Annotated in this window: 53 protein-coding genes (1 of these 53 running past the window's edge); 41 read left to right on the top strand and 12 right to left on the bottom strand. The window is 71.7% G+C overall.

What is annotated here, in order from left to right:
• On the bottom strand, window positions 1–533 hold the 5' portion of the coding sequence (locus Air01nite_RS28230; RefSeq protein ID WP_203706355.1) for an AAA family ATPase. 622 nt of this gene lie to the left of the window's left edge; 533 of the gene's 1,155 nt are visible here — the first part of the coding sequence; it begins with the start codon at window positions 531–533; the stop codon falls past the left edge of the window.
• Window positions 534–777: 244 nt separating this feature from the next.
• Here Air01nite_RS28230 and Air01nite_RS28225 point away from each other — a divergent pair, with 244 nt between their 5' ends.
• The 5 genes from Air01nite_RS28225 to Air01nite_RS28205 all read left to right on the top strand — a co-directional run bounded on the left by Air01nite_RS28225 (window position 778) and on the right by Air01nite_RS28205 (window position 4,337).
• Window positions 778–975: an acetone carboxylase gene (locus Air01nite_RS28225; RefSeq protein WP_203706354.1), complete on the top strand. Its 198-nt coding sequence runs from the start codon at window positions 778–780 to the stop codon at window positions 973–975.
• 18 nt (window positions 976–993) lie between these two features.
• Window positions 994–1,506, top strand: a complete 513-nt coding sequence (locus Air01nite_RS28220; protein WP_203706353.1) for a PH domain-containing protein — start codon at window positions 994–996, stop codon at window positions 1,504–1,506.
• Between the two features lie 13 nt (window positions 1,507–1,519).
• On the top strand, window positions 1,520–2,896 hold the full coding sequence (locus Air01nite_RS28215) for a PH domain-containing protein (RefSeq protein ID WP_203706352.1): 1,377 nt from the start codon (window positions 1,520–1,522) through the stop codon (window positions 2,894–2,896).
• 140 nt (window positions 2,897–3,036) lie between these two features.
• On the top strand, window positions 3,037–3,453 hold the full coding sequence (locus Air01nite_RS28210) for a thioesterase family protein (RefSeq protein WP_203706351.1): 417 nt from the start codon (window positions 3,037–3,039) through the stop codon (window positions 3,451–3,453).
• The gene (locus Air01nite_RS28205) at window positions 3,450–4,337 is read left to right on the top strand and encodes an MBL fold metallo-hydrolase (protein ID WP_203706350.1); all 888 of its coding nucleotides are present in this window, start codon (window positions 3,450–3,452) and stop codon (window positions 4,335–4,337) included. Before Air01nite_RS28210 ends, Air01nite_RS28205 begins: the two co-directional genes overlap by 4 nt.
• Window positions 4,338–4,379: 42 nt before the next feature.
• Here Air01nite_RS28205 and Air01nite_RS28200 read toward each other — a convergent pair whose 3' ends face one another.
• Window positions 4,380–5,453: a lytic polysaccharide monooxygenase auxiliary activity family 9 protein gene (locus tag Air01nite_RS28200; protein ID WP_203706361.1), complete on the bottom strand. Its 1,074-nt coding sequence runs from the start codon at window positions 5,451–5,453 to the stop codon at window positions 4,380–4,382.
• 248 nt (window positions 5,454–5,701) lie between these two features.
• Between Air01nite_RS28200 and Air01nite_RS28195 the strand changes: the two genes are divergently transcribed.
• The 4 genes from Air01nite_RS28195 (at window position 5,702) to Air01nite_RS28180 (ending at window position 8,663) form a co-directional block, all read left to right on the top strand.
• Window positions 5,702–6,631 (top strand): carbohydrate kinase family protein, encoded by a 930-nt coding sequence (locus tag Air01nite_RS28195; protein WP_203706349.1) that lies wholly within the window; start codon window positions 5,702–5,704, stop codon window positions 6,629–6,631.
• Window positions 6,628–6,996, top strand: coding sequence for a hypothetical protein (locus tag Air01nite_RS28190; RefSeq protein WP_203706348.1), 369 nt, complete (start codon window positions 6,628–6,630; stop codon window positions 6,994–6,996). The genes Air01nite_RS28195 and Air01nite_RS28190 overlap by 4 nt, the downstream gene beginning before the upstream one ends.
• A gap of 70 nt (window positions 6,997–7,066) precedes the next feature.
• Window positions 7,067–7,573, top strand: coding sequence for an RNA polymerase sigma factor (locus tag Air01nite_RS28185; protein ID WP_203706347.1), 507 nt, complete (start codon window positions 7,067–7,069; stop codon window positions 7,571–7,573).
• The gene (locus tag Air01nite_RS28180; RefSeq protein WP_203706346.1) at window positions 7,566–8,663 is read left to right on the top strand and encodes a WD40/YVTN/BNR-like repeat-containing protein; all 1,098 of its coding nucleotides are present in this window, start codon (window positions 7,566–7,568) and stop codon (window positions 8,661–8,663) included. The genes Air01nite_RS28185 and Air01nite_RS28180 overlap by 8 nt, the downstream gene beginning before the upstream one ends.
• A 4-nt stretch (window positions 8,664–8,667) precedes the next feature.
• On the opposite strand, the gene Air01nite_RS28175 is transcribed toward Air01nite_RS28180, so the two are convergent.
• Entirely contained in the window at window positions 8,668–9,642 is a 975-nt protein-coding gene (locus tag Air01nite_RS28175; protein WP_203706345.1) for an aldo/keto reductase, read from the bottom strand.
• A 152-nt stretch (window positions 9,643–9,794) separates the two neighbouring features.
• Here Air01nite_RS28175 and Air01nite_RS28170 point away from each other — a divergent pair, with 152 nt between their 5' ends.
• The 5 genes from Air01nite_RS28170 to Air01nite_RS28150 all read left to right on the top strand — a co-directional run bounded on the left by Air01nite_RS28170 (window position 9,795) and on the right by Air01nite_RS28150 (window position 12,944).
• Window positions 9,795–10,223, top strand: a complete 429-nt coding sequence (locus tag Air01nite_RS28170; RefSeq protein WP_203706344.1) for a hypothetical protein — start codon at window positions 9,795–9,797, stop codon at window positions 10,221–10,223.
• Window positions 10,148–10,441, top strand: coding sequence for a helix-turn-helix transcriptional regulator (locus tag Air01nite_RS28165; RefSeq protein ID WP_486303402.1), 294 nt, complete (start codon window positions 10,148–10,150; stop codon window positions 10,439–10,441). Before Air01nite_RS28170 ends, Air01nite_RS28165 begins: the two co-directional genes overlap by 76 nt.
• Complete coding sequence (locus tag Air01nite_RS28160; protein WP_203706342.1) at window positions 10,438–11,421, top strand: NAD(P)-dependent alcohol dehydrogenase; 984 nt, start codon at window positions 10,438–10,440, stop codon at window positions 11,419–11,421. Before Air01nite_RS28165 ends, Air01nite_RS28160 begins: the two co-directional genes overlap by 4 nt.
• Before the next feature lie 54 nt (window positions 11,422–11,475).
• Window positions 11,476–12,231: a maleylpyruvate isomerase family mycothiol-dependent enzyme gene (locus Air01nite_RS28155; protein WP_203706341.1), complete on the top strand. Its 756-nt coding sequence runs from the start codon at window positions 11,476–11,478 to the stop codon at window positions 12,229–12,231.
• A 74-nt stretch (window positions 12,232–12,305) separates the two neighbouring features.
• On the top strand, window positions 12,306–12,944 hold the full coding sequence (locus tag Air01nite_RS28150) for a hypothetical protein (protein ID WP_203706340.1): 639 nt from the start codon (window positions 12,306–12,308) through the stop codon (window positions 12,942–12,944).
• Between the two features lie 1,084 nt (window positions 12,945–14,028).
• On the opposite strand, the gene Air01nite_RS28145 is transcribed toward Air01nite_RS28150, so the two are convergent.
• Window positions 14,029–14,814 (bottom strand): Rv1486c family protein, encoded by a 786-nt coding sequence (locus Air01nite_RS28145; protein WP_203706339.1) that lies wholly within the window; start codon window positions 14,812–14,814, stop codon window positions 14,029–14,031.
• Between the two features lie 152 nt (window positions 14,815–14,966).
• Between Air01nite_RS28145 and Air01nite_RS28140 the strand changes: the two genes are divergently transcribed.
• Entirely contained in the window at window positions 14,967–15,770 is an 804-nt protein-coding gene (locus tag Air01nite_RS28140) for a DUF3097 domain-containing protein (RefSeq protein ID WP_203706338.1), read from the top strand.
• Here the strand turns inward: Air01nite_RS28140 and Air01nite_RS28135 are convergent.
• Window positions 15,767–17,110, bottom strand: coding sequence for a serine hydrolase domain-containing protein (locus tag Air01nite_RS28135; protein WP_203706337.1), 1,344 nt, complete (start codon window positions 17,108–17,110; stop codon window positions 15,767–15,769). The two genes, Air01nite_RS28140 and Air01nite_RS28135, sit on opposite strands and share 4 nt — an antisense overlap.
• A 126-nt stretch (window positions 17,111–17,236) precedes the next feature.
• Between Air01nite_RS28135 and Air01nite_RS28130 the strand changes: the two genes are divergently transcribed.
• The 3 genes from Air01nite_RS28130 to Air01nite_RS28120 all read left to right on the top strand — a co-directional run bounded on the left by Air01nite_RS28130 (window position 17,237) and on the right by Air01nite_RS28120 (window position 20,892).
• A complete protein-coding gene (locus Air01nite_RS28130; RefSeq protein ID WP_203706336.1) occupies window positions 17,237–17,710 on the top strand; it encodes an NfeD family protein in 474 nt (157 codons plus the stop codon).
• A gap of 2 nt (window positions 17,711–17,712) precedes the next feature.
• A complete protein-coding gene (locus Air01nite_RS28125) occupies window positions 17,713–18,834 on the top strand; it encodes an SPFH domain-containing protein (RefSeq protein ID WP_203706335.1) in 1,122 nt (373 codons plus the stop codon).
• Window positions 18,835–19,044: 210 nt separating this feature from the next.
• Complete coding sequence (locus Air01nite_RS28120; protein WP_203706334.1) at window positions 19,045–20,892, top strand: DUF2339 domain-containing protein; 1,848 nt, start codon at window positions 19,045–19,047, stop codon at window positions 20,890–20,892.
• 68 nt (window positions 20,893–20,960) lie between these two features.
• Here the strand turns inward: Air01nite_RS28120 and Air01nite_RS28115 are convergent, their stop codons facing one another.
• Window positions 20,961–21,653, bottom strand: a complete 693-nt coding sequence (locus Air01nite_RS28115) for an SDR family NAD(P)-dependent oxidoreductase (protein WP_203706333.1) — start codon at window positions 21,651–21,653, stop codon at window positions 20,961–20,963.
• 9 nt (window positions 21,654–21,662) lie between these two features.
• Window positions 21,663–22,580, bottom strand: coding sequence for an NADP-dependent oxidoreductase (locus Air01nite_RS28110; RefSeq protein ID WP_203706332.1), 918 nt, complete (start codon window positions 22,578–22,580; stop codon window positions 21,663–21,665).
• A gap of 104 nt (window positions 22,581–22,684) precedes the next feature.
• Here Air01nite_RS28110 and Air01nite_RS28105 point away from each other — a divergent pair, with 104 nt between their 5' ends.
• Both Air01nite_RS28105 and Air01nite_RS28100 read left to right on the top strand, forming a co-directional pair.
• Window positions 22,685–23,299 carry a TetR/AcrR family transcriptional regulator gene (locus Air01nite_RS28105; RefSeq protein ID WP_203706331.1) on the top strand — a complete coding sequence of 205 codons (615 nt, stop codon included), beginning with the start codon at window positions 22,685–22,687 and terminating at the stop codon, window positions 23,297–23,299.
• A 34-nt stretch (window positions 23,300–23,333) separates the two neighbouring features.
• Window positions 23,334–24,134 carry a TrmH family RNA methyltransferase gene (locus Air01nite_RS28100; protein ID WP_373310482.1) on the top strand — a complete coding sequence of 267 codons (801 nt, stop codon included), beginning with the start codon at window positions 23,334–23,336 and terminating at the stop codon, window positions 24,132–24,134.
• Here Air01nite_RS28100 and Air01nite_RS28095 read toward each other — a convergent pair.
• The gene (locus Air01nite_RS28095; protein WP_203706360.1) at window positions 24,131–25,471 is read right to left on the bottom strand and encodes a MurL-like N-terminal domain-containing; all 1,341 of its coding nucleotides are present in this window, start codon (window positions 25,469–25,471) and stop codon (window positions 24,131–24,133) included. The two genes, Air01nite_RS28100 and Air01nite_RS28095, sit on opposite strands and share 4 nt — an antisense overlap.
• 58 nt (window positions 25,472–25,529) lie before the next feature.
• Here Air01nite_RS28095 and murD point away from each other — a divergent pair, with 58 nt between their 5' ends.
• From murD to Air01nite_RS28040, 11 genes are all read left to right on the top strand, one after another.
• The gene (gene murD / locus Air01nite_RS28090; RefSeq protein ID WP_203706329.1) at window positions 25,530–26,864 is read left to right on the top strand and encodes a UDP-N-acetylmuramoyl-L-alanine--D-glutamate ligase; all 1,335 of its coding nucleotides are present in this window, start codon (window positions 25,530–25,532) and stop codon (window positions 26,862–26,864) included.
• A 39-nt stretch (window positions 26,865–26,903) separates the two neighbouring features.
• Window positions 26,904–28,202 (top strand): aspartate aminotransferase family protein, encoded by a 1,299-nt coding sequence (locus Air01nite_RS28085; RefSeq protein ID WP_203706328.1) that lies wholly within the window; start codon window positions 26,904–26,906, stop codon window positions 28,200–28,202.
• A 165-nt stretch (window positions 28,203–28,367) separates the two neighbouring features.
• Window positions 28,368–29,291, top strand: coding sequence for a MurR/RpiR family transcriptional regulator (locus Air01nite_RS28080; RefSeq protein ID WP_203706327.1), 924 nt, complete (start codon window positions 28,368–28,370; stop codon window positions 29,289–29,291).
• Window positions 29,291–30,040, top strand: a complete 750-nt coding sequence (locus Air01nite_RS28075) for a sugar isomerase domain-containing protein (RefSeq protein WP_203706359.1) — start codon at window positions 29,291–29,293, stop codon at window positions 30,038–30,040. The genes Air01nite_RS28080 and Air01nite_RS28075 overlap by 1 nt, the downstream gene beginning before the upstream one ends.
• A 27-nt stretch (window positions 30,041–30,067) precedes the next feature.
• Window positions 30,068–31,507, top strand: a complete 1,440-nt coding sequence (gene ngcE / locus Air01nite_RS28070; RefSeq protein ID WP_203706326.1) for an N-acetylglucosamine/diacetylchitobiose ABC transporter substrate-binding protein — start codon at window positions 30,068–30,070, stop codon at window positions 31,505–31,507.
• 14 nt (window positions 31,508–31,521) lie between these two features.
• Window positions 31,522–32,433 carry a carbohydrate ABC transporter permease gene (locus Air01nite_RS28065; protein ID WP_203706325.1) on the top strand — a complete coding sequence of 304 codons (912 nt, stop codon included), beginning with the start codon at window positions 31,522–31,524 and terminating at the stop codon, window positions 32,431–32,433.
• Between the two features lie 7 nt (window positions 32,434–32,440).
• On the top strand, window positions 32,441–33,358 hold the full coding sequence (locus Air01nite_RS28060; RefSeq protein WP_203706324.1) for a carbohydrate ABC transporter permease: 918 nt from the start codon (window positions 32,441–32,443) through the stop codon (window positions 33,356–33,358).
• Window positions 33,359–33,386: 28 nt separating this feature from the next.
• The gene (locus Air01nite_RS28055; protein ID WP_203706323.1) at window positions 33,387–35,057 is read left to right on the top strand and encodes a bifunctional 3'-5' exonuclease/DNA polymerase; all 1,671 of its coding nucleotides are present in this window, start codon (window positions 33,387–33,389) and stop codon (window positions 35,055–35,057) included.
• Window positions 35,054–35,839 carry an alpha/beta fold hydrolase gene (locus Air01nite_RS28050; RefSeq protein WP_203706322.1) on the top strand — a complete coding sequence of 262 codons (786 nt, stop codon included), beginning with the start codon at window positions 35,054–35,056 and terminating at the stop codon, window positions 35,837–35,839. The genes Air01nite_RS28055 and Air01nite_RS28050 overlap by 4 nt, the downstream gene beginning before the upstream one ends.
• A 446-nt stretch (window positions 35,840–36,285) precedes the next feature.
• A complete protein-coding gene (locus Air01nite_RS28045) occupies window positions 36,286–36,870 on the top strand; it encodes a nucleotidyltransferase family protein (RefSeq protein ID WP_203706358.1) in 585 nt (194 codons plus the stop codon).
• A 48-nt stretch (window positions 36,871–36,918) separates the two neighbouring features.
• Window positions 36,919–37,131: a hypothetical protein gene (locus tag Air01nite_RS28040; protein WP_203706321.1), complete on the top strand. Its 213-nt coding sequence runs from the start codon at window positions 36,919–36,921 to the stop codon at window positions 37,129–37,131.
• Here the strand turns inward: Air01nite_RS28040 and Air01nite_RS28035 are convergent.
• Window positions 37,128–38,111 (bottom strand): MBL fold metallo-hydrolase, encoded by a 984-nt coding sequence (locus tag Air01nite_RS28035; protein ID WP_203706320.1) that lies wholly within the window; start codon window positions 38,109–38,111, stop codon window positions 37,128–37,130. The genes Air01nite_RS28040 and Air01nite_RS28035 overlap by 4 nt on opposite strands.
• A 1,393-nt stretch (window positions 38,112–39,504) precedes the next feature.
• Window positions 39,505–42,204 carry an MGH1-like glycoside hydrolase domain-containing protein gene (locus tag Air01nite_RS28030; RefSeq protein WP_203706319.1) on the bottom strand — a complete coding sequence of 900 codons (2,700 nt, stop codon included), beginning with the start codon at window positions 42,202–42,204 and terminating at the stop codon, window positions 39,505–39,507.
• 259 nt (window positions 42,205–42,463) lie between these two features.
• Between Air01nite_RS28030 and Air01nite_RS28025 the strand changes: the two genes are divergently transcribed.
• The 6 genes from Air01nite_RS28025 to Air01nite_RS28000 all read left to right on the top strand — a co-directional run bounded on the left by Air01nite_RS28025 (window position 42,464) and on the right by Air01nite_RS28000 (window position 50,375).
• Window positions 42,464–43,798: a glycosyltransferase family 4 protein gene (locus Air01nite_RS28025; RefSeq protein WP_203706318.1), complete on the top strand. Its 1,335-nt coding sequence runs from the start codon at window positions 42,464–42,466 to the stop codon at window positions 43,796–43,798.
• Between the two features lie 102 nt (window positions 43,799–43,900).
• Window positions 43,901–45,574 (top strand): serine/threonine-protein kinase, encoded by a 1,674-nt coding sequence (locus Air01nite_RS28020; protein ID WP_239091018.1) that lies wholly within the window; start codon window positions 43,901–43,903, stop codon window positions 45,572–45,574.
• Window positions 45,574–46,152, top strand: a complete 579-nt coding sequence (locus Air01nite_RS28015; protein WP_203706317.1) for an ASCH domain-containing protein — start codon at window positions 45,574–45,576, stop codon at window positions 46,150–46,152. The genes Air01nite_RS28020 and Air01nite_RS28015 overlap by 1 nt, the downstream gene beginning before the upstream one ends.
• A gap of 28 nt (window positions 46,153–46,180) precedes the next feature.
• The gene (locus Air01nite_RS28010; protein WP_203706316.1) at window positions 46,181–48,703 is read left to right on the top strand and encodes an ATP-binding protein; all 2,523 of its coding nucleotides are present in this window, start codon (window positions 46,181–46,183) and stop codon (window positions 48,701–48,703) included.
• A 95-nt stretch (window positions 48,704–48,798) separates the two neighbouring features.
• On the top strand, window positions 48,799–49,674 hold the full coding sequence (locus Air01nite_RS28005) for a hypothetical protein (protein ID WP_203706315.1): 876 nt from the start codon (window positions 48,799–48,801) through the stop codon (window positions 49,672–49,674).
• Window positions 49,671–50,375, top strand: coding sequence for a hypothetical protein (locus tag Air01nite_RS28000; protein WP_203706314.1), 705 nt, complete (start codon window positions 49,671–49,673; stop codon window positions 50,373–50,375). Before Air01nite_RS28005 ends, Air01nite_RS28000 begins: the two co-directional genes overlap by 4 nt.
• Here Air01nite_RS28000 and Air01nite_RS27995 read toward each other — a convergent pair.
• The gene (locus tag Air01nite_RS27995; RefSeq protein ID WP_203706313.1) at window positions 50,353–51,495 is read right to left on the bottom strand and encodes an alpha/beta hydrolase; all 1,143 of its coding nucleotides are present in this window, start codon (window positions 51,493–51,495) and stop codon (window positions 50,353–50,355) included. The two genes, Air01nite_RS28000 and Air01nite_RS27995, sit on opposite strands and share 23 nt — an antisense overlap.
• An 18-nt stretch (window positions 51,496–51,513) precedes the next feature.
• Window positions 51,514–52,476: a DUF5937 family protein gene (locus tag Air01nite_RS27990; RefSeq protein WP_203706312.1), complete on the bottom strand. Its 963-nt coding sequence runs from the start codon at window positions 52,474–52,476 to the stop codon at window positions 51,514–51,516.
• Between the two features lie 59 nt (window positions 52,477–52,535).
• On the opposite strand from Air01nite_RS27990, the gene Air01nite_RS27985 reads away from it, so the two are divergent.
• The 4 genes from Air01nite_RS27985 to pstA all read left to right on the top strand — a co-directional run bounded on the left by Air01nite_RS27985 (window position 52,536) and on the right by pstA (window position 56,266).
• Window positions 52,536–52,985, top strand: coding sequence for a pyridoxamine 5'-phosphate oxidase family protein (locus Air01nite_RS27985; RefSeq protein ID WP_203706311.1), 450 nt, complete (start codon window positions 52,536–52,538; stop codon window positions 52,983–52,985).
• A 119-nt stretch (window positions 52,986–53,104) separates the two neighbouring features.
• Window positions 53,105–54,208 carry a phosphate ABC transporter substrate-binding protein PstS gene (gene pstS / locus Air01nite_RS27980; protein WP_203706310.1) on the top strand — a complete coding sequence of 368 codons (1,104 nt, stop codon included), beginning with the start codon at window positions 53,105–53,107 and terminating at the stop codon, window positions 54,206–54,208.
• Between the two features lie 31 nt (window positions 54,209–54,239).
• Complete coding sequence (gene pstC / locus Air01nite_RS27975; protein WP_203706309.1) at window positions 54,240–55,190, top strand: phosphate ABC transporter permease subunit PstC; 951 nt, start codon at window positions 54,240–54,242, stop codon at window positions 55,188–55,190.
• Window positions 55,187–56,266 carry a phosphate ABC transporter permease PstA gene (gene pstA, locus Air01nite_RS27970; protein ID WP_203706308.1) on the top strand — a complete coding sequence of 360 codons (1,080 nt, stop codon included), beginning with the start codon at window positions 55,187–55,189 and terminating at the stop codon, window positions 56,264–56,266. The genes pstC and pstA overlap by 4 nt, the downstream gene beginning before the upstream one ends.
• The last annotated feature ends 154 nt before the right edge of the window (window positions 56,267–56,420 follow it).

Genomic DNA, 56,420 nt, shown 5'->3' with positions numbered 1-56,420 from the left:
AACGGGTTGGGCACCCGGTGCGTCTCGCCGCCGATCGACACCTGCTGCTCGGACATCACCTCGAGCAGCGCGGACTGGACCTTGGCCGGCGCCCGGTTGATCTCGTCGGCGAGCAGGAAGTTGACGAACACCGGCCCTAGCTCGACGTCGAACTTCTCGCTCGACTGGCGGTAGATCCGCGTGCCGACCAGGTCGGCGGGCACCAGGTCGGGGGTGAACTGCACCCGGGCGAACGTGCCGCCGACGACCGTCGCGAGTGTCTCGACGGCGAGCGTCTTGGCCACGCCCGGCACGCCCTCCAGCAGGCAGTGGCCGCGGGCGAGCAGGGCGACGAACATCCGCTCGACCATCCGGTCCTGGCCGACGATGACCCGCTTGACCTCGAAGAGCGCGCGTTCGAGCAGCGTCGCGTCCTGGGCCGGCGTGGTCGCGGCCGGAGGATCGCCAGGCTGCCCACCCGTCGGCATGACCGGCCCGGCGCCGTTCGTGGCGGCGTCGGGTTGCGGGGAGTCGGGTGCGGTCGGCTGGGCCACGGGTCCTCCACAGTCGCGTCAACGTGTCGGCAGCGCGTCTCAGTCTGGCGGTGGAACCTGGGAGCGCGATGACAAGCCTTGCATGCCGCGCGGCGTGGCGTGCGCGCAGAACCGGATTCCGCTGGTCGCGACGCACCGGAAGACACGGGTAGACAAAGAGGGGAACGTCACGTGTACGATTCCTCCACGCCGGGCGGCTTCCCCCGTGGTCGCCCGGCGCTTATCTTTCCGTAGACTCGATCCGATGGACGCCGAGCTGGAGCCTGTCTGCTCCGCCAAGGGCTGCCGGCGCGAGGCCGTCTACGAGATCCGGTGGAACAATCCCAAGATCCACCCGCCCGAACGGCGCAAGGTCTGGCTGGCCTGCGAGGAGCATCGGGAGAGCCTGGCCGACTTCCTCGACCGCCGCGGCTTCCTGCGCGAGGTGGCGTCCTTCCGGTGATCCCCTACTCTCACAGGGGTGGATATCGCCGCTGCCGGGCCGACCAGCCCTCTGGAGCCCTGGCCCGACACCGTCGACTGGCAACCTGTCTCCCGTGACCTGATCTGGGTCGAGCTGATCCGGTGGGGGATGGCCGCCCTCAGCATGCTGCTGCCCCTCGGCATCCTGTGGGCGGTGTTCGGCGTCTGGCCGCTCGGGCTGGCCTTCGTCGCCGTGCTGGTGCTGATGCTCTGGCGCGTCTGGACGATCTTCCGGGCCGTGCGGGCCTGGGGCTACGCCGAGCGCGACCACGACCTGCTGGTCCGGCACGGGCTGCTGGTGCGGCGGCTGTCGATCGTGCCGTACGCGCGGATGCAGTTCGTCGACGTCAGCGCCGGTCCACTGGAGCGGGCGTTCAACCTGGCCACCGTGCAGCTGCACACCGCCGCCGCCGCCAGCGACGCCAAGGTGCCCGGCCTGCGCCCGGCCGAGGCGTCGCGGTTGCGCGACCGGCTGACCGCGCTCGGCGAAGATCGCGCCGAAGGGCTGTAGGGCCGTGGTGGTCATGGGAGAGGAGCCCCGCCGCCGGCTCCATCCGCTGAGCCCGCTGCTGCACGGCGCCAAGGCCCTCGTCGTGATCGTCGTCGCGCTGTCCTGGCAGACGCTGCGCGAGGTCGGCCTCGGCTTCTTCGCGCTGATGGTGCTGGTGGTGGTGATCGGCGCGGTGATCATGTCGGTGGTGAGCTGGTACAACACCGGTTACCACGTGGTCGGGCACGAGCTGCGGGTGTACGAGGGCCTGCTGTGGCGGCGCACCCGGGCGATCCCGCTCGAACGGTTGCAGTCGGTGGAGGTCGTCCGGCCCCTGCTCGCGCAGCTCACCGGGCTCGCCGAGCTGCGGCTCGAGGTGGTCGGCGGCGGCAAGACCGAGGCGCCGCTGGCCTACCTGTCGGTGGCCGACGCGGCGGCCTTGCGCGACCGGCTGCTGGCCATCGCGGGGCGGGCCCCCGCGGCTGCGGAGGACGCGGCGACCCCGCTCGCGCCGCCGCGCGTACCCGGTGACGGGCCGTTGCTCCTCGCCGTTCGCAACCGGGACCTGGTGATCAGCCAGTTGCTCACGCCGCAGGCCATGTTCTTGCCGATCGGCGTGGCGTTCGTTGTGGTCCAGTTCGGTTTCGACCCCTCGTGGTCGTTCATCGGCGTGGCGAGCACGTTGACCGCGATCGCCGGCGTGCTGCTGCAGCCGGTGCGGCGGGTCCTCAGCGACTGGAACTTCCGGCTCTCCCACGCCGACCGGGCCATGCGGCTGCGGTTCGGGCTGGTGGAGACCCGGTCACAGACCGTGCCGGTCGATCGGGTGCAGGGCGTGACCGCGACCTGGCCGCTGCTCTGGCGCGGGCACGGCTGGCTCCGGCTGACCCTGGACGTCGCGGGCATGGCCGGTCAGGAGAACGGCAACAACGAGACCGACCGCCTGCTGCCGGTCGGCACGGCCGCCGAGGCCGAGCGGGTGGCCGGCACCGTCCTGCCCGGGGTGACGCTGGGTGGGCTGGCGTTCGCGCCGCCGCCACCGCGTACCCGGTGGTTCCATCCGCTGGCCCGCCCCAAGATCGGCGTGGCGCTCACCGACCGGGTCGTGGCGACCCAGGAGGGGCTGCTGACCCGGACCGTGATGTTGGTCCCGTATGCCCGGATCCAGAGCGTCCGGGTGGTCCAGGGCCCGTTGCAACGACTGCTCGGTGTGGCCACGGTCTATGCCGATACGGCCCGCGGGCGCTCGGCGACCCTGCGGGACCGCGACCTGGCCGAGGCGTGGCGGCTCGCCGACGACCTGGCCCGACTGGGCCGCGCGGCCCGGCAGGCGGCCCCCGACCGCGGCGCGGCGGTCGTCCCGGCACCGACCACGGACCCCGACGCGGCACCGCTGCAGCCGAGCACCTGAGCACCTGAGATCTGCCGCCAAAAGCGCCTGGACCTCCGGTCGGCGCAAATCTGGAGTATGTGTGAGCAGGGCATCCACGGTTATCCACAGGTTGGCGGGGCTCGTAGCCTGAGCGTGGCCGAGCGCCTACGCTGTGAGGCATGGAGCAGCAACCGGAAGCGCCCTTCGCGCCGGGCCTGAGTGCGCGGGTGGAGCTGACCGTCACCGACTCCGACACCGCGCAGGCGGTCGGGTCCGGCGACGTGCCGGTCCTAGGCACACCGCGGGTGCTGGCATTGGTCGAGGCCGCGACCGTCGCCGCGACGGCGACCCGCATGCCCGCCGGCATGACCACGGTCGGCACCCGGGTCGAGCTCGACCACAAGCTACCCACGCCGATCGGCCGCACGGTGTTCGCGGTGGCCAAACTGGCCAAAGTAGACGGTCGCAAGCTCCTCTTCGAGGTCACCGTCTCCGACGGTCCGGGCGGCGATGCCGCCGTGGTGGCCGAGGGCCGGGTCGAGCGGATCTTCCTCGACCGGCACAAGTTCGTCGAGCGGGCCGTCGGCGGGTCATGAGCTCAGCGCCACCGGCGTTCGTCGAGATCGCCGACCAGGTCTACGTGCTGCGCTATCCGGTGCTCGACGTCAACGTCACGCTGGTGGTCGGCGACGAGGCGGCCGTGCTGGTCGACACGCTGTCGACCCCGGCACAGGCGGCCGAGCTGGCCGCGGCGGCGCGGCGGGTGACCGGCGCGCGCTGGGCGATCGTCAACACCCACCACCACTTCGACCACGCGTTCGGCAACGCCACCGTTGCCCGGCAGGGGCAGCCGGCGAGCACGCCGTTCCCGGCGTTCGCCGACCCCGACGCGCCGCCGGTCCCGGAGACGCGGATCTGGGCGCACGAGGAGGCGGCCAGGCTGCTCGGTCACGAGGAGACCGTCCGCCGCGCCGCCTGGGAGTCGATCCGCGAGTCGCACCCCGAGCTGGCCGCCGAGGTGGCGCGGGCCGACCTGCTGCCGCCCAACGAGATCGTCCGTGTCGACGCCGCGCTCGACCTGGGCGGGCGGATCGTCACGCTGGCCCACTTCGGCCGCGGCCACACGGCGGGCGACCTGGTGGTGCACGTCCCCGACGCCGACGTGGTGATCGCCGGCGACCTGGTCGAGGAGTCCGGGCCGCCGGACTTCGCCGACGCGTACCCCCTGGAATGGCCTGGCACGGTGGCCGCGCTGCTGCGGCTCACGAGCCCGGAGACGGTGGTGGTCCCGGGCCACGGCGCGCCCGTCGGCCAGGGCTTCGTGACCGGCCAGCACGAGGAGCTGACCGAGCTCGAGTGGCTGATCCGCAACGGCCACGCGGAGCGCGCCCGGGTCGACGACCTGACCGAGCGGGCACCGTTCGGCGCCGCGGCGCACATCGCGATCAAGCGCGCCTACGCCGTCCTCGACGGTGCGTGAGAGGCGGCCCCGGCACGCGTGTGCCGAGGCCGCCCCGCACAACTACGAGCCGACGCAGGTCACCGTCGGCAGCGCGTTGGTGGCGCCGGAGCTGGCGAGGAAGCCGAAGGTCGTCGTGCCCTCCGGTGCGATCGCTCCGTTGTAGCTCACGTTCCTGATGGTCACGTTCGTGCCCGAGACCGTCGACGTGCCGTTCCAGACCTGGGAGAGCGTCTGGCCGGACGGCCAGGCCCAGGACGCGGTCCAACCGCCGTACGTCTGCGTGCTGTGGTTCATGATCGTGACCTCGCCCTGGAAACCGCCGGTCCAGGCGTTGACGATCCGGTAGACCGCCATGCAGCTACCGCCCGGCGGCGGGTTCGTCGGTCCGGTGGTCGGGCCCGTGGTGGGTCCCGCGGTCGGGGTGGCCGTCGGGGTGGCCGTCGGGGTCGGGTTCCCGGGGTTCTGCCCGTTCGGGCCGACGCCGGTCACCTGGCCGTTGCCGCCGTCGAAGGTCACGTCGGAGCAGCCGAAGAAGTTCTCGTTGCTGTCCGAGCGCACCCAGCGTGAGTAGATCAGGTGCCGCCCGCTCTTGCCGGACGGCAGGTTGCCGCTGAAGTAGTAGTGACCCTCGTTGGTGCCCGGCCCGCCGTTCTGGGGCGGGTTGGTCACCGTGAGGAACGGCGACGACTCCAGGTCGCTCCAGGCCAGCGCCCGGGTCGGGCTCCAACTGTCCCGGGTCACGTAGAAGTAGAACGTGCCCGGGTGGTGCGCCCAGTTGGAGTACTTGAAGTCGAACCGGGCCCCGGCCGTCAGGTGCGTCAGGGGCCAGTCGTTGCGGGCCTGGTTGTAGGCGGCGAAGGTCGCGTTGCCGCCGCTGCAGAGTTGGCCGTCGGGGATGAAGCCGACGGTGCGCCCCGCCGCGTCCGAACGCAGCACGCTGAACCAGTTGTAGAGCGGGTTGGTCCCGCCCTGCTGGACCGCGGCGGTGCAGGCCGGGTTGTTCGGCCTGATGTCGCCCTGCGGCGACAGGCCGTCCTTCCAGCACAGGAAGGTGCGGCTGCCCGGTGCCATCGGCGTGCCGTGGCCCTCTGCGGGCAGTTGGCTGACCACCGACACGAGTCCGGCGGCGAGCATGGCGGCGGCGCCGAGCACCGCCGCCCTGCGGATGAGTCTCACGGTTTGGCTCCTCGGGGGAGTCGGCGCGACATGGCGCGCCGGAGTCGACTCGGGGAGCGCGGGCTCGCGGGCATGCCGCGGCGCGCTCGTGACCCACCTGTGCACCCGTCATGGTGGGCGGCGCCATCCGCGTGTATAGCCCGGCATGGATATCGCACCACGACGGGGTGCGCGGCGGCAAGGGTGGCGCTGAGAAGATGCAACCCATGGGTGGTTACGCGGTGGTGCTCGGCGAGGCGTTGATCGATCTGCTCGACGGCGAGTGCGCCGGCGAGCGGGTGTTCCGGCAGGCGATCGGCGGTGCGCCGTTCAACGTCTCGGTCGGGGTGGCCCGGCTCGGCGGCGCGGTGTCGTTCGCGGGGTCGGTGGGCGACGACGCGCTGGGCACGCGCATCGTCGACTACCTGACCGAGGCCGGGGTCGACGACCGGGCGCTGGTACGCGTGCCGGTGCCGACGACGCTCGCGGTGGCCACGTTCACCGGTGCCGACCCGGAGTTCCGCTTCTACGGCTCGCCGCCGTCGTACTCGCTGCTCACCGACGTGCCGCGCGACCTGGTCGCCGGCGCGGGCGTGGTCTACTGCGGCTCGATCGTGCTGCTGCACCCCGAGTTCCTGGCGGCCGCCCGGTCGGCCTGGTCCGCGGCCGGCGGCCTGCGGGTCTTCGACCCCAACGTGCGCCCGACGCTGCTGCCGACGCCCGCCGACGTCGACGGCCTCCGGACCGTGGTCGAGGAGTTCTGCGCGAGCGCCGACCTGGTCAAGCTCAGCCACGCCGACGCCGCCGTGCTCTATCCGGGTCTGTCGCTCTCGTCGGTGGCCGGCGACCTGCTCTCGTCGGGTGCCCGCGCGGTGGTGGTCACCCGCGGGCCGGCGGGTGCGCTGGTCGCGTTCGGCGACGAGCGCGTGGAACTGCCGGCGCCGGTGGTCGAGGCGATCGACGCGACCGGCGCGGGCGACTCGGTGATGGCGTCGCTGATCGCCGGGTTGCTCGCCGAGGGCGCTCCGGCCACGGTCGAGGGCTGGTCGCGGCACGTGTCGTACGCGCTGCGGGTGGCGGGTCTGGTCTGTGAGCGTCCCGGCGGCGCGGTGGCCATGCCGACCCGCGACGAGGTGGCGGCGAGGTACGCGGCATGAGCCGGCGGGTCGGTTTCACACAGGGGTACGCACCGGCGGTCGCCGCCGGCAACGTCGACGGTTTCGTGCTCGCGGGCGAGGTCTGGCTGGCGTGGCGGGACGGCACGTTGGACGCGACCCGGTTCGGCGGCGGCGCGGCCGTGCGTGACGCCGTGTTCCGCGATCTGGCCTACGCCAACGGCGACGAGGTGCCGCTCTCCCGCGTCTGGGGTCCGATGGGTCCCGACCTGGTCGACGACCTCGACGTGGTCGACGAGTTGGCCGCCCTGCTGGTGGCGACCTTCCTCGGCGACGAGGTGGCCGAGCGGGAGCTGGCCGAGCGCTACACGAGCGACCACCGGATCCGCCCGCCGCGCCGGCCCTAGATTCGCGCGCCACCTTCCGGCGCCGTCGATGGTCTAAGCCGATGACGACGACGGCGGATGGAGGTGGCGAGTGGACAGCGAAGCCGACCTGCGTGCGATCTACCTCGCGTCGGCGGGACGCCTCGTGGCGGTGCTCTACGCGCTCACGGGCGACTACGCCGAGGCCGAGGACGCGGTGCACGAGGCGTTCGCCCGGGCGCTGAGCCGGCCGGGCCAGCTGCGCCGGGTGGACAGCCCCGAGGCGTGGCTGCGTACGGTCGCGATGAACATCGCCCGCACCCGCTTCCGGCGCCGGGTGCTGCTCGACCGCATCGTCCACTCCGGACGGTTGCGGCCGCGAAGCGTACCGCCGATCTCGCCGGACCGGGTGGCCCTCGCCGACGCGCTGCAGGAGCTGCCCCGGGTGGTGCGGGAGTGCCTGGTGCTGCGTTACGTAGCGGACCTCACGATCGCGGACGTGGCCCGGGCCCAGCAGTGCAGCGTCGACGCCGTCAAGTCGCGCCTGCTGCGCGGCCGGCGGGCGCTGGCCGCGCGCCTCGACGACCGCCTCGACGACAAGGAGGAGAGCCGTGCCTGACCTCGACTTCACCGGGCTCGCCGAGGAGGCCCGGCAGGCGTTCAAGCCCCGCTTCGACGAGGTGGTGCGCCGGACCCGCCGCCGGCGCTGGTGGTTGGCCGGGCTCGCGACCGTGGCGGTGACGCTGGCGAGTGGCGGCGTCGCGGTCGGCCTGGCGGGCGGCACCGCGAGCACGCCCGACGAGACCCAGGTGACCCGGCGGGTCGCGTTGACGCCGGTGGCGGTGGGCGACGCCGCGCGTTTCTACCAGCTTGTCCAGAGCTGCGACACGGTCGTGTGCCACGACAGGTTCGGCGTGTCCAGCGACCGTGGCGCGCGGTGGACGCTGCGTGACGCCCCCGGGCCCGCGGACGCGAGCCGGGAGATCCTCCTCGCGGTGAACCTCACCGTCGTGGTCGCGGCCCGCCAGGGCAGCGAAACGACGCACTGGGTCACCACCGACGGCGGGCAGACCTGGCGGCCGGCGACGGCCGAAGACCGCGAGCTGGGCGTGAACGACCGGATCATGTTCGTCGACGGCTCCCGTGTCGTGAGCGTCGCGGCGGGCACAGGTCGGGTGGGTGTCGCACCCGGAGAGGCGCCGCTGAAGGAGGCCCGGCCGTTCGAGGCGGGCAGCGCGTGGGGCCTGGTGGGTTTCACCGGGAACCGCACCGGCCTGTCGATCGCGTGGAGCGTGCCGGGCGCACGGCCCTGGGAGGTGCTGCCGCTGCCCCGCGACGACGGGTTCATGGACGTCACGACCGCGAACGGCACGGACGTCTACGCGCTCTACCAGGGCGAAGGCGGCATCCAGGTGTACGCGAGCCGCGACGGTGGGCGGACCTGGACACCCGGCGCGGTCGTGCCGGACCCGCACGGCTCCGGGCCTATGCTCGCGACCCGCACGGGCCTGCTGTGGCTCGCGACGACCACCGCGGTGCTCAGCAGCACCGACGGTGGCCGGACCTTCCAGCCGCACCCCCGCTTCGTGGCCGCGGGAGCGCTCACGTTCGACGTCGCGACCGACCTCTACGTCGCGTCGACCAAGGGCGTGAACCCGCGGGTCTGGGTGTCCGAGGACGGCCGGACGTGGGCGGAAACGCCGAGCTGACCCCTCAGAGCGGCCCCTCGGGGGTGTTGCCCAGCGCGGGTGTCATGCCCGCGGTGAGCTTGTCGATCTCGACCAGGTCGTCGGCGCTCAGCGTGAGCTCGGCGGCCTGGGCGGCGGCCTCGATGTTGCGGGCGTGCCGGGCGCCGACGATCGCGACGTTCACGCCCTCCTGCGCCAGCACCCAGGCGACGGCGAGCTGGGCGACGGTCATGCCCCGGCTCGCGGCGAACGTGGCGAGGCTGTCGACGATCTCCAGGTTGCGGATGAAGGTGTTGCCGGTGAACGCGCTCGACTTGGCGCGCCAGTCGTCGGGGTCGAACCGGGTCGACGCGTTCAGCGCGCCGGTGAGCAGGCCGCTGCCGAGTGGGCTGTAGGCGAGGACGCCGATGCCGAGGCGATGCGCGTACGGCAGGATGTCGTCCTGGATCTCCCGCTGGAACAGGTGCAGCGGCGACTGCAACGTCTCCACGGGCCGCACCGCCTCGAACGCGGCGAGCGCGTCGACGTCGTAGTTGGACACGCCGACGTGGCGGATCTTGCCCGCGTCGACCAGCTCCTGCAACGCGGTCGCGGTCTGCTCGGCCGGCGTCTGCGGGTCGGGCCAGTGCACCTGGTAGAGGTCGATGTAGTCGACGTCGAGTGCGCGCAGGCTCGACTCGACGCCGGCGCGCAGGTAGGCCGGGCGCGCGTCGCGGGTCCGCTCACCGTCCGGGTCGATGCCGCCCTTGGTGGCCAGCACGACCGACTCGCGGTCGCTCTTGAGCGGTGACCGCAGCGCGCGGCCGAGGACCTCTTCCGAGGTGCCGTAGCCGTACCCCTGTGCGGTGTCGAAGAGGTTGATGCCCAGGTCGTAGGCGCGCCTGATCGCGGCGACGACCGCCGTGTCGTCGAAGCTGCCCCAGTCGCCGCCGAGCTGCCAGGTGCCGAACGCGATCCGGGACACGCGCAGGCCGGACCGGCCGAGTTCCGTCATCCGCATGTCTTCATGCCACACCCGAGCGGCTTCGCTGGGCGCCGCTTCGGTCGGACTGAGAAGCAGATCACCGGGCGTGTAAAAGATTCTCGACATGAGGTCAAAGATTTGCTACCTTGCTGGTGTCAAAGATTCTTCACATCGAACGGAGTGGGTCGATGACCCTCGAGGAGAGACGGGCCTGGATCCGGCTGGTGGTGGCCGTGGTCGGCTATGCGGTCTACCTGGTCGTGGTGCTCGGCCGCGTCGACGGTGGGCCGCTGACGTCGGTGTCCTACGCGGCGCCGCTGCTCTGGACGGTCGGTGGCGCGATCGTGGCGACGATCCTCGCGGAGGTCGCCGTCGCGGCGGCCAACCCGCGGGCGTCGCAGCTCAAGGACGACCGCGACCGGCACATCGGGCGCCTCGGCGACCAGGTCGGCCAGCCGTTCGTGGTGATCGGCGCGGTCGCGGCGATGCTGATGGCGCTGCTCGACTGGGCGCCGTTCTGGATCGCCAACGTGATCTACCTGTGCTTCGTCCTCTCCGCGGTCGTCGGTGGCGTGGCCAGGGTCGTGGTCTACCGCGGCAGCGTGCCCGAGTGGTGAAGCCGACCCGCGTGACCAACCGCATCCGCGCCCTGCGGTTCGCACACGACGAGATGACCCAGGCCGACCTCGCCGACCGGATCGGCGTGACCAGGCAGACCCTGATCGCCATCGAGCAGGGCCGCTACTCGCCGTCCCTGGAGATGGCCTTCCGCATCGCCCGCGTGTTCAAGACGCCGCTCGACGACGTCTTCCAGTACCCGGAGGAATCACCGTGAAAGCTGTCGCGCAATCGGTGTACGGCTCGGCCGACGTGCTTGCGCTCCGCTCGCTGCCGCGCCCTGTGCCCCGCCCTCGTGAGGTGTTGGTCGAGGTCCGCGCCGCGGGCGTCGACCCTGGTGTGTGGGTCAACATGACCGGGCGGCCCTACGCGTCCCGCGTCGCCTTCGGTCTGACCCGACCCAAGGTCGCGGTCCGCGGCCGCGCGCTGGCCGGTGTGGTCGCCTCCGTCGGGGCCGAGGTCACGACCTTCAAGCCCGGCGACGAGGTGTACGGGACGTGCGGCGGCGGCAGTTTCGCGGAGTTCGCGGTCGCGCTGCCGCGGCGGCTGGCGCCCAAGCCGGTCTCGCTCAGCTTCGTGGAGGCGGCGGCGGTGCCGATCTCGGCCGTCACGGCACTGGCGGCGATCCGCGACGCCGGGCTTCGGTCAGGCGACGTCTCTGGCCGGAAGGTCATGGTGATCGGGGCCGCCGGCGGCATCGGCGCGTACGCGGTGCAACTCGCCGTCGCGGCGGGTGCATCGGTGACGGGCGTGTGCGGGCCGGGGAAGGTCGAGTTGGTGCGCTCGCTCGGCGCCGCGGACGTCATCGACTACACGACGGCGGAGGTCGACAGTCTTGGCGCGGTCCACGACGTCGTCATCGACACCGCCGGGTGCCGGCCGCTGGCCTTGCTCCGGCGGGCCATGACACCCCGCGGCAACCTGATCCTGGCGGGCGGCGGGCACGACGCGGGCGGGTTGCTGGGCGGCTTCACGCGCCAGTTGCGCGCACCGTTCGTCTCACCGTTCGTCAGCCAGCGGGTGGCCGGGCTGACGGCGCTGGAGCGCGCCGAAGACCTGGAGGCCCTGACTCCCATGTTCGACGAGGGCACGCTCAAGCCGGTGATCGACCGGGTCTATCCCCTCGCCGACGCGCCGGCCGCGATCTCCTACCTGGCCGAGGGCCACCCCACGGGCAAGATCGTCGTAGCGATCTAGGCGAGTGTGGTCACCATCGATTTACCGTCGTACGGGTGTGGTGAACTACTCGCCATGGAGAACTCGCGCTTCCTCGACTGCCTGTCGGTCGATTTCGCCCGGCTCCGCGCGGTCGCCCGGCGGTCGCCCGCGGCCTCGGTCCCGACGTGTCCGGGGTGGACGGTGGCCGACCTGACCCGCCACGTCGGCGAGGTCTACCTGCACAAGACGCTGGCCATCCGCGACGGCGCCGAGCCCGAGCCGTGGCCACCGGCCGACCTGGCCGCCGAGGGCCCGCTGGAGCTGCTCGACCGGTCCTACGCCGCGCTGCGCCAGGAGCTCGAGACGCGGGAGCCGGGCGACCCGGCCGGCTCGTGGTACTCACCCGACCCAACGGTCGGCTTCTGGATCCGCCGGATGGCACAGGAAACGGTGATCCACCGGGTCGACGCCGAGCTGGGCGCGGGCGAGCCGGTCGCGCCGATCCCCGACGACCTGGCCGTCGACGGCGTCGACGAGCTGCTCAAGGTCTTCGTGTCCTACAGCGTCGGCGAGTGGTCGAGCGCTTTCAAGGAGATCCTCGACCCGTCACCGGGCCGCACGTTCGCCCTACGCACCGACGGCACGGCCTGGCGGGTCCACACGGCGCCGGGCACGTTCACGGTGGAAAACGGCGACACCGCCGAGGCCGACGCGACGATCACCGCCCGCCCAGCGGCCCTGCTGCGCTGGCTATGGCACCGCCAGCCCGACGACGCCGCCGTGACGGTCACGGGACGGCCTGAGGCGCTGACAGAGCTACACGGCTGCATCACGATCGCCACGCAGTAGCCCACGGGACGCATGCCGAGGCTCCAAAGGGGGTGACGTTCACGAGAATGCGAAGACTAGCGCTTGCCGGCGCGTTGCTGGCCGGCCTCGCCGCCTGCGCGGATCCGGGCGCCTCGCCGCTACCGCCACCCGCGTCCGACGGCCCGGTCGGCCCGAGCGTGCCGCCCGCGGCGGCGACGGGCGACTCCGACGGCCGCGCGGCGCTGGACATCCACCGGCCTGGCGACCTCGGCTTCTACGAGTCGTTCAACATGGACGGCACCCCCTCGACCGAACGCTTCGACAACCTCGAAGAGGGCAAGCAGGCGTCGACAGCGGTGATCATCGCCCAGGTTGTCGACATCGTGTCGATCAGCCTTCCGGCGGGCGACGCGACGACGCTCGGCGTGGTGCTCCAGCCGACGGACGTCGTAGCGGGAGCGCTACCGGACGAATCCGCGCACCGCCTCACGGTCGCGCTCCCCGCGGGATCGACAACCGACGAAGAGCAACTAGCCAAACTCCGGCGGCGCCTACCGGCGCAGCCAGGCCTATGGTTCCTGCGCCAAGCAAACGACTCGTTCCACCCGATCTCCCCGCAGGGCTTGTTCGTGCAGGGAAACAACCGCGTAGAGACGCCACTGACAAGAAAGGGAGACGGCGACATGGCGTCCGAAGGCCGCAACTACCGCCGCCTGAGCGCCCTGACCAACGAAATCCGCGGCGTCAGATAAACCCGACCACCCAGCCGAGCACCAGCCCCAGCGAGACGACCTTCTCAGCCGAGCCGTGCGCTACGGTCCGCGATGGGTGTTCGCGCGGGTTCCGCGTTGGTTGAGCGGTTGGTTGCGGTCCGCGATGGGCGTGCGGACGTGGGGTCGTGGCGTTGGCCGAGCGGTGGGTTGCGGTCCGCGAAGGGCGTGCCCAAGCGGGCTCGTGGCGTTGGCCCAGCGGCGGCCGCGGCGTTGGCCGAATGCGCGTCGCGGTCCGCGACGGGCGTGCCCAAGTGGGCTCGTGGTCTTGGCCCAGTGGTTCGCTCCGGATCGTGACGGGCGTGCCGATGCGGCGGTCGCGGCGCTGGCCGAATGGTGCGTTGCCGTCCGCGACGGGCGTCCCCAAGTGGGTCGTGGCGTTGGCTGAGCGGTGGGTTGCGGTCGGCGATGGCCGTGCCCAAGCGGGATCGTGGCGTTGGCCCAGCGGCGGTCGCGGCGTTGGCCGAATGCGGGTTGCGGTCCGCGATGGGCGTGCCCAAGTGTGGTCATGGCGTTCGCCGAGTGGTGCACCGCGGATCGGGACGACCGTCCCCACGCGGAAATGGCGGTGTCCGCTGAGCTTTTTCCTGGGATCACGACGAGCGTGCTTCGGGCTGGGTCGCGGCGTCAGCCGAGCGGTGCGCTTGATTGGGTTGATAGTTCCTCAGATCGCCGCAGCGTCAGGTGAGCGGTGCGCTGTGGATCTGGCCAGCATGGCGCGCCGGTGGTCGCGGCATCAGCCGGGTGGCGCGCTGTTGGCCCGGGCGAGCGTGCCCGGCCGGCGTCGCGGTGCGAGCCGGCGGGAGTGCCGTTGGTTAGGGCGCGTGCCCGCTCGAGGTCTTGGCGCCAGCCGGGGGGTGCGCTGTTGGTTAGGACGAGCGTGTCCGCGCGGCGTCGCGGTGTTAGCCGGGAGTGCTCTGTTGGTTCGGACGACCGTGCTCGGAAGCTCGCGGCGTCAGGCGGCCGTCGCGCTTGGAGGTCGGACGGTCGTGCCCCGCGCCGGGGCGCGGATTCAGACGAGCGGCGCGCTGCGGGTTCGGGCGAGCCGACGCCGCGGGTCGCTGAACTAGATGAGTGGGGCGTTGCAGGCCGCGACCAGGGCGCCGCGGCAGGCGGCGGCCAGGGGGCGTAGCGCGGCGTCGCGGGCCTGGGCCTCGAAGCCGTTGACCGCGCCGCCGGGGGCTACCTCGTCGGCCAGCGCCAGCACGCGGTCGAGCACATTGGCTCGTGCGAACAGGCGCCGTGCGCGTGGGTCGAAGCCCGGCGGTAGTTCGTTGGCGCTGTCCGGCTTGCGGATCGCGGCCAAGGCCCCGGCCAGCTCCGGCCGCCACTGTGCGATGTCGAGCCGGGCCAGGGTGTTGGTTGCTTCCGCCAGCAGCAGGTTGAGCTCGCTCTCCGCCTCGGCGACCGTGACCGGGACCGGCGGCGGTGAGGCGCCCGTCGGCAGTGCGTAGCACCGCCACAGCACCGTCTCGAACGTCACGCCCGAGCCCGAGGTGTGTGTGCGGACCTCCGGGATCAGGCCCAGGTCGCCGGCGATCACGGCCTCGCCCGCGATCAGGGCCGCGCCCGTGAACTCGCCCGGGCCCGGCAGGCCGCGGGGGTCGCCCGGTGCGGGCAGGACCAGGCGGATCTGGTCGGGGGTCAGCTTGGAGAACGCCGTGAGGCCCTCGCGGAGGGAGACGTCGGTCCAGGCGCCGGGTGCGTCCGCGACGAGGTGTTCCTCGTCCAGGGCTACCTCGTCGGCGACCTCGTCATAGGGCACCAGGCCGGCGCGCCACGAGCGGACCCAGGCCACGAGCCGGCTCGACCGGCGCGTCGCGAGGGTGGTGGCACCCGCTGCGGTGGACATGCAGGAAAGGGTACGTGCTGAGCGCGCCGCTGTCTCGATCGTGCCGCCTCCCGTACCCGCGAGGAACACCACACCGGCGTGAGCTGGACAGACCGGTCGATCCGGCGCGTCGGGCGAGGGCGGTGACGGGCGGGCGACTACCGTCCGGACACATGTATGGGGAGGACGTGCTCGCGGGGGACTGGCGGCGCCGCAAGGTGACGCCCGAGGTTGACGCCGAGGTCGATCTGGTGGTCGAGGACGCCGACTCCGGCTTCTGCGGCGCCGTCGTCGGGTTCGAGATGGGCGCCGTCGTGCTCGAGGACCGGTTCGGCAAGCGGCGCAACTTCCCTTTGCTGCCCGCCGCGTTCCTGCTCGACGGGCAGCCCGTCACCTTGCGCAGGCCCGCCGGCAAAGCACCAAGACAGCAAACAGCACGGACGGCCAGCGGATCCGTCGCCGTGGCCGGGGTCACCGCCCGCGTCGCGCGCACCAGCCGCATCTGGGTCGAGGGCATCCACGACGCCGCTCTCGTCGAGCGGATCTGGGGTGACGACCTGCGCATCGAAGGCGTCGTCGTCGAGCCGCTGGACGGCATCGACGATCTGGAGCGGGAGGTCGCCGCGTTCGGGCCCGGTCCGGGAGCGCGGCTCGGCGTGCTCGTCGACCACCTGGTCGCCGGGTCCAAGGAGAGCCGGATCGTCGCCCGGGTGACCTCGCCGCACGTGCTGGTCACGGGTCACCCGTACGTCGACATCTGGCAGGCCGTCAAACCCGCCGCCGTCGGCATCAAGGCCTGGCCCGTGGTGCCGCCGGGACGGCCGTGGAAGGAGGGGATCTGCGCCGCCCTCGGCGTCGCCGACCCCGCCGACATGTGGCGCCGCATCCTCGGCACGGTCCGGTCCTACAAGGACGTCGAAACGCCACTGATCAACTCCATGGAACGGCTGATCGACTTCGTGACAGCAGAAGGTTAGGGACCCAGCCGGTCCGGGTGCCGGGTGAAGATGAACGTCGCGATCTCCAGCGCCGCCGGAACGCCGTGCTCGTCGCGGCGCACCGTCAGCACCTCGCCGTCGTTCGGGCCGCCCCGCCCACGCCATCGCTCCGTCCCCTCGGGCGTGAAGCGCGTCGGCCGGGGCGCGCCCGTGCGCAGCTGCGACAGCACCAGCTCGTTGCTCGTGTCGTCCCACGCCAGGTCGTACTCGATGCCCATCCACCACCAACGGCCCGTCAGCGGCGCCAGCGGCGGTGGCGGCGCGCCGGCCGGGCGCCACGGCGCCGGCAGCTCCGGCTCGCGGTCCAGCACGTCGGTCAGCACGTCCTGCCCGAGGGCGCCGATCGAACCTTCACGGAAGCTGTACGCGTTGGCGAAGCCGACCACCCCCGTGCGCGACCTGCGGTGCACCGCGAGGCAGGCGACGTAGCCGGGCATCGAGCCGCCGTGGCCGACGTAGACGCGCTCGCCCACGCGGTAGAGCTCCAGCCCCAGCCCGTGCCCGGCGGTCCACGCGTCGAGGTCGCTGATCACCACCGGCGCGCACATCTCGGTCAGCGTGTCCGGCGCGAGCACCTCCGGCCGCGGCGCCGCGAGGAACGCCGCCCAGTGGGCCAGATCGGCCACAGTGGACCAGAGCTGGCCGGCCGGCGCCATCGCGCCGGTGTCGGTCCGCGGTTCCTCGCGCAACGTCGCCGACCACGGGTGTACGACGTAGCCGCGCGCGAAGGGCTCGACCGGGTGGTACGTGGTGGCCCGCATCCCCAGCGGGTCGAACAGCCGCTTGGTCAGCAGCGTCGTCCAGTCCTCGCCGGTCACCCGCCGCAGCACGGCGCCCAGCAGCCCGTACGCCAGGTTCGAGTAGTGGTAGGTCCGGTGCGGCGGGAACGCGACCTTGTCGGGCGTGAGCCCGGCGAGCAGCGCCTCGATGTCGTCGCCCTCGTGCCGCTCCCACCACTTGCCCTCGGGCTCGCGCTGGAGGCCCGCGGCGTGGCCGAGGAGCTGGCGCAGCGTGACCCCGCCGACCGGGGTGCCGGGCAGGTGCCGGTAGAGCAGGTCGTCGAGCGCCAGCCGCCCCTCGTCGCGGAGCTGGAGCACCAGGGTCGCGGTCATGGTCTTGGAGATCGACCCGATCCGGTACCGGGTGTCCGGCCCCGGCCGGGCGTCGCCGGGAGCCGCCGGGCCGCCCGCGGTCGCGACGTGGACGAGCGCGCCGTCGCGGACGACACCCAGCGAGATCGACGGGACCCGGCCGGCCGCCTGTGCGGTGGCGACCGCGGCGTCGACCGAGCGGGCGGTCTCCGGCAGCAACGACGTCATCTCGGGCTCCACTCCTCGGTTCGGATGGGCGGTTCCGGAGGGTCAACGTCCCCTATCGACCCGACGTTACCGTCGTGGGACCGTTGCGCTGTCGCAATGGGTGCGCTGCCGTGTCACGATCGATGTGTGGATGTCGTTCTCTGGGTCGTTCTGGGAGTCGTGCTCGCGGTTGCGGAGATGTTCACCGCGACGCTCTTCCTGCTGATGATCTCGGTGGGCGCGCTCGCGGCGGGTGCCGCGGCGGCACTGGGCGCACCCGCGATCGTCCAGGCGATCGTTTTCGCCGCGGTTTCGGGCCTGACCGTTCTCGGTGTCCGCCCGATCATCCAGCGACACCGGCTGTCGGCGCTGGAGAGCAACTCCGCGCCGATCGGGCTGGAGGCGATGGAGGGGTCGAGCGCGCTCGTGCTGGAGCGGGTGGACGCCGACCAGGGCGTCGTCAAGATCGACGGCGAGACGTGGCGGGCCCGCGCGTACGACGCGCAACAGGTGTTCGCGCCGGGCGAACGCGTCCGCGTGATCGAGGTGAAAGGCGCGACCGCCATGGTGTGGCGGGATGACGCCATCGACGGGGACAACACCGGAGAAAAGGTGAACTAAGGATGGAAATTGCCATTGCGGTCGTGGTGGCGGCGATCGTTCTCGTCGCGATCATCACGATCGTGCGCTCGGTGCGGATCGTGCCGCAGCAGCGGATGGACGTCGTGGAGCGGTTGGGCAAATACAAGAGAACCCTGTCGCCGGGCCTGAACCTCCTGGTGCCGTTCGTCGACGCCGTGCGGACCAAGGTCGACATGCGGGAGCAGGTGGTCAGCTTCCCGCCCCAGCCGGTGATCACGTCCGACAACCTCGTCGTCTCCATCGACACCGTGCTGTACTTCCGGGTCGTCGACCCGGTCCGCGCCACCTACGAGATCGCCAACTTCCTGCAGGCGATCGAGCAGCTGACCGTGACCACCCTCCGGAACGTGATCGGCTCCCTCGACCTGGAGAAGGCGCTGACCAGCCGCGAGGAGATCAACAGGCACCTGTCCGGTGTGCTCGACGAGACCACCGGCCGGTGGGGCATCAAGGTGACCCGGGTCGAGATCAAGGCGATCGAGCCGCCGCCGAGCATCCGCGACTCCATGGAGAAGCAGATGCGGGCCGAGCGGGACCGGCGCGCCGCGATCCTCAACGCCGAGGGCCACAAGCAGGCCCAGATTCTCACCGCGGAAGGTGAGAAGCAGGCCGCGGTGCTGCGTGCCGACGGTGACCGGCAGTCCCGGATCCTCCAGGCCGAGGGTCAGGCGAAGGCCATCCGCACGGTGTTCGACGCGATCCACACCGCCAACCCGAGCCAGAAGGTGTTGGCCTACCAATACCTCCAGGCGCTGCCGCAGATCGCCAACGGCTCGGCCAACAAGGTCTGGATCGTCCCGACCGAGCTGACCAAGGCACTGGAGGGCATGGGCGGCGCACTCGGCGGGCTGGCCAACATGGTCGGCGACCAGCCGACGAAGGGCGTCGACTCCAGCGCCGTCGAGCGCGAGGCCGACGAGGCCGCGCAGGCCGCCGCGCAGGCGGCGGCGGAGGTCAATCACGAGGTACGCCAGGCGGAGGAGCAGGTCTCGAGCAGCCCCGGTCTGCCGCCCGGCACGCCCGGCACGCCCGGCATCACGGCGGGCGAGCCCGTGCCGCCGTCCGCTGTGCTCGGTGAGGAGCGTCCGCCCGAGCACGCCTGAGCGAGTTCACCGAAGGGCCCTTATCCAGTGGATAGGGGCCCTTTCGGCTGTTCGGTGAAAGTTGCTCACGGTTTCGCCGATCCAACGCGAGCGACCCTCGCAAGCTGTCACGATTCGCGTAGGTAACGCACGGTCACCCTATGATCACGGGCGCCACCAGCGGTCGCCGGGTGATCGTGGTCCGTTCCGCCGAGAATCGAGGTGACGGCGATGGGTCACGTGGCGAAGCACTCCGCCGGTGCGGGGTCGGGGTCCAACCGGGACCGTTCCACGCCGCCGGGCAAGCCGGCCGAGGAGACACCGGCGGAGCCGGTCGCGGTCAAGCCCGGTGAACCGGGGGACCGGCCCGGCGACACGGCCAACTCGGTCGTGGTCGAGCCGCTGGACCCGGCCACGGACCGCACGGTGCTGCGCCCGACCGTGCCGGGCCGCACGACCCGCCGCTGGTGGCAGTTGGGCCGAGGCGCCGAGAGCGCCCGCCCTGGCACCGAACAGTCCCGCCGCTCCACCCGGGAGCGAACCGAGCGCGGCTCGTCGCGCGGGCGCCACGCGGAGCGCCCCGAGGACCGCGAGCCACCGTTCCGCTGGCGCCCTGCGGGCTCGGACGGTGCGGCCCAGCCGGGGGAGGACACGACCCGACACCGCGGACCGTCGTACTGGAGCCGGTCGGCGGACCGTAACCACCGCGACGAGCCGCCGTGGACCAGTTCTTTCGCGACCACGGCGGACGAGGCCGACGACGACGACCACGATGACGGCCTGGCCGCGGTGAAGCTGCGGGAGGGCGAGCGCTCGCGCCTGCGTCCGAGCGCGCCGACCGGCACGCCGACCTACGAGGGCTCGGGCATCGAGGACACGGCGGTCCTGCCGAAGATCGGCCAGGCGATTCAGACACAGCGGATCTGGACCACCCGCCCGGACCCCGAGGAAGCGGAGGAGCGGGCCGAGGAATCCGCCGACGAGCCGCGGAAGAACAAGAAGATCGACGTCACCAGCCTGCTCGACGTGGGCATGAAGCTGCTCCCGGAGGTGGACCCGGACGTACCGGAGGGCCCGGTCACCAACGCCCGCTGGGCGGCGCTGGTCCGCTCGGCCGCGCGCCGCCTGATCTGGACCCTGCCGGCAGCCGGCGTCGTGGCCGCCGCGGCCTCGATCGGCGCCATGGTCGGCGGCGGCCCGGCTCACTACCTCAGCGGCGAGGCGCCGTTCCGCCTCATCGCCTGGGTGACCAGCGTCTGGCTCGCCATGGTCGCGATGATCGCGCTGGTCGGCGTCCTCTCCGCGGTCCGCAGCCGTGCCGCCGCCGTGCTGGGACTCATGCTGGGCATCCTCGGCGGCGTCTCGATGCTGATGTGGGCCGCGGTGCCGCCGGAGACGCCGATCTGGGGCCTGAGCGCGAAGACGCTGGCCCTGTCCTGCGCGGGCATCTACAGCGCCGGCTGGATGGCGATGGGTTGGTCGGTCTTCCGCTCGCGGATGTTCGCGCGCGGGGACGGCCTGATGCTCATCTGCGCCGGCCCGATGGTGGGCATCGCGGGCCTCTGGATGTCGCCGTTCCACACGGCCGGCGCTCTGCTGCTGTTCGCCGCGGGCCTCGGCATCGCCTGGAAGTCCGGCAGCACCCTGCGCGCCGTCCGCGCGGGCCGGGCACCGGCCCCGCCGGCCCGGCCGCTGGAGTTGGCGGAGATCCGCCCGCGCCGCGCGAAGAAGGCCAAGCCGCCGAAGCCGGCCAAGCAACGACGCCGGCGCGGCAAGCAGGAAGCCAAGCAGGCAGCCAAGCAGGAAGCCAAGCCGGCACAGGAAACCAGGCCGGCCTGGGAAGCCAGGCCGGCCACCGGCCGCGCCGAGGTCACCCGGTCACCCTGGGCACCGCCGCCCAACGGGCAGGCGTCCCAACCGCCCGCCGCGAAGCCACCGCAATCGCCCACTGCGAAGGCGTCGCCGCCGGCCAAGGACGAGAAGCCGTCCCGCCGCCCGGGCAAGCGCCGCCTCCGCCTCGGCGCGACCACCAGGGAGACCGCGCCGGAGCCGAACAAGGACAACAACCGCAAGCGCTGACCACCAGCGGACCAGGGCACAGCCGTCGCCGCCCACCCGGCGCCGGCTGTGCCCGCCGCATGCGCGGCTCACAGGTCGCTGGCGTCGCGCCCGGTGCGCAGGGTTTCCGGCGTCAGGAGATGTTCGGGGCCCTCGCCGCGCGAGTGGATCTGCCAGTAGTGCGGCGCGATCGTGTCCGGATCCGCGTCGTTCGCGTCGAGGGACAGCGGGACGTGCGCCGCGTAGACGCCCTTGCCGGCCAACGCGTCGTGCAGGTTCAGCACCCAGTTGCGTAGCGCCGCGCAGGCGATGCCGACGTTGCCCATCGTCGGCATCGGGGCCACGGAACAGGGGCCCGTGGTGAACAGCAGCGTGCCCGTCCCGCGTTCGAGCATGTCGGGCAGGACCTGCCCGGTCGCCGTGATCGCGCCGTGCACATAGAAGTCGATGTGCGGCTGGACGTTGGCGACGCTCACCTCCAGCGGGCCCGCCAGCACCATCCCGGGCTCCAGGCCGCGCGGCGCCGGTGAGAACTCCAGCACCTCGACCGGGTCGTGGTTGGCGGCGATCTCCTTGAACGCGCGCACCAGCGTCGCCCGATCCAGGATGTCGGCCCGGTAACCCGCCGCCGCGACGCCGGCCGTACCCAGTTCGGCGACCATCTCGTCCAATGAGGACTGACGACGCGCGATCAGCGCCACCTCGTAGCCCTGCTCGCCGAACACCCGGGCGATGGACAGACCCAGACCGGGGCCTGCTCCGACGATCGCGATGGTGGGCACGGCCGCGGCCTAGCGTCGGGTGTCGACGACGAGCTTGCCGAGCTTGTGCTGGCCGAAGTCGGCCAGGGCCTGCGGCGCCTCGGACATCGCGTACGTGTGTGTGATCGGCGCCCGCAACGCGCCCGACGCCAGCGCGTCCAGGATCGTGCCGAGGGACTCCGGCGTGAACGAGGCGACCACCGATGTCACCTTGATGTCCGACCGGCCGACCGTGGCCGCCGAAGCGCCGGTCGCCGACGAGAGCCGGCCACCGGGCGGCAGCAGCGCCGCCAACTCCCGGCCGTCGCCGGCCGCCTGCACGATCGCCGACAGCCCGGGCGGGGCCGCGAGACCGTTCGTGTAGTCGACCGTCTCGTTGGCACCCAGCCCACGGACGAACTCGGTCGCCTCGCCGGGCCGGGCCGTCGCGTACACAGTGGCGCCCGCCGCCCGGGCGAACTGCACCGCGAACGCGCCGACGCCGCCGGTCGCGCCGGCGACCAGCACCGTGTCGTCGGACGTCAGTGCCAGCGCGTCGACCAGCGCCCGGGCCGTGACCGCGGCCAGGCCCGCGGCCGCCGCCTGCTCCTCGCTGATGCCTTCGGGCAGCGGCGCGACGCTGCGCGCGTCGAAGACGATCGTGTCGGTCAACGTGCCCCGGGCCAGCGACATGCCGGTGATCACGCCGGCGACGCGGTCGCGGGGCCGGATCGTCGCGACGCCCGGGCCGACCCGCTCGACGGTGCCCGCGAAGTCGCGGCCGAGCACCACAGGGAAATGATGGGGTACGGAGTCCCACAGCAACCCGGCACCCGCCGCGGCATCGATCCCGTTGACCGAGGCCGCCTCCACCGCCACCCGGATCTGCCCGGGGCCCGGGTTGGGGACCGGGACGTCCAGCACAGCGGGGCTTTGATCGCGCCCGGTGACCGCCAGTGCTCGTGCCATCGCGAGACCACCTCACCTATTTGGGGGATTGTCCCTGCTTAGCTCCTTCTGCGACGCTAGCACGACCGGGGAACAATCCCCGGTTACGCCGTAAGGTATCTGCCATGTCTCCCGGGAGCCTGCGGGCCGACGCCGAGCGCAATCGCCGCCAACTCGTCGACGCCGCCCGCGCGGTCTTCGCCGCGCGCGGCCTCGACGCGCCGCTGGACGACATCGCCCGGCGCGCGCGGGTCGGCAACGCCACCCTCTACCGGCGCTTCCCACGGCGCCGCGACCTGGTCGGCGCCGTCTTCGTCGAGCCGCTCCGCGAGGTCGTCGCCGCCGCCCGCACCGCGCTCGACGACCCGGACCCGTGGCGGGCCTTCACCGAGCACCTGACCTACCTCTGCGAGCTGCAGGCCCGCGACCGCGCCCTGGCCGAGCTGCTCACCGCGCGTATGTCCGAAGTGGACGAGCTGGACGACCTGCGGGACATCGCCTTCGACTACCTCACCGCGCTGATCGACCGGGCCCGCGCGGCCGGTGCGATCCGCACCGGTGTCGACCACGCCGACGTGGTGCTGATCCTGATGGCCAACGCCGGCCTGGTCGAGCGGACCGCCGCCAGCGCACCGGACGCCTGGCGCCGGCACCTGGGCTACGTGCTCGACGGTCTGCGCCCCGCGCCGCAACAGGAGCGACCGACGCTGCACCGGCAGGCCGCGCCCATGCCCGGCTGACGCGGGCCGACCGGCGGGGCGGAGAATGGCCGTCGTGCCCGTCACCGTGATCACCGAGCCGGGCGACGAGCGGCTCGCCGACTACCGGGCGCTGACCGACGTCGAGCTGCGCACCCGCTGGGAGCCGCCGCACGGCCTCTTCATCGCCGAGGGCGAACTCGTGCTCCGCCGCGCCCTGCGGGCCGGCTATCGCCCCCGCTCGTTCCTGGTCGACGAGAAGCGCGTCGACCAGATCGGCGACCTGACCGAGACCGCCCCGGTGTACGCGGCCGGCCAGAGCGTCCTGGAGCAGGCCACCGGCTTCCACGTCCACCGCGGTGTGCTGGCCAGCTTCCACCGCCGCCCGCTGCCGGACGTCGACACCCTGCTGGCCGGCGCCCGCAGGCTCGCGATCCTCGAGGACGTCAACAACCACACCAACGTCGGCGCGATCTTCCGCGGCGCCGCGGCCCTCGGCGTCGACGCCGTGCTGCTGTCGCCGACCTGCGCCGATCCGCTCTACCGCCGCAGCGTCCGGGTCAGCATGGGCGAGGTGTTCGCCGTGCCCTACGCGACCGTGGCGCCCTGGCCGGACGCCCTGGCGCGGGTCCGGCGGGCGGGCTTCACCGTGATCGCGATGACCCCCGGCGTCGACGCCGTGCCGTTGCAGAGACTGACGAAGGAGCAGCGGCACAGGGCCGCCCTTCTGCTCGGCGCCGAGGGACCCGGCATCACCCCCGGCGCGATCCGGGCCAGCGACGTCCGCGTCGCCATCCCGATGCGCAACGGCGTCGACTCCCTCAACGTCGCGGCGGCCGCCGCGGTCGCCTTCTGGGAGTTGGGCCGCGAAGACTAGGGCAGCAGCTTCGCGTAGGTCTCGGGCACGAAGTGCGGGCCGCCCGGTGTGAACACCTCGGAGTCGGACGCCGCCGCCCAGGCCTCCGGTGGCACCGCCGCGACCAGTGCGGTCACCACCGGCGTGCCCGACCAGCCCGGGTGGCGGGCCAGCAGCCCGAGCGCGACCAGCGACTCCTCGACCTCACCGACGCACTCGAACGGCTTGTGCCCGTCGATGCCGAGGATCTCCAGGTAGCCCGGGATCTGTGCGGGATCGGCGAACAGGTCGAGCCCGAAGATCCCGATGAGCCGCGCCGGCTCCATGAACGGCGCCATGGCGAGGAAGACGAACCGGCACTTCGGGCAGTGCCCGCACCACCGGGCGGTCGCGTCCCGCAGCTTGAACGCCTGGTTGCAGCTCGTCACCACGTCGTCGTAGCCGGAAAAGCCGGCGAACAGCTTGGCGATGTGGAGTTCGGAGAGCGTACGCAGCAGCGAGAAATAGGGGTCGACGAGCCCGGCGTGCGCGGCCAGCGCGTCCCGCAGCAGCCCCTCAGCCTCGACGCCCTTCGACCACTGGTGGTTGATCTCCTGACCGTTCCAGATCAGGTTGGGGTCGGACGCCGACCGCTCGTTGGACATCACCACCGGCCCGAGCCCGTGCAGCACCGCGGTGGCCACCGCGATCAGCGAGTTGATCGCCGTGACCGGGATGTGCCCGTTGCGGGCGCCGAGACCGTTGAGCTCGAGCAGCAACGGGTCGAGCTTGCGGCGGGCGGCCAGTGCCGGCACGCCGGAGGCCGCGTTGACCGCCTCGATGATCCGGTTGGGGTTCACCGAGAACGGCACGGGGTCGAATCCGCCGGCCCGCAACGTCTCCAGCGTGACGATCGAGTCCTTGCCGCCGCCGACCGCCGACAGCGGCCGCCCCTCGGTCAGCTCGGGCACGGCCGGCGCAGGCGTTGCGGAGCCCGGCACCGACGGCACCAGCGTCAGCACGTGCGGCAGGTCGTTGCGGTACGCGTACTCCGCGAGCCCCTTGGTGTAGACAGCGGTGACGTAGTCGATCACCGGCTGTGACAGCGGCGCGGGCAACGAGAGCTGGTGCGGCGCGGCCGCTTTGTAATAGCTGACCCCGGCGACCAGGTGGAGCAGCGAGAGCACCTGGCGGAAGGCGGCCAGCCGGGCCTCGGACGGCGCCACCGCCGGCACCGGGAACGTCACGGTCTCGGTGAACGAGAGCGCACCCGCCGGCCCGTCGAGCTCGTAGTCGAAGGTCGCCACCCCACTCGCCTCGTCGTACGACGAGGATGGGAACCGGAACACCGCCATCTGGCCGAGCTGGTCGTTGCGCACACGCCATACTAGGTCGGCGCCCGCCACCGGGCAGCTCGACACCACGAGGAGAACCCGCATGAGGCTGGCCGACCTGCAGGGACGCCGGGTGGCGGTCTGGGGCACCGGTCGGGAGGGCCGGGCCGCCGTGCTGGCGATCGCGCCGCACCGACCCGCGAGCCTGGTCGCGGTCGACGACAGCGGCAACTTCCTCAGCCTGCCCTGGGAGGGCGAGCTGGCCGCCGCGGCGCCGCTCACGGACCGTTACGAGGCGCTCGCGGAGGCCGACGTCGTGGTGCGCTCGCCCGGCGTCCCGCAGACGCATCCGTGGATGATCAAGCTGCGCGACCAGGGCGTCCCGGTCACCCAGGGCACGGCGCTGTGGATGGCCGACCACGCGGACCGCACCGTCGGGGTCACCGGCAGCAAGGGCAAGAGCACCACGTCGAGCCTGGTCAGCCACCTGCTCACGGCGGTCGACCGGCCGAACGTCTACGGCGGCAACATCGGCGTGCCGGTGCTCGACCTCCCGGCCGACGCCGACCGGTACGTGCTGGAGCTGTCCAGCTACCAGTGCTCCGACCTGACCGTCTCGCCCGCGGTCGCCGTCGTGACCGCGCTGTTCCCCGAGCACCTCGACGCGCACGGCGGCGAGGAGGAGTACTACCGCGACAAGCTCAACATCGTCGCCCACGGACCGAAAGCGATCATCTACAACGGCGCCGACCCGCGCCTTGCCGCACGCCTGCGCGACCGGCCGGAGGCCACCGCCGTCAATGTCCCGGGTGGCTTCCGGATCGACGGCGACGACGTCGTCGCCCCCGACGGCACACGGTTGTTCGCGCGGGCCGCGCTCAACCTCCCCGGCCGGCACAACGCCGGCAACCTCTGCGTCGCCCTGGCGGTGCTCACCGCGCTGGGCATCGACTGCGTCGAGAAGGCGCCACAACTGCGCGCGGCGGCCGAGAGCTTCCAGCCCCTCCCGCACCGGCTCGCCGAGATCGCCGACCCGTCCGGCCTCACCTTCGTCGACGACACGCTCGCCACCAGCCCCTACGCCACCACACACGCGATCGACGCGTACGAAGGCCGGCCGTTGACCGTGATCGTCGGCGGCAATGACCGCGGCGTGGACTACACCGTGCTCCGCGACCACCTCGAGCGGCTCGACGAGATCACCGTGCTCGGCATCCCCGACAGCGGCCCCCGGATCGTCGACGCGCTCAAGGGCCTCGACAACGTGCGTGCCGAGGTGGTTGACGATCTCGCGGCCGCGGTCCGCCGGGCCCGCGCGCTGACCCCGGCCGGGGGAGTGGTGCTGCTGTCACCCGGTGCTCCCAGCTACGGCCGTTTCCGCAACTTCGAGCACCGCAGCCAGGCGTACGCGGAAGCGATCAAGGAAAGCGCGGTCTGACGAGGTCCAATACCCGTCGGGGTGTGCTAGACCGTGAGGATGACGAGCACCGACGACCTGCTGGCCCGGCACCGTGCCGTGATGCCGAGCTGGATGCCGCTCTACTACGCCGAGCCGCTGGAGATCGTGTCCGGGTCCGGCCGCCGGGTCACCTGCTCCGACGGCCGCACCTACCTGGACTTCTTCGGCGGCGTGCTGACCACGATGGTCGGCTACGACATACCGGAGATCACCGAGGCGGTGGAACGGCAGCTGCGCACCGGGGTGGCACACACCTCGACGCTCTACCTGATCCGCGCACAGGTCGAGCTGGCCGAGAAGATCGCCCGTTTGTCCGGCATTCCGGACGCGCGGGTCTTCTTCACCAACTCGGGCACCGAGGCCAACGAGGCCGCGCTGCTGATGGCCACCAACTACCGCCGGTCCAACCAGATCCTCGCGGTGCGCAACAGCTACCACGGCCGCTCGTACGCCGCGATGGGCATCACCGGCCACCGCAGCTGGTCGTCGAGCTCGCTCAACCCGCTGCAGGTGAGCTGGCTGCACTCCAGCGACCGGCTGCGCGGCCTGCTGTCCCGGCTCGGCGCCGACGAGCACGTCGACGCGGCCGTCGACGACCTGCGCGAGGTGCTCGCGACCCAGACCGCGGGCGACGTCGCCGCGCTGATCGCCGAGCCGGTGCAGGGCGTGGGCGGGTTCGTCGCCGGCCCGGACGGGCTGTTCGGCGCGCTCAAGAAGGTCCTCGACGAAACCGGCATCCTGCTCATCTCCGACGAGGTGCAGACCGGCTGGGGCCGCACGGGCGACCACTTCTGGGGCTACCAGGCCCACGGCGTCGTGCCGGACCTGCTGACCTTCGCCAAGGGCATCGGCAACGGGTACGCGCTCGCCGGCGTCGTCGGCCGCGCCGACGTGGTCAACGAGGTCCCGGCGATCTCCTTCTCGACGTTCGGCGGCAACCCGATCTCGACGGCGGCCGGCAACGCCACGCTCGACTACGTGCTCGACCACGACCTGCAGGCCAACGCGGCCCGGACAGGCGCGATCCTGCGGGACGGCCTGCGCGAGCAGGTCGGCGACAACCCGATCGTCGGTGAGATCCGCGGCCGCGGCCTGATGCTGGCCATCGAGCTCGTCCAGCCGGGCACCACCGTGCCCGACGTGCCGGCCACCCTGCGGGTGTTCGAGGCCTGCCGCCAGGGCGGGCTGCTGGTCGGCAAGGGCGGTCTCTACAACAACGTCCTGCGCATGGGCCCGCCGCTCACCTTGACCGAGGACGAGGCCCGCGAGGCCCTGGACATCCTGGTCAACGCGATCCGGGAGGCAAGCGCCGCCTAACCGTCACCGCTTCGAAACCCCGCCGGCGAAGGCTCGCCGGCGGGGTTTCGCGTCTGTGTCGGCGCGTAACAGTTTGAAAACTTCACCCAGAGCCTTGACACGGAGGTGGCTTTAGTAAGAACTTTTACCACTAACAGTTAACACTCCTTCCGAAAGGCGGATCCCATGATCGAGCGCGAGGCCGACTCGACCGCCACCGCGGTCGTCGATGCCTCGCTCGCCGACGGGGTCCTGCTCCGGGTGCGTGCGGGCCTTCCGGAGTTCACCGGCGCGTTGCAGCGGGTGGCCGAGCAGGTGCTGGCCGACCCGGCCGCCGCGGCCCGGGCGACGATCGTCGAGCTGGCCGAGCGCAGCGGCACCTCGCCGGCCACGGTCACCCGGTTCTGCCGGGCCCTCGGCTTCGACGGCTACGCCGACCTGCGGCTGGGCATCGCGGCCGAGACCGGCCGCGCCCGGTCGGCGGGTTGGACCTTCGACATCGGCCGCGAGATCCAGCCGACCGACCCGCTGGACCGCGTGCTCGGCCAGATCATGGCCGCCGACACCCGGGCCATGCACGACACCGCCGCGCTGCTCGACCTGGCCGAGGTGCAGCGGGCCGCCGACGCGATCGCCGCCGCCAGCCGGGTCGACATCTTCGGTGCGAGCGGCAGCGCCCTGGTCGGCGAGGAGATGCAGTTCAGCCTGCACCGCATCGGCGTCGCCGCGTGGGCCTGGACCGACGTGCACAACGGCCTGGCCAGCGCCGCGCTGCTGCGCCCCGGCGACGTCGCGCTGGGCGTGAGCCACAGCGGCGGCACCCGGGAGACCATCGAGATGCTCGCCGAGGCCGGCAGCCGCGGCGCCACCACGGTCGCGCTGACCAGCTTCCCGCGCTCGCCGCTGGCCGAGCTCGCCGACATCGTGCTGCTGACCGCCGCGCAGGCCACCACGTTCCGGCCCGACGCGCTCTCGGCCCGGCACCCGCAGCTCGTCGTGCTCGACCTGCTCTACATCGCGGTCGCGCAGCGCACCCACGACCGCGCGCACGCCGCGTTCCAGCGCACCGCACAGGCGGTCGACGGCCACAAGAAGGGTGGTGCGCTGTGATGGTCTCCGCCCGCGAGTACGCGGACGCCGTGCTGCCCCTGCTCGACGGACTGCTGGACGCGCAGGCCGACGGCCTCGGACGCGCGGCGGACCTGATCGCCACGAGCCTGCGCGGCGGGGGAGTGCTGCAGGCGTTCGGCGCCGGCCACTCGGCCGCGTTCGCCGCCGACCTGGTCGGCCGCGCGGGCGGGCTGGTGCCCACCAACCGGCTCGACCTCCACGATCTCGTGCTGCACGGCGACGCGCACCGTGACGTGCTCGGCGACCCGAAGCTCGAGCGCGACCCGGGCATCGCGCACCAGATCTACGCGCTGGCCCGGCCGCAGGAGCGGGACGTGTTCGTGGTCGCGTCGCAGTCCGGGATCAACGGCTCGGTCGTCGAACTGGCGGCCCTGGTGAAAGAGCGCGGCCACCACCTGATCGCGGTCACCTCGGTGGCCCACACGAACCGGGTGGCACCACGCCACCCGTCCGGTCGGCGGTTGGCCGACCTCGCCGACGTCGTGCTGGACAACGGCGCGCCGTACGGCGACGCACTGCTGCCGACGCACGACGGCGGCACGGTCTGTGCGGTCTCGTCGGTCACCGCTGCGCTGCTGGCGCAGTTGTTGACCGCCGAGGTCGTACGACGGTTCCACCAACTCGGAGAGGTGCCCCCTATCTACCTCTCCGCAAACGTCCCCGGTGGGGACGCGCACAACCACGCCCTCGAATCGCGATACGCCGGGCGTCTCCGGCGTACCGCATGACCCCGATCGATGAATCGAGGAGACAAGATGTCGCAACTCCCCGACAGCACGTCGGACCTCAGCCGCCGGAACCTGCTGCGCGGTGCGGCGGCCGCCGGTCTGCTCGTCATCCCGGCCACCGGCCTGCTTTCCGCGTGTGCGACCGGCGGTGACGACACTCCGGACACCCCGGCCGCAGGTGGCGAGAAGTCCGACAAGAACCCGCTGGGTGTGAAGGAAGACGCCCAGCTCGAGGTCGTCATCTTCAACGGCGGCTACGGCGAGAAGTACGCGACCGACGTACACGAGCCGCTCTACAAGAAGGCGTTCCCGAACGCGACCATCAAGCACTCGTCCACGCAGGAGATCTCCACCATCCTGCAGCCGCGCTTCGCGGCGGGCGACCCGCCGGACTTCGTCAACAACTCGGGCACCAAGCTGATGGACTTCGGCGCGCTGGTCGCCGACCAGCAGCTGGCCGACCTGACCCCGCTGTGGGACGCGCCGTCGGTCGACGACCCGGCGAAGAAGGTCCGCGACACCGTCGTGGCCGGCACCGTCGAGGTCGGTTCGTTCAACGGCAAGCCGCACGTCCTGTACTACGTGTCGACGGTGTTCGGCCTGTGGTACTCCGGCAAGCTCTTCAAGGACAAGGGCTGGACCGTGCCGGACAATTGGGACGCGTTCCTGACGCTGCTCGGTGACATCAAGAAGGCCGGCATCATCCCCTACGCGTACGCCGGCAAGAACGCGCCGTACTACCAGTACAACGTGATCCTCACGCACGCGGCGAAAATCGGTGGCGCCGACGTGCTGAAGAACATCGACAACCTGGAAGACGGTGCCTGGAAGGTCGACGCGGTCAAGCAGGCCGCCGAGGCCTGGGGCTCGCTGATCGGCAAGGGCTTCATGGACAAGAGCCACGAGGGCCTGATCCACACCGAGGTGCAGCTCCAGCAGAACCAGAACAAGGTGGCGCTCTACCCGTCGGGTGACTGGCTGGAGGGCGAGCAGGCCAAGACCACGCCGGCCGGCTTCGAGTACACGATGGCGACGCTGCCGGGCCTGGGCTCGTCCGACAAGATGCCGGCCGGCACGCTGCGGGCGACCGCGGGTGAGGGCTACGTCGTCCCGGCCAAGGGCAAGAACGTGCAGGGCGGCATGGAGTACATGCGGCAGATGCTGTCCAAGGAGGGCGGCCGCGGTTTCACCGAGGTCGTCAAGGCGCCGACCGTGGTGGTCGGAGCGTCCGAGGGCTACGCTTTCCCGCCGGGTGTCGCCAGCTCCCAGAAGGCGCTGGCCTCGGCCGGTGCCAACGTCGTCAACATCTTCTTCGACGGCTGGTACAAGGACCTCGAGACCGAGGCCCGCGTCGCCACCAACGAGCTGATGTTCGGCCGGATCAACGCCGACCAGTTCTGCGAGCGTCTGCAGAAGAAGGCCGACGCCACGAAGAAGGACGACGCCGTCACCAAGTTCAAGCGCTGACGGGAGCATAGGCAATGCGGCATGGCAAGTACCCATTCATCATCGGGTTCCTGGCAGCACCGGTAGCGCTCTACGCCATTTTCGTGGTCGCGCCGGTCATCCAGGCCTTCCAGCTGTCCTTCACACAGTGGCGGGGTTTCGCGGCGCCGAAATGGATCGGCGTCGACAACTACCGCACGATGTTCGAGGACGACAAGTTCTGGAAGGCGCTCCAGCACCACGCGATCCTGCTGATCTGCCTGCCGCTGATCACCATTGCCATCTCGCTCTTCTTCGCGTTCCTGCTCAACGTGGGTGGCCGGTCACGAGCCGGCGTCATGACCGGGATCTGGGGGTCGAAGTTCTACCGGGTGGTGTTCTTCCTCCCCCAGGTCCTGGCCGTGGCCATCATCGCGGTGCTGTTCCAGACGGTCTACCGGCCCAACGAGACCGGCCTGATCGACGGCGTACTCATGAAGCTCGGTCTGGATCCGATCTTCTTCCTGGTCGACCCGAACATCGCGCTCTGGTCGATCCTGGGCGTGCTGGTCTGGCAGGCGGTCGGCTTCTACGTCGTGCTGTTCTCGGCGGGCATGTCGTCGATCCCGACCGACATCTACGAGGCCGCCGCGATCGACGGCGCCACGAAGTTCACGCTGTTCTTCCGGATCACCCTGCCGCTGCTCTGGAACACGCTCCAGGTCGCCTGGGTCTATCTGGGCATCGCGGCGTTCGACTGCTTCGCCCTGGTCAACGTGCTCTCCATCGGCAACGACGGCGGGCCGGACGGCGCGACCACGGTGCTCGCGGTCGAGATCTACCGCAACATGCAGACCAGTAAGTACGGCTACGCGTCCGCACTGGGCGTCGCGCTGTTCTTCCTGACCATCACGTTTGCCGCGTTGACGCTTCGGGTCTCCCGGCGCGAGAACGTCGAATACTCCTGAGGTCACGATGACGACTCTGCAGACTTCCGAGACGCCGCCGCCCCCGGTGGAGACGCCCAAGCCACGCGGGCGCGGTCGTGGCCGCGGCGGCAGGTCCGACGTCAAGGTGCTGAGCAGCCTCGCCCACATCGCGCTGCTGGTCTGGGCGATCATCGTCCTCGCGCCGATCCTGTGGACCTTCCTGTCCTCGTTCAAGAGCGTCGAGGAGATCTTCAGCAGCCCGTGGACGCTGCCGGCGCAGCTCCGCTGGGACAACTTCGAGCGGGCGTGGACCACCGCGCACGTCGGGCGCTACCTGCTCAACAGCATCCTGGTGGTGTCGCTGTCGACGTTCGGCACGATGCTGCTCGGCTCGATGGCCGCCTACGTGCTGGCCCGCTACAAGTTCTGGTTCAACCGGCCCATCTACTTCCTGTTCGTGTCGGGCCTGGCGTTCCCGGTGTTCCTGGCGCTGGTGCCGCTCTTCTTCGTGGTGAAGAACCTGGGCCTGCTCAACAGCTACACGGGCCTGATCCTCGTCTACATCGCGTACTCGCTGCCGTTCACGATCTTCTTCCTGTCGGCGTTCTTCAAGACGTTGCCGAACACGGTCGCCGAGGCCGCGATCATGGACGGCGCGGGGCACGTGCGGCTGTTCTTCCAGGTGATGATGCCGATGGCCCGGTCGGGTCTGGTCAGCATCACGATCTTCAACATCATCGGCCAGTGGGCGCAGTACCAGCTCCCGGTGGTGCTGATGTCCGGCAACCGCGACAAGTGGGTGATCACCCAGGGCATCGCCGACATTTCGGTGAATGCCGGGTTCGAGGCCGACTGGGGCGGGCTGTTCGCGGCGCTCACGCTGGCGATCCTGCCGATGATCCTCGTGTACGCGGTGCTGCAGCGGCAGATTCAGGCCGGCCTGACGTCGGGCGCGGTCAAATAGTGTCGTACCGCTGAGGTCTAATGACCTTGTGCTGGTCGCGGCGGTTCCGGGGGAGGGCGGTTCGGGTCGGCTCCTGCCGCTCGACGACGGGGGCCGCCCGGCCGGTCCCGCCGCGACCGTGTCGTCGCTGGCCGCGGCCGTGGCGTCCTGGGAGTCCTCGGCCCGGCCGAGGTGGGTCTGGCCGTCGACGCTCGCCGTCTATCCGTCGTTGCTCGCCGCCGGTGTGCGGGTCGAGCGCTGTCACGACGTCGAGCTGACCGAGGCGCTGCTGCTCGGTTCGGCCGGCTCGTGGGGCGCGCCGAGGTCGGTCGCGGCGGCCCTGGCCCGATTGCGGGGCACGCCGGTGCCGCCCGATCCGCTGCCGTTGGCGGCGGCGCCGCCCGGGGGTGGCCAGGGCGAGCTGTTCGCGGCGCCGGCCGTCGGCCCGTCGGTCGAGCTCGACGACCTGGTCGCCGTCTACGCCGACCAGCGTGCCCGGATGGCCGCCGTGCCGTCGCCGCCGTCGCGGTTCCGGCTGCTGGTCGCGGCGGAGTCGGCCGGCGCGCTGGTCGCGAGCGAGATGGGCGCCGCCGGCCTGCCGTGGCGGGCCGACGTGCACGACGACCTGCTCCGTTCGCTGCTGGGTCCGCCGTCAGCGGTCGGCGGGCCGCCCGCCCGGCTCGTGGCCCTGCTGGCCGAGATCGCCGCGGCGTTCGGCGTGCGCTCGCTGCACCCGGAGTCGCCGGGCGAGCTGCTCAAGGCGTTCCACCGGGCCGGGGTCGACGTGCCCAACACCCGGTCGTGGACCCTGCAGCACGTCGACCATCCGGCGGTCCAGCCGGTGCTGGCCTACAAGGAGCTCTTCCGCATCTGGACGGCTCACGGCTGGGCGTGGCGCGACGCCTGGGTCCACGAGGGCCGCTTCCGGCCCGAATACGTGCCGGGCGGCGTGGTCTCCGGGCGATGGGCTTCCCGCGGGGGTGGCGCGCTGCAGATTCCCAAGGTGATCCGCCGGGCGGTGGTCGCCGACCCGGGCTGGCGCCTGGTCGTCGCCGACGCGGCCCAGTTGGAGCCGCGCGTCCTGGCCGCGGTCTCGGGCGATACCCGCCTGGCCGCCGCGGGCCGCGCCGGCGACCTCTACGCGGCCCTGGCCGCCGACGCGTTCGGCGGCGACCGGGCAAAGGCGAAGGTCGCCCTGTTGGGCGCGATGTACGGCCAGACAGGCGGTGCCGCGGTCCCGGCCCTGGCGGTGCTGCGCGGCCACTACCCGACGGCGTTCGGCTACGTCGAGGCCGCGGCCCGCACGGGCGAGGGCGGCGGGTTGGTCCGCTCGTGGCTGGGCCGCACGTGCCCGCCGTCGTCGGTCTCGGTGTCGCTGGCGGAGTCCGGCTACGAAGCGGGTGAGGGCGGCTCCCTGACCGGCGCGCGGGCGCGGGCCCGGGGCCGCTTCACCCGCAACTTCGTCATCCAGGCCACGGCCGCCGAGTGGGCCCTGGCCCTGCTGGCGACCCTCCGCACGGCCTTGGCGGGCACGCCCGCCGAGCTGGTCTTCTTCCAGCACGACGAGGTGCTGGTGCACTGCCCGGCCGAGCAGGCCGACGAGGTGGTCGCCGCCGTCCACGCGGCTGGCGAGCGGGCCACCCGCACCCTGTTCGGCGACACCGAGGTCCGCTTCCCCCTGGAAGCCGTGGCCGCGGAAAGCTATGCGGAGGCCAAATGACTAGCTTTGTCACGTCGGGTGATGGCACGCGGATCGCCTTCAGCGCGGCCGGCGACGGCCCGCCGGTCGTGTTGGTGGGTGGCGGTTTGGACGACGGCTCCGAGAACGAGCCGCTCGCCGCGGTGCTGGCGCGGTGGTTCACAGTCGTCAACTACGCGCGGCGCGGGCGGGGCGCGAGCGGCGACACGGCGCCCTATTCGGTCGGGCGCGAGGTCGAGGACCTGGCCGCGTTGGTCGCGGCGGTCGGTGGGCCCGTGCACCTGTTCGGCGCCTCCTCCGGCGGTGCGCTGGCCCTGATCGCGACGGCCGCCGGGCTGCCGGTGGAGCGGGTGGGAGTCTACGAGGTCCCCTACCTGACCGACCCGGCGATGCGCGCCGCTTGGTTGTCCTATGTGGATGAGCTGACCGCGCTCCTCGCGGCCGGCAGCCGGGATGACGCGGTGGCCGCCTTCATGCGCCTGGCCGGCGCCGGCGACGACGAGATCGCCGGGGCGCGCGCCGCGTCGGTCTGGCCGTCGCTGGAGACGCTCGCGCCGACGCTGGCCTACGACGCGGCCTGCCTGGGCGACGGGGAGGTGCCGACCATGCTGTTCAGCGCGATCGACCAGCCGGTCCTGGTCGCCACCGGCGCCGCCGGTCCGGAGCCGAGTTTCTACGACACCGCCGCAGACGCCTTGGTCGCCGCCCTGCCGGGCGCCGAGCGGTCGGTCCTGTCCCGACCGGGCCACGTCGCCGACCCGGCCCTGCTCGGACCCCTCCTACGCCGCTTCTTCACCTCGTGACCGCGCCCGCCCGCCCCCTAGCAGGTAGTTGTCCGGTGTGGCACGGTCGGATAGGCGACTGGCGGGGTGTGTGGGGCTGGTGGGAGTGGTGAGACTGTAGGCGCCTGTCCCGCGGAACGTGGCGGCGCTCCGCCGGGCCCAGACGACGACCGGCCTGTCTCTTCGCCCGGGCGCCGTCCCGGTCTCGCCGGCCCACCATCCTGATCCGCGAGGCAGGCCCAGGTCGAACAGGACCTGGGGTCAGTTTCGAAGTCCGGCCGGAGCACGGCAAGGCCCAGGTGTCGGCCTGGGCCGCGCAGGGGGTGCGGCCGGATACCGGTGTCGTGACCGGCGTGGTCAGGCGGCGTCCAGGTCTGCCACAGCCCGGTCAGGACATCGGGACGGACCCCAGGGGTCGTATCGATTCGTTCGCCGTTGCGGAGGCAGGCGTGGGTCGGATCGCGGGGATTGTCATAGCTGCCGGTGGGGGCCGGCGCATCGGGGGACCGGAGGCGTTGCTCCGGCGGGGCGACGCGCTGCTGGTCGACGACGTGTGCGGCATCGCGCGCGAGATCGGCTGCGCGCCGCTGATCGTGGTGCTGGGCGCTCAAGCCAACCAGGTGCGCACCGCCGCCCGGTTGGAAGATGCCGTCACGGTCGTCGACAAGGCCTGGGGGACAGGGCTCGGGTCCAGCCTGCGGGTCGGGCTCGAGGCGCTCGTCGGGGTCGCCGCCGATGCCGCCGTCGTGCTCACCGTCGACATGCCGGGCGTGACCGTCGAGGCGGCGCGGCGGGTCGCCCTCCTGCCGCACGCGGACGCCCTCGTGTGCGCGACCTACGACGGGCGCCGCAGCTACCCGATGCTGCTCGGCCGCCGGCACTGGGCCGGCCTGGCCACGCTCGCCAAGTCCGACGTCGGGGCGCGCCCCTACCTGCTCGCACACAAGACCGAGATCGTCGACGTCGCCTGCGACGCCGTCGCCGACGGGCATCGGCTCGACAAGCCTCACCTCGTCACCGCCTTCGGGCTCACCCGCACGACCGCGGAATGATCCCGAAACGCCGCATCCCCGGCGCGAAGCCGGGGTAGGTGTCAGGGCATGACCGACAAGCACGACCCAGACGAGCCGGAACAGCCCAACGAGCCCAACGAGTTCGGCTTCGCCGGCGCCGCCACGGGGCCCGAGCCCAACCTCTCCGAGGACGAGGTCTCCGAGGGCGAGGAGATCGCCGTCCCGGCGGGCGACATCACCGGCGCCATCGTGACCGCCATCGAGGGCCACGACCCCGAAGAGGACGAGGAGAAGAGCTAGAGCTCGAAGCGCGTTCCGACGGTGTTGGGGCGGGTTGCCGCGGGCATCGCTGTCGCGAGTGCCTGTTGCGCCTGCCAGGACGTGCAGTGCGACGGCACGAGCAGTGCGGGGCGCTCGGCGGCCAGCGCCGTCACCGTCTCGTCGACCACCGGGCCGGCGCGCAGGTGGAAGCCGCCCAGCACCGCGTACACCTCGGACACACCGGTCAGGCGTTTCGCGTACCGCACGATGTTGACCACCCCGGCGTGCCCGCAGCCCGTCAGGATCACCAGGCCCTTGCCGGCCACGTGCAGCACCATGGCCTGGTCGTCGTGGATCAGCGGGTCCGGCTCCCACGCGCCGTCGACGAACGCCTGGTGGTTGGGGATCCCCTGCTCGAACGGCACCGTCCGGTCGACCTCGCCGGTGACCAGCAGCATGCCGTCGAGCAGGTACGACGGCTGCCGCCCCTCGATGATCTCGAAGCCGATGCCCTCGATCGCCGCCCGTGACGGGATCGGCATCTCGAACGCCTGGTCCGGGCCCGACACCAGCCGGCGCTGCCGCCAGAAGTCCGGGTGCAGGTAGACGGGCATGCTGGTCCGCCCGAGCCGCCGGATCACCCCTTCGAGCCCCATCACGTGGTCGAAGTGCCCGTGGCTGAACACGATCGACTCGAACGAGTCCGGCCGCAGCTCCAGCCGGTCCAGGTTGCCGATCAACCCGTCGGGCGTGACTCCCGCGTCGAACAGGATCCGCCGCACCGCGCCGCCGACCCGCAGCTCGACCAGTGCCGAGAAGCCGTGCTCGGCGCGCAGGCCGTCGACCGTCTGGCCGGTCACCGAGATCGTGTCGGGCACAGGCGCGGCCCGGCCACCGGAGCCCACGGCACCCCAGCGGCGGATCGGACCCTCGTCGGGCAGCAGCACGTCGGTGTAGTTGTCGATCAACGTCGTGACGTGCACACCGTCGACGGGACGCAGCGTTACGGACGCATCCATAGGCCTAGCCTCGCTTGCCGCCCAGCGGATCGCAGCCCCATCGCCGAAGACGCACCCCACCAGCGCATCCGAGCGTACGCCGAATCGCAAATTCGCCGACCCGAAGCGAATAGCGTGCGTCATGTCAATTACTTCTGGAAAGTTGGGTTGGCATGGTCGAGTAATGGGTTTCGTCTGCGGATTGGGGGACAATATAAACATGCGGCAACTGCAGTTGTTCACCTCCGCCGAGCTCGCTGGAATGCGTGACCGCACCGCAGCCCGCAACTATTCCCTGGCCAAAGACGAATTCCGTCGCACGCATGCCCGCCACCGTGCGTGGGGTCTGGCACGTCGCCACGCCGAGAAACTGCGACGCGTCGGCCGGCCAGCGACCAAGCCCTCGCCCGGCACGCCGGGCCAACATCCACACAGGGCGAGCGGGCAGTCCCCGGCCGCGGGCCTTGTTGATCGACAACCGCGCCGGTCGAGCCGCCCGCCCTTGGCCGCGGAACACGCTGATCGGCAACACACCTCCGACCGCGAACGGTCGAGCGACGGCCGCCGGCCCACTCGGACCGCCCACGCCGTGCGGCCGGTACGAGCAATGGCGGAGACGCCGGAAATATCCAGGACCGGTCCGCACCCCCGGATCGTCATCGCACATGATCATCGGCGACAACTTGCCGGAACGGCGTGTCTGGCCCTGCGGGCAGGTCGGCCGCCGCGTGGCGAGCAGCTTGCGGGTGACCCGCATCCGGTTGCCGCGGGGGTCGCTCGCATGTGGTTGTGGGCCGGCCGCCGGGGCCATCGTGGCCGGGGACGGCCGCGGATGCGGCTTGTCTGGTCTGCGGGTGGGTCGGTCGCCGTTTGGTGATCAACGTCCGGGTGGGTCTTCGGTTTGGTCGCGGTCCGGTCCGGTGCGGCCACCGCCGGCGGGGGACGGCCGCGGGAACGGGCTTGCTGGCCGCGGCACGGGTCGGGTCCGCGCGCGGCGCCGAGGAATTGGCGCTCCACGGCGGCCAAGGGGCCGCCGCAGCGTCAGTCAACAGCCCATTTCGGATCGGCCGCATATCGCATTGTGAGCAATTCACCTCACGATTCGCTCGGCATTCTAAAACCGTAGGTCCGTTCCGCCGCGCCGGCGAATCCATCGCTCAGCGAAATGCCACACCGCATTCGGTGGCGGCACGCCACGACCCGGGGGCGGTCGTGCCAGCCGCGACCGGCAGCCGCAAGCTGCCTGGACGGCGAACGCGGCCCTGACGGCGTGTGCCGACGGGTGTCATGCACGCGTTCGGCGGCCGCCGCCGTGCGCGCCACCGAAAGTGATCCCAGACGCCAGCCGACCCGCGTTTCTCGACGGCGGGCCGGAGTCGTAGCCGTCCTGCTGGCCGGCGCCCAGGCGTCACGGCTAGCTCACGTGTCCCGTTTCCGGATCGGTGGCGGGGCGACCGCCGTCTGACCGCCGTGTGGTGAGGATGAGGTCCACCACCAGGGCCGTCCACCCCGTCTGGTGCCAGGCGCCCAGCCCGGCGCCGTTGTCACCGTGGAAATACTCGGGGAAAGAGATCAGCTCCCGCCAGTCGGGATGCGTCTGGAACAGCTCGCACGCGCCGTAGATGGGCCGGCGCCCGTTGCGGTCCCGGGTGAACAGCCCGATCAGCCGCCGGGACAGGTCGTCGGCGATCTCCGAGAGCGGCAGCCGCGTGCCCGACCCGGTCGGGTACTCCACCAGCAACTCCGTGCCGAAGAACGCCGCGAACTCCCGCAGCGCCCCGATCAGCAGATAGTTGGTCGGCAACCAGATCGGCCCCCGCCAGTTGGAGTTGCCGCCGAACAGCCCGCTGGTCGACTCCGCCGGCTCGTAGCCGACCGTGAACTCCTGCCCGCCCAGCGACACCGTGAACGGCTTGTCGAGGTGCTGCCGCGACAGCGTGCGCAGGCCGAACGGCGACAGGAACTCGGTCTCGTCGAACATCCGGGACAGCATCCGGACGAGCTGCTCCGGAGCGACCATCGCCAGCAGCCGCTGCTGCCGCCCGTCGCCCGCGCGCCGCCGGGTGCCCACGACCAGGCCGTACTCCGGTCGGTTGTGCATGAACCAGCGCAGTCGCTGGGACAGCTCCGGGAGCCGGTTGATCATGAGCGAGGACAGCGACGCCGTCGCGGCCAGGGGCAGCAGCCCGACCACCGAGCGCACCTTCAGCGGCACCCGCGAGCCGTCCGGCAGCCGCAGCACGTCATAGAAGAAGGCGTCGTCCGCGTCCCACAGCCCCTGCTCGTACGCCGCCGACGCGATGTAGGCGAAGTGCTCGAAGAACTTCGTGGCGATGTCCTCGTACGCCGGCTGGTCCACCGCCAGGGTCAGCGCCATGTCCAGCAGGTTCAGCGCGTACATGGCCATCCAGCCGGTGCCGTCGGACTGCTCCAGCACCCCGGCCACCGGCAGCGCCGCCGACCGGTCGAACGGGCCGACGTTGTCGAGGCCGAGGAAGCCGCCCTCGAACACGTTGTTGCCGGTGACGTCCTTGCGGTTGACCCACCAGGTGAAGTTGAGCAGCAGCTTGTGCATCGCCCGCGCGAGGAAGTCGACGTCGCGCCCGCCGTCGATCTCGAACACCCGCAGCGCCGCCCACGCGTGCACGGGCGGGTTGACGTCGCCGAACGCCCACTCGTACGCCGGTATCTGGCCGTTGGGGTGCATGTACCACTCGCGCAGCAGCAGGAGCAGTTGCTGCTTGGCGAACGCGGGATCGACCCGGGCCAACGTGACGCAGTGGAACGCGAGGTCCCAGGCCGCGAACCACGGGTACTCCCACGGGTCCGGCATCGAGATCACGTCGAAGTTGGTCATGTGCCGCCAGGCGCTGTTGCGCCCGTGCCGGCGACCGGGCGGCGGCGTCGGCGAGCCCGGGTCGCCGTCGAGCCACTGCCGCACGTCGAAGTGGTAGAACTGCTTGCCCCACATCAGCCCGGCGATCGCCTGCCGGAGCACGGCCGCCTCGTCGGCCGAGGCGCCGGCGGGGGTCAGCGCGCCGAAGAACTCGTCGGCCTCGGCCCGCCGCGCGGCGAACACCGCGTCGTGGTCGGCACCGAGGTCGAGGGCAGGGGCCACCTGGGAACGACCGCCCGGCGCCCCCGCGACCGACAGCCGCAGCCGGATCGTCGCCGACGACCGCGCCGGCACGTCGAGCACGTAGTGCAATGCCCCCTTGGTGCCCGTCCGGGCCGGGTTGACCGTCGCCGCGCCCTGCACGACGTGGTCGTTGATCCCGTCCTTGGCATAGCGGGACCCGCCCGCCAACCCCCAGAGCCGGCGCGCGTTGGACTCGTTGTCACACAGCAGCGGGACCGGCGACCCGTCGCCCTCCAGGACGAGCGACCCGAGCACCCAGTGGTCACCGACCAGCCGGTTGGTGCCGTCGGCGGCCAGCCGCGGCACGGCGTCGCGCCCGGGCAGCCCCCACGACCAGGTGTTGCGGAACCACAGCGACGGCAGCACGTGCAGGCTGGCCGCCTCCGGACCGCGGTTGGCCACCGTGACCAGCACGCACATGTCGGTTGGCGACGCCTTGGCGTACTCGACGGTCACCACCCAGAACCGGTCCTCGGCGAACACACCGGTGTCGACCAACTCGTACTCGGGCTCGTCCCGGCGGCGCAGGGCGTTGACCGCGACCAGCCGGTCGTACGGGAACGGCGCCTGCGGATAGTGGTAGCGCCAGCGCATCGCGGAGTGGGTGGGCGTGGACTCCTCGTACCACCAGTACTCCTTGACGTCCTCACCGTGGTTGCCGCCGTCGCCGCCCAGCCCGAACATGCGTTCCTTGAGGATCGGGTCGACGCCGTTCCACAACGCGAGCGCGAAGCAGAACGTCTGCCGGTCGTCGCAGATCCCGGCCATCCCGTCGTCGTTCCACCGGTAGGCGCGGGACCGGGCGTGGTCGTGCGGAAAGTAGTCCCACGCGGTGCCGTGCTCGCTGTAGTCCTCGCGAACCGTGCCCCAGGCCCGTTCCGACAGATAGGGACCCCAGGACCGCCACGGTCGCGCGCCACTGTCGGCCTCCGCGAGCCGTGCCTGCTCGGCCAGCACCTCGGCGGTCACCTCCATGTCATCGATCTTCCCTCGCGCTGTTTCTTCCACGGTCATTTTGGAGGCGGTGTGTTACCAAAGGCGCTCCACAGAGGATCCGCCGCGCGAGGCAGGCCATCTTGCCTCATGGCGCGCCGGTAAACGAGATATTTCGCGGCATTGAGAGGTATTTGCGCGACATTGCCCTAGGCTCCCAAACGACCCACTTGGCGCGTCGGCACCCCGCTCGGGTGCCTATCGCCGTATGTCCAGGGGTTGACCGCGAGGGGGCCGGGCCATGCAAAGCACCGCCGACGTTCTCGACGACGAGCCGGTCACCGGTTCGGGCATCAGGCGCGTCCTGATGCTGTCGTGGGAGTACCCACCGGTGGTGATCGGCGGCCTCGGCCGGCACGTGCACTCGCTCGCCACCTCGCTCGCCGCGGCGGGACACGAGGTCACCGTGGTCACCCGGCACGCGGCCGGCGCGCCTCTGGAGGAATACCAGGAGGGGGTACGGATCGTCCGGGCGCCCGAGGACCCGCCCAACTTCCCGCTGGCGACCCCCTCGCTGCTGGCCTGGACGATGGCGTTCAACCACACCCTGACCCGGGCGGCGCTGCGGGCGACCGAGAGCGGCGAGTACGACGTCATCCACGCCCACGACTGGCTCGTGACGCACACCGCGGTCACCCTCAAGGAGCACCTCGACCTGCCCCTGGTCGCCACCATCCACGCCACCGAGGCCGGCCGGCACCAGGGCTGGCTGCCCGACGAGATGAACCGCTGCATCCACAGCGTGGAGTGGTGGCTGGCGCGCGAGGCGTGCAAGGTGCTGGTCTGCTCCGCGTACATGAAATGGGAGGTCTCCCGCCTCCTCGAACTGCCGGCCGAGCGGGTCGAGGTGATCCCGAACGGGGTCAACGACCGGGTCTGGCGGGCCGGGCCGCGGGCGGTCGCGACCGCGCGCAAGCAGTTCGCCGGCGACGGCCCGCTGGTCGGGTTCGCCGGGCGCCTCGTGTACGAGAAGGGCGTGCAGCACATCATCCGGGCCGTGCCCCGGCTGGCCGCCGACCACCCGGGCCTGCGCGTGGTGATCGCCGGCGACGGGCCGTTCCGCGGCGAGCTGGAGTCGGAGACCCACCGGCTCGGCATCCCCGACAAGGTCAGCTTCGTCGGCTTCCAGAGCGAGGCCACGCTGCCCGCGCTGCTCGCCGCCACCGACACCACCGTGGTGCCCAGCCTCTACGAGCCGTTCGGCATGGTCGCCCTCGAGGCGGCCGCCGCGGGTGCCCCGCTGGCCGTGGCCGCCACCGGTGGCCTGGCCGAGATCGTCGAGCCCGGTGTCACCGGCGTGACCTTCCCGCACAGCGACCCGGACGCGCTCGCCGGCGCCGTGGACTCGCTGCTCGGCGACTCGCGGTTCGCCCGGAAGGTGGCCAAGAAGGCCCGGACCATGGTGGCCAAGCGGTACGGCTGGTCCACGATCGCCGAGCGCACCGCGGACGCGTACGACAACGCGATCCGGGAGTCGCCCGCTTTCCTCACCCGGGAGGCGGCCGCCCGCATGGCGTACGGGCAGCCCAAGCTGGTCGTACCCGCCGGTAACCTGCTGAGTCCCGAGGTCGCGTAGCGGCCTGGTCCCATCCGCGGGACAATCACTCCATCGATCGGGGCTTCATCAACTCGGCTCGGGTCACTATGGTGGATTGCGCGGACCAACAGGGATCGGACGGTGCAGCAGACACTGATCGCCGAGCGTTACCGGCTGCTGGAATCCGTCGGCAGCGGGGGGATGGGGCGTGTCTGGCTGGCCCGCGACGAGATGCTCCACCGCGACGTCGCGGTCAAAGAGGTGCAGCCGCCCGACTGGATGACCGCCGACGAGCGCGCGGACCTCGGCCAGCGCACGCTGCGTGAGGCGCGCACCGCCGCCCGGCTCAGCCATCCCAACGTCGTGCAGATCTACGACGTGGTCCACTCCGCGGGCAGCCCCTGGATCGTCATGGAATACGTGCGGTCCCGCTCGTTGCACGAGGTGATCGTCAACGAGGGGCCGCTGGCACCGCGCCAGGTGGCCGAGATCGGTCTGGCCGTCCTCGACGCGCTCTGCGCCGCACACGCCCGCGGGGTGCTGCACCGCGACGTCAAGCCGCACAACGTGCTGATCGCCGACGACGGCCGGGTGGTGCTGACCGACTTCGGGCTGGCCACGTTCGACGGCGACAGCGCGGTCACCCGGGCCGGCATGGTGATGGGCTCACCCCAATACGTCGCACCCGAGCGGGCCAACGACGGCACCTCGACCGTCGAGGCCGACATGTGGTCGCTGGGCGCCACGCTCTACGCGGCCGTCGAGGGCCGGTCTCCGTTCTACCGCCGCACGACGCTGGCCACCCTGACTGCGCTGGCCACCAGCCCGCCCGACCCGGCGAAGCTCGCCGGCCCGCTGCGCCCGGTGCTGACCGGCCTGCTCCGCAAGGATCCCCGGCACCGCCTGACCGCCGACGAGGTCGACCGCCTCCTGCGGCGGGTCATCGACCCGACCGTCAAGCCGCTGCCGCGCCGGCTGCCCCGCCCGCGCCGCCCCGACGGCGCCGCCACCCAGGACGTCGACCCGTCGGCCGCGCCGACGGTCGCGCTCGGCGCCGACGGCCGGCCCCGGGCGAGCGCCTGGTTCGGCCTGGGCACCACGACCTGGCTCGGCGGTGGCGACCGGCGGTTCCGGCGCCGCACGCTCGTGGCCGCCGCCGGCACGCTGGTCGCCGTGCTGGCGGCCGGCAGCGCGTGGGCCCTCAACCGCGACGACAACGAGGCGACCGTCGCCGGCCCCACGCCCGCGGCCTCCACCGAACAGGTCGCCGCCGGCCGGGGCGGCGGCGTGCTGCCCTGCCAGAACCCGCGGAACGCGGTGACCGACCAGGTCGAGGTGGCACCGGTGCCCGACGGCGAGCGCTTCGCTCTGCTGAGCGCCTTCACCTGGTACACAGCTCCGGCCGGATACCGCCTCCCGGCACCGGTCGGCTGGCGCGCCTACACCGAGGCCGGCGGCACCACCTGCCTCTACGACAGCAACATGGAACGCATGATGAGCGTCGAGGCGCTGCCCGCCGCGGTGCCGGACCCGGTCGCCTACTGGACCCGCACGGCGGAGGAGGAGCAGCTCACGGGTGCCCTGGTCGGCTACGCCGATGCCACGATCACCCGCAGCCAGGTGTTCGACGGCGGCGGCGAGTGGGAGTACGAGTTCACACCGGCGAACGCCAAGCCGCAGCGGGCGATCCGGATCCTCTACAACCACGGCGGCCGGGCGTACGTGATCACCTGGACCTGCCCCAAGCTCGACTGGAACGCCAACTGGCTGCCCACGATCAGGCTGGGCTTCCGGCCGCCGGACCCGGTCGACTGATGCTCTTCGAACAGCGGTTGCGCGACGGCATCTCCGACGGCACGATCACGGCGGCGCTGCGCCGGTGGCGTCGCCCGCAGGTGGTGGCCGGCGGGCACTACCGCACGGGCCAGGGCATGGTCGAGATGCTCGCGGTCGAGCCGGTGAGCCGGTCGAAGCTGCGGGCCGCGGATGCGCGGGCGGCCGGTTTCCCCACCCTCGCCGCGCTCCTGGCCGACGTGCCGGCCGGCGAGGGACAGCTCTACCTGCTGCGCTTCCGCCGGCTCGACACGCCCGACCCGCGGTCGGTGCTGGCCGCCGACGCCGATCTCGACGCCGCCGACCGGGCCGCGATCGACACCCGGCTGGCCCGCCTCGACAAGGCCAGCCCGCACGGCCCGTGGACGGCCACCACGCTGGGGATGATCCGGGACCAGCCGGGGGTACGCGCGCCCGACCTGGCCGCGTCGGTCGGACGGGACACCGCCTCCTTCAAGATCGACGTGCGGAAGCTCAAGGCGCTGGGCCTGACCGAGAGCCTGCTGGTGGGCTACCGGCTGTCCCCGCGCGGCCGGGCATACCTCGAACCGCCGCCCTGACCCGCGGGTTCGGCCTAGCGTGGGCAGGGTGCCCGCCATCAGAACGCCCGACGACCGGCTGCGGGTCTTCATCAGCTCGACGCTCGACGAGCTGGCGCCCGAGCGGGCGGCGGTCCGCGACGCGGTGCTGGGGCTGCGGCTGATTCCGGTGATGCCCGAGAGTTCCGCCCGGCCGCACCCGCCGCGCGACCTCTACCGGGCCTATCTGTCCGAGAGCCAACTCTTCGTCGGCGTCTACTGGCAGCGGTACGGCGAGGGCCAGGGCATCAGCGTCGAGGAGGAGTACGTCCTCGCCGAGGAGCTGCCCAAGCTCGTGTACGTGAAGCGGCCGGCGCCGGAGGAGGACCCCCAGCTGAGGGCGATGCTGGACGGGATCCGCGAGGACGCGCGAGTCTCCTACCGGACCTTCGGCGCGGCCGAGGAGCTGCCGGGGATGGTCCGGGACGACATCGCGCTGTTGCTCAGCGAGCGGTTCGCCACGCCGGCGCCGGCGCCCGAACCCGATCCGGACCTCGCGGCCGTGCCGGCGCCGCCCAGCCCGATCCTCGGCCGCGAAGCGGACATCGCCCGGCTGGAGAAGCAGCTCATGGACCCGGGCGTACGGCTGGTGACGCTGACCGGGCCGGGCGGGGTGGGCAAGACCCGGCTCGCCACGGAGCTGGCAGTCCGGCTGGCCCACGCGTACCCGGATGGTGTCCGGTTCGTCGAACTGTCCACGGTGACCACACCGGACCTGGTCGGCGCGGCCCTGGCCCAGGAGCTCGGGCTGCACACCACGGCCAGCCGGCCGCCGATCGACGACGTGCAGGTGTACCTGCGCGACCGCACGCTGCTGCTGGTGATCGACAACTTCGAGCAGGTCGCCGAGGCCGCCCCGGTGATCAGCACGCTGCTGGCCGCGGCGCCCGGCGTGACCGCGCTGGTGACCAGCCGGGCGGCGCTGCGGCTCACCGGCGAATACACCGCCGAGGTGCCGCCACTGCCGCTGCCGGAGGCGGGCGGCGACTACAGCGACGCGCGTACCGGTGCGGTCCGGCTCTTCGTCGACCGTGCCCGGGCGGCCAACCGCGACTTCACGCTCACGCCGGAGAACACCCAGGCGGTGATCGAGATCTGCCGCCGGCTCGACGGGCTGCCGCTGGCCATCGAGCTGGCGGCGGCGAAGGTCCGCCTGTTGCCGCCGCCGGCCCTGCTCGACCGGTTGCGCAAGGGTGTCGGGGCGCTCAGCGGCGGCGCCCGCGACCTGCCGGTCCGCCAGCGCACCCTGCGCAGCACCATCGCGTGGAGCTACGACCTGTTGACCGATGAGCAGCGGCGGCTCTTCTGCCACCTCGGCGCGTTCGCCGGCGGATTCGACCTGGAGGCGGTGGAGACCGTGTTCGGGCCGGCCGAGGTGGACACGCTCGACATGCTGGTCGAGAGCAGCCTGGTCCGGCAGGACGTGCGCGAGGGCGCGCCGAGGTTCCGGATGCTCGACAGCATCAGGGAGTACGCGCTGGACCGGCTCCGCGACACCGGTCAGTGGCACGAGGCGCACGCCGCGGCCGCGGGATATTTCCTGGCTCTGGCGCAGCGGTTGGAGCCGCTGCTGGGCATCGACCCGACGGCGATCGAGCGCCTGGAGATCGAGCACGACAACCTCAACGCGGCGATGAACTGGTTCATCGACGAGCGCGAGTGGTGGGCCGCCATCCACCTCGGTTGGGCGATCTGGGTGTTCTGGTGGCTGCACGGTCACGTCGAGGAGAGCGCACGCTACATGTTCCAGTTGGCCGCCGAGGCACACGACCTGTCCGACGAGGCGACCGCGTTGCTGCTGGTCGGCACCGGCGCGACCGCGTTCATCAGCGGCGACGTCGAGCGGGCCGAGCGCGACCTGACCCGGGCCGAGGAGCTGCTCCGGGCGTTCGGCGACGACCGCAACCGGGCGCTGACCACCGGGGTGCTCGGGACGATCGCCATGCGCCGCGGCCACTACTCCCGGGCACGCGAGCTGCTGGAGGAGACGCGGCGGCTGGGTGCGGACTCGCACACCGACTGGGTGCGCTCGCTGTACTACAGCCGGATGGGGATGATTTCGCTCAAGGAGGGCGACCCCACGACCGCGGCACGGATCTTCCGGGAGGGGCTGCAGACCGCGCGCGACTCGTACGACCGGCTCGGCACGATCGCCGACCTCTACAGCCTCGCGGTGACCGCGATCACGATCGATGACCTCGACAGCGCCGAGCAGTACCTGCGCGAGGGCATGACGCACTCCGCCGAGGCGGGCGACCGGGGGAGCATGGCGTTCAGCCTGGAGGCGCTGGCGGACATCTGCGCGCGGCGGGGGCAGTACGCCCGGGCGGTCCGGATGACGGCCGCGGCCCGTTCGTTGCGGAGCGCGGCGACGACGGTCTGGTTGCGGGCGTACGTGCCGGAATGGCCGACCGCGCACGGCGGTGTGCCGGCGCTGCGGAGCCAGTTGGGCGAGGAGGAGTTCGTGGCCGCCTGGGCACGGGGGAGTGAAGACGACATCAGCTCGGCGGTGGCGTTCGCCATGAGCGATTGATCCGGACAAAACGGACGAAGATCCAACGTCAGGGCCGCCGCGGTGGCAGCGGGTTACGGTGGCTGGAGACGGGCGCCTCGGGGGGAGGACGCGTCATGTCCACTGTGGATAACTCCGCTCACGCGCTGACGAGCGAAGAGACCGAGCAGGTGCGCACGCGCGTACGCATTCTGATCGAGCTCACCTCGCGCACCAACGAGTACCGGCGCGGCCTGGCCGCGGCGGCCCGCCGGCTGAGCCCGGAGGAGGCCGCGGTCCTCGTCGACCTGGAGAAGCACGGCATGCAGGTGCCGCAGCTGCACGACGTGCTGTGCGGCGGGCACGTGCTGGTCGACAACCCGGAGCTGTACGAGGACTGGCGGCACGCCAAGGGCGCCCGCGAGCGGATCTCGAGCCACCACAAGCAGATCGACAAGAAGACATGGCCGGACATCGGCATGCGCGGCTCGGTCGTGCGGGAGAAGCTGCACGGGCGCACCGAGCAGGGCACCTGGGTCCAGCTCGAGAAGACGCCGGCGGCGTTCGGCAAGAAGAAGCTGCCGAGCGTCGACGACCTGCGGCACCTGGTCGACTACTTCACCTACAAGATCACGCGGTCGAACGTGGGGCCGTGGGGCCTGTCGCGCAAGACCGAGCGCCGCCCGATGTACCTGTCGCCGGACGTCGCCATGCCGCAGAGCGTCGGGCCGGCGATCGCGAACTCGCTGTCGAGCTCGTTGCGCACGCTGGAGGAGGGCGACGACGTCACGTCGGCGTCGACCGACCTGGCGCGGATGTTCCCGCCGCCCGAGCGGGAGGACCCGGCCGACGAGCTCGGCCGGTCGATGGCCAACGGCGCCGGCCGCGGCCTGTTCGGAAACTCCAACGTCTGGGTGTCGGAAACCACGTCCGGAACGGCAGCCGCGATCCGCGGCCGAGATCGCGGGCGGCACGGACCGGAGTCGCTGCTCGCGGAGATGGGGTTGTCGTGACCACAGCACACGTTCCCGGTGGGTTGGTCTCGTCGGTGGTCGACCTGGTCGACACGGGCCCGGTGCTGCTCGGCGCCTACACGTCGGCCGAGCTGACCGCGGTCGACGCGGTGGTCGACTTCCTGGAGGCCCGCCCGACGGACGAGGTCCTCGCGGAGGCGGTGCGCTCGTTGGCGGCCCGCGAGCTGCTGGTCGCCAGCGACGGCGACGAACAGCTCCAGGTCCGCGGCGACCTCGGCATCGCGGTGGCGTTCCAGCAACGCGCCCGCACGGTGCTGGACGCCCGGGTCTCCGGCACGAAGCCGGGCGAGCCGTGGCGGATGCTGATGCTGCCGCAGCCCGAGCCGGTCTCGATGCTGGTCCGCATCGACGCGCTCGGCGTGCACGACCTGGGCCTGTTCAAGGCCGACGACGCGCTGGACCAACTGGTCGACTGGCTGCCGCGCGGCGACTACGAGAAGGGCGGCGAGGCGGCCGACGTGGTCGCGGCGAGCGAACGGTCGGCGCTGGTCACGGTCGTGCACTACACCTCGGAGGGCTCGGCCGAGACGGCCGCGGACACGGACGACCTGATCCTGGCCCGCCGCGGCGGCGACCTCTACGCCTTCGGCCGCGAGGAGCCGAACTCGGCTCGCCTGATCCCGCGCCGCCTGGACGACAACAAGGTCGACGACACCATCAGAGCGATGCTCGCCCCGTGACCTGGTTGGTGTGCAGCCACGTGCAGAAGGCCGCCACCGCTTCGATGACGTAGCTGTAGCGCAGCGAGAAGAACAGGTCGAAGGTGTGCTGGGCGCCGGGGAGCTCGGCGTAGAGGACCGGTTGCGTGCTTGTCGTACGCAACCGGGCGACCAGGGTGCGGGTGTCCTCCACCAGCGTCGAGCTGTCGTTGTCGCCGTGGACGAAGAAGAGCGGCGGCGCGTCCCCCGCCCGGTCCACTGGGGACGAACCCGCGCCCGCCGCGCGGCCGTAGTAGCCGTAGAAGCCGACCGCGGCGGTGACCGACGTGTCCGCGGACTCGAAGCCGGGCTGGAAAGCCGGGTCGTTCCGTGTCAGCGCGAGCATCGAGGCCAGGTGTGCCCCGGCCGAGCTGCCGGAGGCCACGATCGTGCGCGGGTCCGCGCCGTAGTCGGCGGCGTGGTCCCGGACCCAGGCGATCACCTTCTTCGCATCGACCAGGTAGTCGGGATAACGGGCCGCCGGCGCCAGGCGGTAGTTGGCGCTCACGCACACCCAGCCCTGTGCCGCCAGGTGGTTGAGCAGCGCGCGGCCCTCGCGGTTCTTGTGGCCCGTCCGGAAGCCGCCGCCGTGCATGAAGACCAGGACTCCGCCGCCCGTGGGGCGGTCGCGGCCGTGGTAGACGTCGAGCAGGTTGCGGCGGCCCGCGTCGCCGTAGGAGAGGTTCGCGACGCGCGTGACGTCGCGGCGGCGGACCGCCAACGGGGCGAGCAGGATGTGCTTCCACGGGCGGCGCGCGGGCGGCACGTCGATGCCGGCGCCCTCGCGCAGGGCCGCGCGCAGGGCCGGGCCGGCGGACAGCGCCCGGCGGGCCAGGACCACCAGGCCGGCGGCGGTGAGCACCGCGACGCCGAACGCGACCAGGCCGCCGGGTGAGGACAGGTCGCCCTGCGCGAGACCGAGGGCGCTGATCGCGACCAGCACGTACAGGCCGATGAAGGGCTGTTCGTTGATCTGGAACGCCACCCAGTGACTCCAGTGCGACGGCGTCGTGTGCTTCGGGCGCGGCGCGACCAACGCGACCGTGGTGGCGAACGCCAGCAGGGCGACGGGAACGGCGTATCCGATGGGGACGGTGCTCATGATCAGGACGGTAACGCGTCAAGGACAGAGGGCGTCGCCGGCCAGCGTCCGCGCGTAGACGACCCGGCGGCCCTCGCGGCGGCGGGTGACCAGGCCCGCCCGGCGCAGCACCGACAGGTGGTCGCTGATGCCGCCGGCGCTGATCCGCATGCGGCCGGCCAGGTCGAGGGTGGCGGCGGGGCGGTCCAGCTCGCGCAGGATCCGGGCCCGCCGGCGGCCGATCAGCGACTCCAGCGACGCGTCGCCGGCGGGCGCCGGCTCCCAGATGTCGCCGATCCCGGCCGGCGGATAGACCAGCGCCGGGTCCCACGGCGGGTCGGTCCGCGGCCAGACCAACGGCCAGGTGAACGCTGACGGGATCAGCAACAGGCCGCGACCGGCCAGCTCGACGTCGACCGACCTGACCGTCTCCCGGACGCTCAGGCAGCCGGCCTCCCACGTCACCGATGGGTGCAGGTCGGCGAACGCGGCCCGGGATCCCACCGCCACCAGGCTCCGGGCGCGGGCGGTGAGCTCGGACTCCAGGAGCGCCGATATCGTGGGCCAGCGCGGCGCGAGGGCCGCCCCCCACAGCGCGCGCATCTGCGCGACGAGGGCGGCAAGGGCTCGGGCCGGGTCGTCGACGAACGGTCGTGCGCCGTCCGGCACGTCATGCCCGTACCGCTGCGTGATCTCCGCCTTGACCTGGCCGGGCGGCGTCCGCGCCACCCGGTCCAGCTCGGTCTCGATCGTCGGGTGCGGTTCCCGCGGCGGCGGGCTGACGAAGACCGGCCAGTAGGGACCGCCGAACGGCGCCGCGGCGTCGAGCAACGACAGATCCAGCTCGGGTACGCGCGGCGCCGCCCACTGCACCCACCGCCGGTGCACGGTGTAGCGCTCCGGCCGTCGCAGCACGTAGAACGCGCCGAGCAGCTCCATGAGCGGCGCGATCGCGAACCGGGTGCGCAGCAGGTCGTCGCGGCCGAACCGATAGCGGATCACGGATTCAGCCTAGGCTGAATCTCTAGGCGCGGCCGACCTCGCGGGCCTACAAACGAGCCGTGACAGCCGAACTCGCGCGCCAGATCATCGAGGCCAACAGCTACCTGACCCTGGGCACCGCGGATGCCGACGGCCGGCCGTGGGCCAACCCGGTCTGGTTCGCACACGACCGGTTCACCGACTTCGTCTGGGTGTCGCGGCCCGGCACGCGGCACTCGCGCAACATCGCCGTCCGACCGGACGTCGGCATCGTCGTCTTCGACTCGACCGTGCCGATCGGACAGGGCCAGGCCGTGTACGCCGAGGCGGTCGCCGCCGAGATCCCCGAGGCGTCGGCCGAGGCGGCGATCGCCCTCTTCTCGGCCCGCTCGGTGGCGCAGGGCGGCCACACCTGGTCGGTGGCGGATGTCGCCGGGCCGGCCCAGTTCCGCCTCTACCGGGCGCGCGCCACCGCACACTACGTCCTCGACGGCCGGGACAGCCGCGTCCTGGTTTCGCCGGGAGTATAGGGGCGTTTATGGTCTAACGCCCGAATACCACGAGTTGCCTGGAACCTCAGCGGTCCCGCTATGTCGTGCTTTTAACTGATGTCTGTGGACTGGAACAGACGCTCGAAGGGACCCCGCAGGTGAAACTCCAGCGGCAGGGCACGGTAGCGGTCGTCGCACTCACAGCATCGCTCGCGCTCGGCGCGTGCGGGACGGACAACCCAACTGACGCGACGGTGGGCGGCGCCGGCGTCGCCCAGGCGATCAACTGCGCCACGGGCACTCTCAACGCGCAGGGCTCGTCGGCGCAGAAGAACGCCATGGACGAGTGGCGCAAGAACTACCAGCAGCAGTGCAGCGGCTCGACCATCAACTACGAACCCACCGGCTCGGGCGCGGGCGTCCAGGCCTTCATCTCCGGCACCGCGGACTTCGCGGGCTCGGACACGGCGCTCACCTCCGCACAGCAGCCGCAGGCGAACAGCCGGTGCGGCGGCAACCCCGCGGTCAACCTGCCGATGGTCGTCGGGCCGATCGCCGTCGCGTACAACCTGTCCGGTGTCGACAACCTCCAGCTCAAGCCCACCACGCTCGCCGGGATCTTCAGCGGCGACATCAAGCAGTGGGACGACGACGCGATCAAGTCCGACAACCCGGGCGTGTCGCTGCCGTCGAGCACGATCCAGACCGTGCACCGGTCCGACGAGTCCGGCACCACGGGCAACTTCACCAACTACCTGACGGCGGCTGCCGGCTCCAGTTGGACCTTCGGGGCGGGCCAGGCGTGGAAGGCGCCCGGCGGCACCGGCTCCAAGGGCTCCGACGGCGTCGCCCAGTCGGTGAAGAGCACCGACGGCTCGATCGGCTACATGGAGCAGTCGTTCGCCGAGAACGCGGGGCTGAACATGGCCAAGATCCAGAACGGCGCGGGCCAGTTCCAGGAACTGACGCCCGAGGCGGCCAGCAAGACCATCGAAGGTTCGCCGGTCACCGGCAGCGGCAACGACGTCACCGTGAACATCGACTACGCGACCAAGGCGTCCGGTGCGTACCCGATCGTGCTGGTCACCTACGAGATCGTCTGCAGCAAGGGCGGCCCGTCCGGCAAGACGGCGTTGATCAAGGGCTTCCTGAACTACACCGCCAGCAGCGACGGGCAGGGCCTGCTCAACGGCCTCGGTTACGCGCCGCTGCCGGGCAACGTGCAGAGCCGGGTCCAGTCGTCGGTCAACAACATCTCCTGACCGGCGCACGGGCCCGGCTGGAGGAAAAACGATGGCCGGCGGATTTCTGCCACGCCGCAAGGGTTTCGGTGCTGAGCGCGCGTTCAGCACCGTAACCCTGCTGGCCGGCGCGATGGTCCTCGTGATCATCGTCGCGATCACGGTCTTCCTCATCGCGAAGGCGATCCCCGCGCTACAGGCCGACACGGCCAACTTCATCACCGAGACCGACTGGTTCCCCAACCAGGAGCCGCCGGTGTTCGGCATCGCGGCGATCGCCTGGGGCACCCTGGTCACCTCGGTGATCGCGCTGCTGGTGGCCGTGCCGGTCGCGTTGGGGATCGCGCTCTACCTGTCCCACTACGCCAACCGGCGCATCGCCGACACCTTCGGCTTCCTGATCGACCTGCTGGCCGCCGTACCCAGCGTCGTGTTCGGGCTCTGGGGCTTCATCGTCTTCATCGAGCCGGTCAGGACGTTCTCGGTCTGGCTCAACAAGTACTTCGGCTGGCTGCCGTTCTTCGACGGGACCGGACCGTTCGGCCGCTCGTTCATGCTCGGTGGCCTGGTGCTGGCCATCATGGTGCTGCCGATCATCACCGCGCTGTCCCGCGAGGTCTTCCTGCAGACACCCACGGCGGACGAGGAGGCGGCGCTGTCGCTGGGCGCCACCCGGTGGGAGATGATCCGCACCGCGGTGCTGCCGTACGGGCGGGCCGGCGTCATCGCCTCGGTGATGCTGGGCCTCGGCCGGGCCCTCGGGGAGACCATCGCGCTCGCGCTGACCCTCGGCTTCATCAACGAGATCACCGTCAACGTCATCCAGAACGGCGGCAACTCGATCGCCGCCAACATCGCCAACGGCTTCGGCGAGGCCGGCGACATCGGCCGCGGCGCCCTGATCGCCTCGGGCCTCGTGCTGTTCGCCATCACCCTCGTCGTCAACGCGGCCGCCCGGGTGATCATCTACCGGCGCCGCGAGTTCACGGAGTCGGCGGCATGATGACCGATCCGGCTGTGGCGCCGCCGGGGCAGGGGCCTGGCCTGCGGGGGAGGCGTACGCCTTTCGTCGCGTACGTGGGTCTCGCGGTCGTCGCGCTCGGCGTGGCGGCGGCGATCTGCTACGGCACCGGCGTCGGCGGCTGGGTCCTCATGCTGGTCATGGGCCTGGTGCTGTTCCTCGCCGGTGTCTACGCCGTGGTCAGCAGGCTGGAAGGCCGGCGGGCCGGCCGCGACCGCACCTGGAGCGTGCTGATCCACTGCGCCTTCGTGCTCGCCCTGGTGCCGCTCGTCTCGGTCGTCTGGACGCTGATCTCCAAAGGCAGCGAGCGGTTCGACCTCAACTTCTTCACCACGTCGCTGAACAACATCGGCGCCCGCGACCCCGACGGCGGCGCCGTCCACGCCATCATCGGCACCCTCGAGCAGGTCGCCATCGCCACCGTGATCACGGTGCCGCTGGGCATCCTGGCGGCCATCTACATCGTCGAGTACGGCCGCGGCCGGTTCGCCACGCTGATCCGGTTCTTCGTCGACGTGATGACCGGCATCCCGTCGATCGTGGCCGGCCTGTTCATCCTGTCGTTCTGGGTGTTGATCGTCTCGCCCGTCTACAACAACGGACAGCCGTCGTTCTCCGGGTTCGCGGCGGCGCTGGCGCTGAGCGTGCTGATGCTGCCGACGATCGTGCGGTCGACCGAGGAGATGCTGCGCCTGGTGCCGGCACCGCTGCGCGAAGGGTCGTACGCCCTCGGGGTGCCGAAGTGGAAGACCATCCTGCGCGTGGTCATTCCGACGGCCTTGCCCGGAATCGTCACCGGCATCATGTTGTCCATAGCACGCGCGGCAGGGGAGACAGCGCCGGTACTTTTGGTTGCAGGCGGCAGCGCTGCCGTCAACATCAACCCGTTCAACAACAACCAGTCGTCGCTGTCGCTCTACGTGTTCCAGCAGGCCAGCGACGCCTCCAGATTCGCACCGGCCCGTGCCTGGACCGCGGCGCTCACCCTGGTGGCCCTGGTGCTCATTCTCACCGTCGCCGCCAAGCTCTTCGCCAGGCGCAACCGCATCTCTCGTTGACATCCGTCACGGAAAGTCGTTGAGAAACATGGCAAAGCGCGTGGAAGCGTCCGGGGTCACCGCCTACTACGGTTCGTTCAAGGCGATCGACAGCATCAACCTCACCGTCGAGCCGAAGTCGGTGACCGCGTTGATCGGTCCGTCGGGTTGTGGG

The organism is Asanoa iriomotensis, assembly GCF_016862515.1.
Taxonomy (GTDB): domain Bacteria; phylum Actinomycetota; class Actinomycetes; order Mycobacteriales; family Micromonosporaceae; genus Asanoa; species Asanoa iriomotensis.
Note: the sequence above shows the minus strand (reverse complement) of the source record. Positions and strands in the feature narration are given on the sequence as shown.

Bases quoted from the DNA above. Each gene is read 5' to 3' on its own strand.
- Air01nite_RS28225 (WP_203706354.1), top strand. From the start codon at position 778: ATGGACGCCGAGCTGGAGCCTGTCTGCTCCGCCAAGGGCTGCCGGCGC.
- Air01nite_RS28215 (WP_203706352.1), top strand. From the start codon at position 1,520: ATGGGAGAGGAGCCCCGCCGCCGGCTCCATCCGCTGAGCCCGCTGCTG.
- Air01nite_RS28210 (WP_203706351.1), top strand. From the start codon at position 3,037: ATGGAGCAGCAACCGGAAGCGCCCTTCGCGCCGGGCCTGAGTGCGCGG.
- Air01nite_RS28205 (WP_203706350.1), top strand. From the start codon at position 3,450: ATGAGCTCAGCGCCACCGGCGTTCGTCGAGATCGCCGACCAGGTCTAC.
- Air01nite_RS28200 (WP_203706361.1), bottom strand. From the start codon at position 5,453: ATGCTCGCCGCCGGACTCGTGTCGGTGGTCAGCCAACTGCCCGCAGAG.
- Air01nite_RS28195 (WP_203706349.1), top strand. From the start codon at position 5,702: ATGGGTGGTTACGCGGTGGTGCTCGGCGAGGCGTTGATCGATCTGCTC.
- Air01nite_RS28190 (WP_203706348.1), top strand. From the start codon at position 6,628: ATGAGCCGGCGGGTCGGTTTCACACAGGGGTACGCACCGGCGGTCGCC.
- Air01nite_RS28175 (WP_203706345.1), bottom strand. From the start codon at position 9,642: ATGCGGATGACGGAACTCGGCCGGTCCGGCCTGCGCGTGTCCCGGATC.
- Air01nite_RS28170 (WP_203706344.1), top strand. From the start codon at position 9,795: ATGACCCTCGAGGAGAGACGGGCCTGGATCCGGCTGGTGGTGGCCGTG.
- Air01nite_RS28155 (WP_203706341.1), top strand. From the start codon at position 11,476: ATGGAGAACTCGCGCTTCCTCGACTGCCTGTCGGTCGATTTCGCCCGG.
- Air01nite_RS28145 (WP_203706339.1), bottom strand. From the start codon at position 14,814: ATGTCCACCGCAGCGGGTGCCACCACCCTCGCGACGCGCCGGTCGAGC.
- Air01nite_RS28140 (WP_203706338.1), top strand. From the start codon at position 14,967: ATGTATGGGGAGGACGTGCTCGCGGGGGACTGGCGGCGCCGCAAGGTG.
- Air01nite_RS28135 (WP_203706337.1), bottom strand. From the start codon at position 17,110: ATGACGTCGTTGCTGCCGGAGACCGCCCGCTCGGTCGACGCCGCGGTC.
- Air01nite_RS28125 (WP_203706335.1), top strand. From the start codon at position 17,713: ATGGAAATTGCCATTGCGGTCGTGGTGGCGGCGATCGTTCTCGTCGCG.
- Air01nite_RS28120 (WP_203706334.1), top strand. From the start codon at position 19,045: ATGGGTCACGTGGCGAAGCACTCCGCCGGTGCGGGGTCGGGGTCCAAC.
- Air01nite_RS28110 (WP_203706332.1), bottom strand. From the start codon at position 22,580: ATGGCACGAGCACTGGCGGTCACCGGGCGCGATCAAAGCCCCGCTGTG.
- Air01nite_RS28105 (WP_203706331.1), top strand. From the start codon at position 22,685: ATGTCTCCCGGGAGCCTGCGGGCCGACGCCGAGCGCAATCGCCGCCAA.
- murD (WP_203706329.1), top strand. From the start codon at position 25,530: ATGAGGCTGGCCGACCTGCAGGGACGCCGGGTGGCGGTCTGGGGCACC.
- Air01nite_RS28085 (WP_203706328.1), top strand. From the start codon at position 26,904: ATGACGAGCACCGACGACCTGCTGGCCCGGCACCGTGCCGTGATGCCG.
- Air01nite_RS28080 (WP_203706327.1), top strand. From the start codon at position 28,368: ATGATCGAGCGCGAGGCCGACTCGACCGCCACCGCGGTCGTCGATGCC.
- Air01nite_RS28075 (WP_203706359.1), top strand. From the start codon at position 29,291: ATGGTCTCCGCCCGCGAGTACGCGGACGCCGTGCTGCCCCTGCTCGAC.
- ngcE (WP_203706326.1), top strand. From the start codon at position 30,068: ATGTCGCAACTCCCCGACAGCACGTCGGACCTCAGCCGCCGGAACCTG.
- Air01nite_RS28065 (WP_203706325.1), top strand. From the start codon at position 31,522: ATGCGGCATGGCAAGTACCCATTCATCATCGGGTTCCTGGCAGCACCG.
- Air01nite_RS28060 (WP_203706324.1), top strand. From the start codon at position 32,441: ATGACGACTCTGCAGACTTCCGAGACGCCGCCGCCCCCGGTGGAGACG.
- Air01nite_RS28050 (WP_203706322.1), top strand. From the start codon at position 35,054: ATGACTAGCTTTGTCACGTCGGGTGATGGCACGCGGATCGCCTTCAGC.
- Air01nite_RS28040 (WP_203706321.1), top strand. From the start codon at position 36,919: ATGACCGACAAGCACGACCCAGACGAGCCGGAACAGCCCAACGAGCCC.
- Air01nite_RS28035 (WP_203706320.1), bottom strand. From the start codon at position 38,111: ATGGATGCGTCCGTAACGCTGCGTCCCGTCGACGGTGTGCACGTCACG.
- Air01nite_RS28030 (WP_203706319.1), bottom strand. From the start codon at position 42,204: ATGGAGGTGACCGCCGAGGTGCTGGCCGAGCAGGCACGGCTCGCGGAG.
- Air01nite_RS28025 (WP_203706318.1), top strand. From the start codon at position 42,464: ATGCAAAGCACCGCCGACGTTCTCGACGACGAGCCGGTCACCGGTTCG.
- Air01nite_RS28015 (WP_203706317.1), top strand. From the start codon at position 45,574: ATGCTCTTCGAACAGCGGTTGCGCGACGGCATCTCCGACGGCACGATC.
- Air01nite_RS28005 (WP_203706315.1), top strand. From the start codon at position 48,799: ATGTCCACTGTGGATAACTCCGCTCACGCGCTGACGAGCGAAGAGACC.
- Air01nite_RS27995 (WP_203706313.1), bottom strand. From the start codon at position 51,495: ATGAGCACCGTCCCCATCGGATACGCCGTTCCCGTCGCCCTGCTGGCG.
- pstC (WP_203706309.1), top strand. From the start codon at position 54,240: ATGGCCGGCGGATTTCTGCCACGCCGCAAGGGTTTCGGTGCTGAGCGC.
- pstA (WP_203706308.1), top strand. From the start codon at position 55,187: ATGATGACCGATCCGGCTGTGGCGCCGCCGGGGCAGGGGCCTGGCCTG.